Raw genomic sequence first — 57,410 nt, forward strand, 5'->3', positions numbered from 1 at the left:
CCGACCGTCTCCCCGGCCCATTCCCCCATCACCACGAAAACGAGTCTGGCCCCGCCGCTCCCACGACGGGGCCAGAACCCCAAGATCTTCATGAGTCTTCTAGGGCGTGTTGCGAACGTACTGGACGTACTCGGGTCCGAGCCCGGTGCGGCGGCGGGGGGCACCGCCCGCGAGCGAAGCCGAGCGTGGGGGAGCGTGCATGGCGTCGCAGGGCAGGCGGGAGTCTGACGACAGGCCCCAGCCGGGCGGTCTCCGGCGCCGGCCTCAGCGCTTACGTCGCCAACCGCTGGGCCCGCGAAGGCTTCCAAGTCGCCCCCCTCGCCCACCGTCAAGACCACGTCGACGCCCTCGTTCAGCACTCCTGTAGCCGGCGGACCTCGCCCGTGCCCAGGGTGATCACGGCCCGGGGCCGCATGGGCTCCTCGCCGCGCCGGGAGAGCAGGACCACCTCGTTGACCACCACCGACAGCGCGCCGAGCCGGACGGCGCACTCGGCGGCCAGATGCTTGGGATCCCGGGTGCGGCCGAGGGACAAGTGCGGAGTGAAGCGGCCGGTGCGCCCGTGGCAGAGCGGGAACCGCAGCCCCAGCTCCTGGTGGAGACGGGCCCACGGCGCCGGGCCCGCCGCAGCCGGATCGAGCCACACTGTCGCGTAGTGCCGGTGCCGGAAGTACCGCACGCCGGCCAGGTGCGCGGTGAACACCGTGGTCTCGGCCGCCCCTGCGGAGAGCAGCGGCACGGCCCGGGGGAACTCCTCCTCCGGCACGAAGCCGAACAGCAGGTTCACATGCGGCGGCCACCGCCGTACCTGCGGATCGTGCTCCCAGCGGATGTCCTGAATCGCCGGCCAGAGGTCCCGCGGCGGAAGCCACGCCACCGCCGTCCGGGCCGTCGGCGCCACCTCCAGCACACTCATCGGCTCGGCCCCGCCGAGAGCCGGATTCCCATCCACATGGTCATGGTCCCAAACGGAGGCCGGAACCGCCCGGAGGTGACGATCGAGAGCGGGGCTGACGGTCTGGCGTCTGCCTCTCGCCGTGGCTGTCAGCCCGGTGCGTTGGGCGAGTTCACGGAGAATGGAGCAGGGACGGTGCGGTGAAGGTCAACCGGAATCTGCCCAACGGGGTCAGGACGGTGCTGAGGGTGATCGGCGCCCACGTCCATGCGGTCCACCGGGCCGGTGGTGCCAGGCGCTTTCCCGCCCCGCCCTGGGGCACGTCACCCGCCCGCGGCGTCCCCGGCCTCCCAGCGCAGCAGGTCGCCCGGCTGGCACTCGAGCACCTCGCAGAGCGCGGCGAGCGTCGCGAAGCGTACCGCCTTGGCGCGGCCGTTCTTGAGTACCGCCAGGTTGGCGGGCGTGATCCCCACCCGGTCCGCGAGCTCGCCCACGGACATCTTCCGCCTGGCCAGCATCACGTCGATGTCGACGGCGATCGGCATCAGATCACCTCGTCCAACTCGGCCTGCATCTGGGCCGCTTCGACGTCGCGCGCGACGGCCTGGGCGAGCAGCATCCGCAGCACGAGCACGATGAGCGCGACCCCGAGGATGGCCACGCCAACCCCGCCCATGATGACGGTGACGCCCGGATCGTCCCGCTGGCCCGGCGCGTTGAGGATTGTGACCGCGAACCACAACAGGGCAGCCGCCACGATCGCGCCGATCACGACGTCCACGTACCGAAAGGCGGCATGGGAGAACACGGTTCCGCGTCGCACCATCGTCACCAGCCGCCATACGCAGACCAGGGCTACCTGGGCCGACACCATGCCCAGGATCGTGATCACGCGCAGCGAGTTCAACGGGAGCGACCCGTCCTCCGGGTCGCTCCCGCTGACCAACGCCCACACCATCCCTGCCTGTACGAAGACGGTGCCGGCGAGCACCACCACGAGCACGGCGCGCAACGCACGCACTGCAAGCTTCCCCACAACCTATCCTTCCATCGAATTGCGATGGGAATCTATCGAATGTCGATAGGCGAAGCAAGAGCTGGAGCTGAGGGCGGGGCGGCGGATTCACACCGTGGCGGGACGCAGCGGCCCCTCCCATGGCAGGGCGGTCGCGCGAATCGTCTTGATCTTGTAGAAGCCGGCCTCGCTTGAGCACAAATCCCCTTCGACCTCCGCGTCCCGGCATGAACAAGTCCACCCGACGGGCGCGCGCCAGGGGGCGGCTGAGTTGAAGGATTCGGCGCAGGCGCAACCGGCTGCGGCCATCGAGGCGGCTGTCTATCCGCGATCTGAACTCGGCTCGGCAGGGCCGCCTGAGGTCACTTCGGTTTTCGTGTAGAGGACCTCGCGGGCCTGGTCCGCGGCGCGGGAGATACTCTCGGCCACGAAGTCGACGAAGCGGGCGATGTTCTCGAGGCGGGCCGCAGCCGGGGTGCCGGGGCCGAGGATGTTGACACCCTGCCGTGCGGTCTCCGCGAGTTGGGCGTTGGATCGGGCGGCGGCGATCATCCCCTGGTACCAGACGTCGTTGTCGACGAGGTAGCGCTCGCGTCGACGTTCGTCGCGTTCCCTGCGGACGAGGCCCTGGCTTTCGAGGAACGTGATGGCTTTGGAGATGGACGCCGGGCTGACCTGGAGGTGCTGGACGAGTTCGGACGCGGTGAGGCTGCCCGCGTCGGTGGTGTAGAGGCAGGTCAGCACCCGGGACATCATCTTGGGCAGGCCCTGTTGCATGAGGAGGGTGGTGAACGTCTCCTCGTACTCGCGCACGGCCTCAGCGTCGCGTCCGTGGGCCTGCGGGGGCGCCTGCAGTCCTCGGGGAGCGCCCTGCCTGCGCCGATGGGCGCGGCGTTCGGTGGCGCGGTGGGCCAGGTCGGCGCGGTAGGCGGTGGGGCCGCCGTTCCGCATCACCTCACGCGTGATCGTCGACGTAGGACGGTCGAGACGTCTGGCGATCTCCGCGTAGGCGAGCCCGTCGGCCACCCCCAGCGCGATCTGCTGGCGTTCCTGCTGGGTGAGCCTGCCTCCCGGCATCGCGATCTCCCTTCACGCTTCCTTGATATTTCCAGCATAGCGTTCACGCTCACGCCAATGCAACGAGCAAGATCACTGCCGTTGCGTTGAAAACGAGATTGTTGCAACGATATTTGGGCCTCTGCCTGAGCAAACACCGATCACCCCGCAACGAGCTTATTGCATCACCCATGAACGCAACGTAGCGTTTCTTGCGCCAGAAACACGAAGCGCAGCAGGAGAGAGCACGATGCAGAAGTTAGACACCCCCTCCCCGATGGCCCCCGTCCTCGGCATCCCTGCGGGGCGTGTCCAGTTCATCGCCGCCGAACGGGCCGACACCACGGTCGAGGTCCTGCCCGCAGACGCCTCCAAGGGCCGTGACGCGCTGCACGACCGTGCCACGCACGGCCTTCGGCTACCCGGATGTCGCCCTTTGCGGTGCTGATCTCCGTGGTGCCGCACGGGCGGCTGACTGAAGGAGCACCCGCTCGCGGCCGACCTGGCCATCGCGGCGAAGGGGCTGCGCAAGACCTCATGCGACAAGGTCGCGCTCGACGGCCTCGACCTGGCCGTCCCCACAAGGACGATCTTCTCCCTGCCCGGCCCGAACGGCGCCGGCAAGACCACCGCCGTCAAGATCCACCCTTGTCTCCACCGACGCCGTCTCCGAGAGATCCGTGTCGGCGGACTCGGCAGCGACACGGCCGACCTGTACGCCGCCGGCGGCAAGTCGGAGAGGCCGTCCGGCCGGACGCGCACACCCCGACCGCCCGGGTGCGCAACCACCCGCCGGTACCCGGCGCCCCCGAGCAGTCCGACCGGATGGTCAAGGCGCGCCGCCCGCGACAACCGCGGTGACACCACCGTCCGCCGCCCCTGACCCCGATGCGGCACCGACCGCACCCGCCTTGTCTCACCCGGCTCGCGGGACGGCCGCGCCGCCCTTCAATCCTCCGATGTCCTCATCACCCCTGCCGTGATGGCGCCATCGCGGCATCACGGCGGACCCAGAACCGACAGCGAGGAAGGACAAAAGAAATGAGCACCACTCAGGACTACCAGGCCGCGGAGCAACTCCTCCGCCGACCGGCCCGCCCTGGCGAGCTCGTCATCGGCGACCAGGTCAGGCCGCAGTGGATCGACGGAGGCGCCCGTTTCTGGTACGCGGTGAGCAATGGCGTCGGCAGGCGGTTCGTGCTGGTCGACCCGACGGCGGGCACCCGCGAGCCGGCCTTCGACCACGCCCTGCTCGCCGCCGCGCTGGCCGCCGCCTCCGGCCAACAGGTCGACCCCGAGGCGTTGCCGTTCATGGCCATCGAACTGGCCCAGAACGCCGTGGAGTTCGACGCTTTCGGGGAGCACTGGCGCTGCCGCCTGGACAGCTACACCTGCGAGCGGGCCGAGTTCACGCCGCCGGGCAATCCGCTGGAGGTGCCGTCGCCCGACAAGAAGGTCGCGGTGTCCCAGCGAGATCACGACCTGTGGGCGCGCTCGCTGTCCGACGGCATGGAGTGGGCACTGACCACCGACGGCGAGCCCGACCACCGCTACGGCTCCGGCCCGGACTGCATGAGCAACGGCACCCTGCTGCGCAAGTTCGGCCTGCCGCACCTGCCGCCCGCGGTGGCCTGGTCGCCCGACTCGACGAAGGTACTGGCACATCGGACCGATGAGCGCGGCGTCCGGCAGACCCACCTCGTGGAGGCCAGGCCCGCCGACGGCGGCGCGCCCCTCCTTCGCACCCAGCGGTACGCCTACGCCGGGGACGAGAACATCCCGCAGGCCGAACTGGTCGTACTGGACATCGCCGAGGGCACGGTGGTCCGCACGCAGGCCGAGCCGCTGCTCATGCCGCAGTTGTCGCCGATCACGAGCCAGTGGGCGTGGTGGGCCCCGGACAGCTCAGCGGTGTACTACCTCAGCCAGCCCCGCGACCTGCGCACACTCACCCTGCACCGGCTGGACCCGGCCACCGGCGGGGTCACCACTGTGCTCAGTGAGACCGGGGCCACCCGGGTGGAGCCCAACCAGTGGCTGTACGAGCCGCCGATCGTGCGGACACTGGCCGACGAGGTGCTGTGGTACTCGCAGCGGGACGGGTGGGGCCACCTGTACCGGTACGACCTGCACACCGGTGCCCTGCTCGGCCAGATCACCTCGGGGCAGTGGGCGGTGCGGCAGATCCTGCACGTCGACGAGACCGAGCGGGTGGTGTACTTCACCGCCTCCGGGCTGGTCGGAGAGGATCCGTACCGGCGCACGGTGTGCCGGGTGGGCCTGGACGGCTCCGACTTCGCCAAGCTCACCGACGACGAGCTCGACCACATCGTCACCATGCCGGACAACCCGGAGTACTTCATCGACTCCGCGTCCGCCGTCGACACCCCGCCCGTGACCCGAGTCCGTGACTGGGCCGGGCGGGTGCTCGTCGAACTGGAGCGCGCCGACATCAGCAAGCTCACCGCCACCGGCTGGACACCGCCGGAACGGTTCCGCGTCAAGGCAGCCGACGGGGTGACGGACATCTACGGGGTGCTGCACCGGCCGCGGGGGTTCGACCCCGCGCAGCGCTACCCGGTCGTGGACACCATCTACCCCGGCCCGCAGGTCAACCGGGTCGCCCCGTGCTTCGACCCCGGCGGGATGGGCCTCGACGCGGAACCCATCGCGGCGCTGGGCTTCGTAGTGGTGGCGGTGGACGGGCGAGGCACCCCCGGGCGTAGCAAGTCCTTCCACGACGCCTCCTACGGCCACCTGGCCGACGCGGGCTGCCTGGCCGACCATGTCGCGGCGCTACGACAGCTGTCCGAGACCCGGCCGTGGATGAACCTGGAGCGGGTGGGTGCGTTCGGCCACTCCGGAGGCGGGTTCGCCGCGGCACGGGCGATGCTTGACTTCCCCGAGGTGTACAAGACCGGAGTCGCCCTCTCCGGATACCACGACGCCCGCTTCTTCAACCAGGCCTTCGTGGAGGCCTACGACGGCCCGGACAGCCCCGAGGCCTGGGCCCGCACCTCCAATGTGGACATCGCGGACAGGCCGACGGGCAAGCTGCTGCTCATCTACGGCGAGCTGGACGACCAGGTCCACCCGGACCACACACTACGGTTGGCCGACCGGCTCCTCGCCGCCGACAAGGACTTCGAGGTGCTCATCGTGCCGGGCGCCGAGCACATGTTCATCGACTGCCTGTCCTATGTCCGCAAGCACTGCTGGGACTTCCTGGTACGCGAGCTGACGGGCACACAGCCACCCGTCTACCGCCCCGCTCCCATCGTCATCGGCCCCGAACTGCTCGGCGAGCTGTTTGCCTGAGAGCGACGCCGTGGACAACCTGCCCGGCCGGCCAAAGGAGGCTGTCCTATGAGTTCGGCACTGCGGTGTCCGTCTCCGACGACGTGACCCAGGGCATCATCGCTCGTTTCCGCACGATGACGATCCCCCGGCCCTCCGGTACGCGTCGGACACGTCGTCGGCAGCATGCTGCAATCGATCGCGAGCATGGTCTCCGTGGGCACCACCGTGGCCACCGGTCTCCGGACCCCGGACGCCGACGTCAACCGCGGCCCGAAGGAACCGCCATGACAGCACGGGCCGTGGCTGCCTCCCGGCAGCCCGGCCCACCGCAGGGCGGCGCACTCCGACGCCCCCTGGCGTGCGCCGCCCCGTCGACGTTCTCGGCTGTTCGGCTGGCCCGCAGCATCCCGCCATCCGCGCCCGTCGCGGCCCCGACGCCGGCGGCCCGGCAAGCTGCGCGGAGGCAAGGGCTCTCGCTCACGGCCTCGTTCAACGCCGCCGGTGCGGACCGAGCTCGAGGAGCACGCTGCCGAGCTGGGCGGAGGTCAGGGGCGGCACAGGCAGGGTGGGCACGGCCGGATGGGCGCGGAAACCGTCGAGAATCAAGGCGAGCGGGCGGGTCCAAGCGTCCGGGGCGACGGTACTCAGCGCAGGCACGACCCGGCCGAGCGCCGCGAGGGTGAAGAGGACGTCCTCGGTGGTGAGGTTCGGGCGGACGGTGCCCTGCATCTGGCCGCGGCGGATCAGGTCCGCGATGGTGACGCGGTTATGGGCGTGGATGGTCTCCAGAGAGGTCACGCCTTCCAGGCTCGTGGTCATGAGGTCGTTGGTGCCGCGGTCCGCGGCAAGCGTCGCGAACACGGTGTGCAGGTACTGCGTCAGCCCTGTCCACGCGTCCTCGGCGGCGCGTGCTCGCGCGCCGGCGGCCATGGTCTCGGTGAGAGCATCCCGGAAGACCTCGTCCACAAGCGCGGCGCGGGTCGGAAAGTGGCGGTAGAGGGTCGCGTTGCCCACGCCCGCGCGCCGAGCGATGACGTCGAGCGGAGCGTCCAACCCCTGTTCGGCGAAGACCTCGCGGGCCGTCTGCGTCAGCACCTTCCGGTTGCGCAACGCGTCGCGGCGCCGAGTCGGCGCGTGGCCGCCCATCGTGTCTCCCTCTTCTCCGTCTCGTCCCCGTACCGGAGAGTGCTCCCCGGTACGAATGCTACCGGCGATTGAGCAAACAGGGATCGGGGCCGGTGTCTACCAGCGCACCGGCAGCTCTCGCAGGCTCCGCATGAGACTGGTGCGCCACAGCGGTGTACCGTCGCCGTCGAAGGCCAGGCGGGGGAAGCGGTCCAGCAGGATGCGCAGAGCCAGGGTTGCTTCCAGGCGGGCCAGCGGCGCGCCCAGACAGTGGTGCAGGCCGTGCCCGAAGGCGAGGTGGGCGCGGGTCGCGGCGGGATCGCGGCGGATGTCGAACCGTTCGGGGGCGGGGAAGCGCGCGGGGTCGCGGTTCGCGGCGGCGATGGAGAGCACGACACGCGCGCCCGCCGGTATCCGGGCGCCGCCGAGGGCGATCGGTTCGGCGGTGTAGCGGTAGGTGCCCGCCGGCACGGGCGACTCGAAGCGGAGAGTCTCCTCCACGGCGCCCTTCAGCAATTCGGGGTCGGCGCGGAGGGCGGCGAGCTGCCCGGGATGGCCGAGCAGCAGGTGGACGGCGTTGGCGATGAGGTTGACGGTGGTCTCGTGCCCTGCGACGAGCAGCAGGAAGGCCATGCCGAGCAGTTCCTCCGGGGTGAACCGATCGGCGCCGTCCCCGTCGTGGGTGCGGACCAGAGCGTGTAGCAGATCGCTCTCCGCCGCGTCCCGCAGCCGCCTTTTCTCCTCCGCCAGCCCCGCGAGGTACGCGGCCATCTCCTGCGCGGCGCGAGTGGACTGCTCCGCGTCGTCGAGGGCGACGACCTTCGTGGACCACGCCCGGAAGGCAGCCCGGTCCACGTCTGGCACGCCGAGCAGCTCGCAGATGACGGTGAGCGGCAGCGGATAGGCGTATGCGGCCACAATGTCGGCTCGGCCGTCGGCGACCACGGCGTCCAGGAGCGCACCGGCCGCCTCCTGAACGCGGGGCCGCAGCGCCTGGACGCGGCGGGCGGTGAACTCGCGGGCCACCAGCGTCCGCAGGCGGGTGTGATCCGGCGGATCGACCTGGAGCATGTTGCGGCCCACGGCGTACAGCCCGTCGTCCTCGAAGTCGGCAGAGTGCCGCACGTCATTGCGCAGCCTGGGGTCGACGAACGCGGCGCGCACTTCCTCGTGCCCGACCACCAGCCACGACTCGTCCCCGGTGGGGAAACGCACATGGTGGACAGACCCGCGGGAGCGCAGCGCGGCGAAGGCGGAGTAGGGGTCGGCGGTGAAGTCGTCGGTGAGGTCGGCGAGTCGGACGGTGGGGTGCTGCGTGCGCATCGGCGGCTCCCGGACAGAAGCGGGGACCATTCCCCGTTCAGGTGTCAGCAGTGACCATAGCACGAAACGGGGAATGGTCCTCGTTTCGGTGTTCGAGGGCAATCCCCAAGGCGTCCGAATCACCACTGCGACGCCCGGCGCCCCGTCCGCGGGAGCCGACCCGCATCTCGCTCGCGGCAAGCGGCGGCCGACCGGGCCGTCCACCGGATCGCCGGCCTGGCCGGTCGCCGTCTAGACACCAAGCCAAGGCATGGCAGCCGACGGTGACCGAGCCGGTGCTGCCCCGACGCCGGACCGTGGGGCGCCCGTCCCCGACCGTCGGCTTCCGCTCCGCCGCTTCGGGACGCCTCCGGCCCACGGCCCGTCAACTGCCCTCGACGACGGCCGCAAGCCATCCGGTGGCCCCGGCGTCGTTATCCGGCCGACCGCCGCCTGCCTCCCGGGGGCTGATGCCGTCCCTGCACGCCGTCACACGGCCGAGCGGTCCAGCGCCTGAATCCCTGCCCGGTCCGTCTCCTCGGGCGCTCCGCCCAGGCGGTGGACCACCGCCCACCTTCCGTCCTCAATCGCCCCTGCGAACACCGAAGCGTCCCGCGTGGCGCCGTTGTGCCACCGCAGCGGCCCCGTGGTCTGCCAGCCGGGGGCCGGCTCGCCCAACTTCCTTTCCACCAGGAGCTTTACGACGAGGTCGGCGACAGCACGCGGTGTCGCCCACAGGCCGCCCGCCGGCAGAATCGCCCCGTCCATCGTCCAGGGCCTGCGCCGTACACCCAGCAGCCCGGGTGCCAGCAGTCGCCGTTCCAAAGGCGGATGCACGGTCACCTCGCTCACACCCAGTGGTTGCAGGACATAGGCGCGCAGCAGTTCCTCGTAGGAGGCCCCGCCCGCCGCGGCCAGGGCCGCGCCGAGGACGGCGTACCCGAAATTGGAGTACTCCTCCTCCCCCTGGTGGGGTTGGCCGACGGTGTCCAGGCTACGCACCAGCCGCAGCAACTCCGCCTGGTCGAAGGCCGCGTAAGGATCCCGCCGCCCCAGACGCGGGGGCAGCCGGGGAAGCCCCGAGGTGTGCTGCGCGAGATTCAAGAGGGTGATCCCCGTCGCGGGCGGCGCGGGAAGCCACCGCTCCACCGGATCCTCGAGCTCGACCGTGCCGTCGTCCGCCATGGCCGACAGCACGGTCGCCGTGAGCGCCTTCGTCACCGAGCCGATCTCGACATAACGGTCCACCGCGTGCCCGTCGGACACCTCGGGCGGACCCGCATCACTCAGCACACACGTCGGGATACGGCGCATCGCCGCTCCTTTCACCTCGGACACCTTCTGCAGCACCGCACACCGGTCAGACGGGTCATCCAGTCCGTCCGAAAAGACCCGGGTCCACAGCGCCGACACCCCCGCCCGGTCAGACGCGCAAGGGGGATGAGGCGTTCCTCCACCGGCACATGGGGCACTGAGCACCGCGACGCACAGGCCGCCGCCGTCGGGACGATCATGCGGCTGCCCCTCACCCGAACCGCCGAGGCCGAAGCCGATGTCAGTGGCGGCTGCGAGGCTGGCGGCATGATCCCTTGGAACCTGCTGGACATCGACAGAGCTCTGCGCGTGAGTTGGGCCGCCGACACCTGTTCTCCGGACGACCTCGCTCGCGCAGGCTGGCAGCCCGGCAACCCAGCGTGGGGCCACTGTGACATCACGGCTCTGATCGTGAACGACATCTTCGGTGGCGACCTCATGGTCGGAGAGGTCTACTGCGGCGGGGATCAACACGGATTTCACTGGTGGAATCGGCTGCCCAGCGGTGTGGAGCTGGACCTCACGCGTGAGCAGTTCCAGGATGGCCAGACTGTCACCGCAGCCCGCGTCGTCAAACGCCCCCCGGGACCTCTGCCCCGGCGCCGGGAGGAGTACCTCCTGCTACGTGAGCGCGTCCTCGAGCACCTCGGTCACCTCCCGGAATCAACTGCCTGACCTGCTTGGATCGCGCGTCTACTGCCCACCTCGGCGGGCGCGCGTCGGCTTCGACGAGGTGACGCTCGCCGATCTGCTGCGGCCCGCCCTCAACCTGATCGCCCAGGAGACCTCCGAGATCAGCCACCACCGTGCAGTGCAGACCGTGATCGTCCCTGTCACTTTCTGGCGAGGGGGTGAAGAGGCAGGCGCCGCGTCACTCCTCGCTGAGCTGCCGCTGAAGGCTGCGTGTGAGGTGCTCCGCCATGGCTTCGGCGGCGCGGTCGGGCTTGCGGCGGAGTATCGCGCGTACGACACGTTCGTGCTCCGCCAGCGTGGGGTCGTCGGCGCTCCCGGCGCTTCTGAGGCGAAAGACATGCAGATGCGAGTGGAGCCGCTCCACCGCGTCGGCGAGCAGCGGACGTTGCGAGATCACCGCGATCGCGTCGTGAAAGCGCTGGTCGAGAGCGGCGAAGTCGCGGTAGTCCGCGTACCGCCCGGTCGGCCCCGGATGCGTCTGCATCTCCTCCACGAGCCGCTCGAGGGAGTCGAGCTGGTCCTCGGTGGCATTGACGGCGGCGAGCGCTGCTGCTCGCGGTTCCAGGAGGAGACGCATCTCGAAGAGCTCCTCAAGGCCCTGGCGGGTCAGCAACTCGGTTGCCCGGTACCCGGAGAGCGACCTTTTCACCACGAGTCCGTCGGACTCCAGCCGGGCCAGTGCCTCACGGACGGGCGTGGGCGAGACACCCAGAGCGCGCGACAGCGCCTCGATCCCCACGCGTGCGCCAGGGGCGATCTCATGGTCCATGACCATGGCCTTGATCTGCTCGTAGACACTGTCCGAGAGGACCTGGCGACCAGGGCCGGCGGATTGGCTTCTTCCCTCGGACTCCGGGGCCCCGGCAGAGGAACTGTCATGCGGTGGCATCCGTTCTCCTGCTCCTGTTGCTCCGGGGGCGTCGGGACGAGAGCAGTTTACCGGGACCCTTGCAGAAAGCCCCGGGCGTTCACGCTGGGGATGAATGCATCTCGAGACTGACGTGCACCTTAGAGCGGACGTTTTTGCTGTTCGATGCACTGGCGGACGATCGTCAACGATGCACCGCCACACGATGCGGAGAACTACGAGGGCGACCACAGGTGCCCGTGCATGATGGCGCGGTCGACGGCCGGCGAACTCCTGCCGAATCCGGCGAGCGGAGACGCCCTTATCCATGAGACCAATTCCGGTGGAATCTTGGATATGCGGCTCCGATACGACCACCCGTCTACCCGGATCCCTGACCGTCACCAAGGACAGTGCCGGCCGGTACTTCCCCAGCTTCGTCGTGGACACCGAGCCGGACGTCCTCCCCGGCCGTAAGACCGACGCCGGTATCGACCTGGGCAAGGCGCTCAAGCACGGCCGTACCTTAGCCAAGGTGGACCGGGCCCTCCCCTCAGCGCGTTGAAGCAGGAAGCCCCCGCGAGGGTCAGACGACCCAGGCCGGAATCCCCGGACATCAGGCCAGGGAGCACGTCAACGACGTTAGAGCCCTGACCGGCGGCGTCTCCGTCGCGGTGAAGTCCGCCGCAGGCGTCCGCGGGCTCAGGGCACGCGCAGCCGGTAGGCGTTCACGGCCGTGCCGCCGAAAACGCGGGCCCGTTCGTCCACGCTGAGCCCGACCGTCAGGGCACGGGCCGCATCGAGCACCTCCCCGTAGCCGGCGGCCACCGTGCAGACGGGCCAGTCGGAGCCGTACATGACCCGGTCCGGCCCGAAGGCGTCGAGAACCGTCTCGGCGAAAGGACGCAGGTCGTCGACCGTCCATCCGTGCCAGTCGGCCTCCGTGACAAGGCCGGACAGCTTGCAGAAGGTGTTCGGTTCGGCCGCCAGGGCCCGTAGTTCCGTAACCCACGGTTCGAGCGCGCCCGACGCGATGGCGGGTTTGCCGATGTGGTCCAGGACGAGCCTGAGACCCGGCAGAAGGCGGGCCGCGGCGGTGGCCGCGGGCAGTTGGTGCGGGAGAACCACAAGGTCGTAGGCAAGGTCGGCGTCGGCCACCGCGGACAGACCTCGCAGGACATCCTCCCGTACCAACCACCGCGGGTCGGGTTCCGACTGCACCTGGTGCCGAATGCCCACCAGCCGTCCGCCACCGGGCAGTTCACGCAGCCGGGCCAGCGCGTCCGCCACATCGGGAGCTGTCAGGTCGGTCCATCCGACCACCCCGGCGACCAGCGGGTCGGACGCCGCCTGCGCCAGCATCTCGGGGGTCTCCTCCGGGACCGTCACGGTCTGTACCATCACGGTCGCGGCGACTCCGGCCCGCTTGGTCAGCGGACGAAGATCCGACAGCGAGAAGGTCCTGCGCAGCGGCGCGAGTTCGGGGCCGGTGATCCATTCCTGGTCCCGTACGGCCAGGTCCCACACATGGTGGTGGGCATCGACGAGCGGCGTCTCACTCATACGGTTCTCTTCTCCATCCCCTTCTCCGTCTCCATCTCCTTCTCCGATCCGTCCTCGATGATGGGGACATCAGGGCATGTGGAACACCTGCTCCATCGACGCCCACCACTCCCCCGGTGCCGCATGCTCCACCGGCTGCTGGCAGGGTGCGGTGAGCCGCCACCAGGCCTGCGTCGCCTCGTCGGCGGCCAGGCGGGCCATGTCCGTGACCAGGTCGTCACCGTGGTATTCGAAGTAGCCGAACAGCAGGTCGCCGAGTAGGTGGATCGAGTAGTTCCCGATGTGGCAGTCCCGCAATGTGTCCAACACCGGCTGGGGCACGTCGCGGTGCAGGTCTCGGTATTTCTCCAACTGCTCCGGGCGGACCCGGATCACCTGTGCCACGCGCCTCATTCCGCGTCCTCCGTGTACTCCGCGTCCCCCTCGTTCCCGGCGTCCTCCGGGCTCTTCGGGCTCTGCGAGTTCTCCGCCGCAGTCACTGCCGAGAGCGCACGGTCGTGGATGATGCGGATGATCCGGCCGCTCATCCGGTCGTAGTCGCGGTCATTGTCGACCTCGCCGCGGATGCGGTGTTCGGCCATGACGAGGACACGGTCCGCCAGCGTGATCATCTCGGTGAGGTCGCTGCTGATCAGCAGGATCGGCAGACCTCCGCGCGCGAGCTCCCACAGGAGTTCGTGGAAGCTGTGTTTGGTACGTACGTCGACGCCCACGGTCGGCTCGTCGACGATCAGCAGCCGGGTGTCGGCCGCGAGCCACTTCGCTAGACTCACTTTCTGCTGGTTGCCCCCGGACAGTTCACCGGCGTTCTGGTCGAGGCCCGAGATCCGGATGCCGAGGCGTTCGACCAGGTCCTGCGCAACGTTCCGTTCCTCGGCGGCGGAGATGAACCCGAGGGCCTTGGCCAGCCTCTTCCACACGGTGACCGTGATGTTCCGGTGGATGGGCTGTTCGAGGAAGACGCCCTCTTCCTTGCGGTTCTCGGTCAGGTAGCCGATACCGAACTCGTGCAGCGCCTGGCGCGGCGAAGCGATCCGGGCCGGCTCGCCGTGCACCCTGATCTCGCCGCCGGTGATTCGGTCGAGGCCCAGAACGGCCTTGACGAGTTCACTGCGCCCGGCGCCGACGAGTCCGTAGAGACCGACGATCTCACCGGGCCGCACCTCCAGGGTGATGTCCTGGTGGCCGTCGGCGGTGGAGATCCGATCGAGTGCGAGCACCGGGGCGGCCGTGCGGTCCGGGGTGCGCGGCCGCATTCCGGGCGCCGTATGGGCGCGGCCCACCATCAGGTTCACGATGTCGTCGCGCGTGTGGTCGGCGAGCGGTGAGGACTCCAGCACGGACCTGCCGTCGCGCAGCACGGTGACGGTGTCGCAGACGGCGAAGACCTCTTCCAGCTTGTGGCTGACGAAGACGACGCATGTGTCACGGGCTGTCAGCCGCCGGACGACGTCGAAGAGGCGCTCGGCTTCCTGCGGGGAGAGCGAGGCGGTCGGCTCGTCGAGCAACAGCACCTCGCTCTCGGTGTGGAGCGCCTTCGCGATCTCCACCAACTGCTGCTGGGCGACGGACAGTTCCCGGACCGGCCGCAGCGGATCGAGGTCCAGACCCAGCTCCGCCAGGCAGCGCAGGGCGGGTGCGTTCATGGCTTCCCGGTCGACGAGTCCGCGGCGCGAGGAAGGGCTCTGCAGCGTGATGTTCTCCGCCACCGAGAAGTCGGGTATGAGGTTGCGTTCCTGGTGGACGACGCCGATGCCGGTCCGGGTGGCCTCCAGCGGAGAACGCAGCTGGACCTCCTGGCCGCGTCGGGTGAGCCGGCCGCCGTCGGGGGTGTGGACGCCGGTCAGCACCTTGATCAAGGTGGACTTCCCCGCACCGTTCTCGCCCAGCAGCGCGTGCACGGAACCGGCCGTCAGGCGCAGGCCGACGCCGTCCAGGGCCCGTACTCCGGGGAAGACCTTGACGATCTCCCGGCCTTCGAGAAGAACGTCGCTCATCGCGTACCTTTCGCGTCCGCAAGGATGTCGCTCACCGGGCGCCTCCCGTGTTCGGCAGGGCGGCGTCGGCTGTCGGGCCCGGGCCGATCGGTGCCGGCGGGGTGCTCCCCCGTCCCTCGCGTCCCTTGCCCTTCTTCTCCACCTGGGTCTGGTGGATGCGGCCGCCGACCACGGTGCCGAGGACGACCAGGCCGATGAGGAGGTTCACCCAGCTGGGGTCGAGCGAGAACTGGGCGCGCGCGGCGTCGATGAGCCGCATGACGAACGCCGCCAGCACCGTGCCGAACACCGCGACGGATCCGCCGCTCAGCGCGACGCCTCCGATGATGGGAGCGGCGAAGCTCGGCAGCAGCCAGTCTCCGCCGACGCTGCGGTTGACGCCGGGCAGCGACGCCGTCGCGGTCACGGCGGCGACGCCGACCAGGAGGCCGGACAGCGTGTGGGCGAGCACGATCTGCCGATCGGTGGAGATGCCCGACAGTCTCGCCGCCAGCGGGTTGCCGCCTGCCGCGAGGAGTCGGCGACCGGCGGTCGCGCGGTACAGGAACGCCGCGAGCAGGACCGCCGCGGCGAGCGCCGTGAGAAGCACCAGCGGGAGGTTCAGCGGGGCGGCCCGGCCCAGGTGCTTCAGGGTCGGTGAGTAGCCGTCGATGGTGCGTGTGCCGGCCAGCCGGTACTGGGCGCCCAGCAGGATGGTCATCGTTCCGAGCGTGACGATGAAGCCGTTGATCCGCGTCGCCACGATGAACACACCGGTCACCAGACCGACCAGCGTCGCCGCGAGAACGCCCGCCGCTACGGCGATCGGTGGCGGGACCCCGTCGTCGGCCATCAGGGCACCCGTCAGACAGGCCGTGAAGCCGCCCAGGGCACCGACCGCGAGGTTGAGCTGTCCGACGCACAGAGCGGTCATCTGGGCCAGCCCGATGAGGATGGGTGTGGCCAGGTACTGCAGGAAGGTCCGTACCGACGCGCCCTGGAAGAACTCGCCCGACGAGGCCACTCCCAGGGCGAGGTATCCGGCCAGGGTCACGCACAGCAGTGTCATGGTCGTGGAGCGGGAGAAGCGGCGCAGGGCCGCGCCGGTGCGGGCTGCGCGGTCGTTGCTGGTGATCACGTGGAGCGCACCACCTTGCGATAGGACACGACGGTGCGTACCCGGTCGGCCGACAGGGCCAGCAGAAGGACGCAGCCGAGGTAGATGTTCAGGCTCTCCAGGCCGACGCCGAGCAGATCGAGGCCCTTGCGGATCACGCCGACCAGCGATGTGCCCAGTAGGACGCCGAGTACGGAGACGACGCCGCCGGTGAGGAGGGTGCCGCCGAGGACAGCGCCTAGGAAGGAGGGCAGCATGAAGTCCTCGCCGATGGAGGCGCGGAACGTGCCGGTGCTGACGGCGGCCATGAAGCCGGCGAGTGCGGCGAGCAGTCCGGAGAGGGTGTGCGCGAGGATCACGCGGCGGCCCGTGGGGACGCCCGACAGCTCCGCGGCCGCCGGGTTGGCGCCGGTGAGCAGCAGTTCTCGGCCCATACGGGTGCGGCTGTACAGGAATCCGAGGCCGCCCAGGGCCAGGACGGTGAACTGGGCCAGCTGCGGGACGGCCGGGGATCCGCAGACACGGCCGACGCAGATGTCGGCGAGCGAGGTGGAGCGTAGGTCCATGAGTCCGTCCGGCTGTGTGGTGAAGGCCGCGTTCTCGGTCAGCGCCGAGTAGAGCAGGGAGACCAGTCCCAGCAGGGCGAAGTCCATGGCCAGGGTGACGACGAAGGAGCTCACGCCGGTACGGGCGATGATCCAGCCGGTCAGGGCGCCGATGACGGCGCCGGCGAACAGGCAGAGGAGCAGGCCGAGTTGGAGCGGCAGACCGAGGCGGTCGTAGCCGAGGCCCGCGAAGAGGGCGCCGAAGGCCGCCATCCGGCCGACGGCGAGGTTCATGTGTCCCACGGAGAGGACCACCATCTGGGCGAGCGCCACCACGGTCAGCGTCGAGATGTCCCGCAACAGGGGGAACAGTACGAGCCGCTGGTCGAGGAACGCGGGCCGTAGGACGCCGAACAGTGCGGCGAGCGCGACGGTGAGCATCAGGAGACCGAGCCGCTGGTTCACCCAGAACGGCAGCCGCTGCGCGGGCTGCGGCGCGGTCTCCGCCCTGTCGGCCCGGCTGTCGTTCGCCGGTGTCACGGCGGGTGCCTTCATGCCACCCTCCTGTTGTCGATGGCGTCCATGTCCCAGTCGATGCCGATGCCCGGCACGTCCGGTGCCACGGCGCATCCTTCGCGGACCGTCAGTTCGGTGCGGGTCACGGCTCTCAGCTGCGGGATGTACTCGACGAACATGCCGTTGGGCACCGCGGCGGCCAGGCTGACATGCAGTTCCATCAGGAAGTGCGGGCAGACCATGGCGTTGTGGCTCTCCGCCGTGTGCGCGACCTTCAGCCACGGTGTGATGCCGCCGATCCGTGCGGCGTCGACCTGGATGACGGAGGCGGCGCCCGATTCCAGGTAGCCGCGGAACTGCATGGCGGAGTACAGGGACTCGCCGACGGCGACGGGAATCCTGGTCGCGGCCGCCAGGCGGGCGTGTCCGCTGACGTCGTCGGCCGGGAGGGGCTCTTCGAGCCAGTACGGGCCGTGGGGTTCGAGGGCGGCCGCGAGGCGGAGCGCCGAGGAGAGGGTCTGCGACTGGTTGGCGTCGGTCATGATGTGCATCGACGGACCGACGGCCTCGCGGACGGCGCGCAACCGCTCGACGTCCTCGGCCACGTGGGGCTTGCCCACCTTGACCTTGACGCCCGCCCACCCTGCCTTCTGGGCCTCCAGTGCGGATCGGATCAGTTCGTCGGTGCTCAGGTGGAGCCAGCCGCCTTCGGTGTCGTAGAGCGGGACTTCCTGGCGGTGACCGCCGGCCAGCCGCCACAGCGGTTCGCCGGCGCGCTTGCACCGTAGGTCCCACAGGGCGGTGTCCACGGCGGCGAGGGCGAGGGAGGTGATGGCTCCGGTGGTGGTGGCCCGCGTCGTGGCGAACAGCCGCTGCCACAGGGCTTCGACGTTGCGGGCGTCCGCTGCGGCTAGAAGAGGCAGCAGGTGCTCCCGGAGCAGGGCCAGGACGGACGACCCTCCGGTGCCGATCGTGTAGGCGTAGCCGGTTCCCGTCAGGCCGTCCGCGGTGGTGATCTCGACGAGGATCGTCTCCTGCTTGACGAAGGCCTGCACGGCGTCCGTGCGGTCCTTCTCCACCGGGATGTCGGCGAGCAGTGCCGTGGCGGTCATGATGGTGGTCATCGTGCGAGGCCCGCTTTCCGTAGTGCCGTCGGCGGTCACGTGCAGACGAGGAAGGTGTCTGCGAACTGCTTCTCGAGCTGCTCGGTCTTCGCCTTCCTGGCCGAGTCGTAGGTGCGCACGTTCGCCTTGGTGACCACGAACGAGCCGGAGTCGATGATCTGGCCCGGGTGGCGCATGGTGCACTGCCGCGTCTGCAAGAGCGCCAGCGCCCAGGTCCCCACCTCGGCCTGTCCTACGGGGTTCTGCACCACGGTGGCGGCGACGGAGCCGTCCTTGATGGCGCTGAGGATCTTGGCGTCGTCGTCGATGGCGACGACCTTGGCCTTGGATCCGGAGCTCTTGACGGCGTCGGCGGCTGCGACGGCGGGGTTGTAGGCGGTGGTGACGATGCCCTGGATCTGGTTGCCCTTCGCCGCGAGCAGGTCGGAGACCGCCTTCTGCGCGGTCTGCAGGTCCTTGTCGACGTCGGTGATGGTCTGCAGCAGTTTCACCTTGCCGCCGGTCTCCTTCACCGCCCTGGTCACACCCTTGATGCGCAACTGTGTGTTGGCGTCCACGTTGTTACCGGTGAGGTGGACGAGCGTGCCCCTGCCGCCCATCGCGTCGATCGCGGCCTTGGCCGCCTTGTAGGCGGCGACCTCCACGTCCGTGGACAGGCAGAAGTCGGCCTTGTCGGTGCCGCCGGCCGGGCAGGAGGCCAGCGAGGCCACGGCGAAGCCCTGTGACTTGAGGTCCGCGAAGGTGGTGTTGATGTCGGTCGGCGAGACCCCGAAGATCCCGAACGCGTTGTAACCGCGGGCCGCCAGCGTGGAGAGCAGGTTGTCCTGCTTCTGCTGGTCCCATTCGGAGGTCTCGTCGAAGGTCACGTCCCCGAGGCCGTACTTCTTCTTCGCTGCGGCCCCCGCCGCCCTCCACGGCTGGAAGTACGGGTGCGCGCCGCCGGGCACGAGGGCCACCTTGGTACCCGATCCGTCGGCCAACTCGGCTGATCCCGTGCCGGACTTGCCGGACGCGGGGGCCTGGGCCCGGGTGCCGGACGGCGCACCGGAGGACTTGACGGTGCAGGCCGCCGAGCCCGCCATGACCACAGCGGCTGCGACGACACCTGACAGAACGGAACGGGTCGGGGGACGCATCTCCACCACTCCCCAGAATCAAATAGGAAATCGGTAGGGCGATGGTCAGTCAGGCACCGCCCCCCGTCAACCCCCTGAACCGCCCGCTCGATGACGATCGCTCGGATCTAGCAGGTCCTGGGGCTACTTGACGGTTTTGTCAGGCATACTGCGCAGCATCGGAATTCAGTAACACCGATCCGCCGAGCGGTCACCATCGGTTCAGATCGGGGCCAAAATCATATAGGAATCTGGCGTCTCACAGCGGACCGGTGCTGTCGGCCGCCACGTCGTCGACCCTGATCAGGTGCAGGGAGGTGCTGGACCAGTCACCGGCCGGCAGCTCGGGCGTGATCCCGTATCCGGTGAGTACCGACGCATGGTGCACGGCGCCGCTTGCGGCGTCCTGGTAGCGCGCGGCGGGGTCCAGGCCGGCGAGCCTGAGGGCGGGGCGGGGCGTGCCGTGGCGGAGTGCCCGCTGCCACACCAGCACGAAGACCTCCCGGCCGTCGACGGTGGTGTACTGCACGGCGGTCGGCCCGTCGTCCACGGGACCGCGCAGTCGGTGCTGGGTACCGTGCTGCACGATGTGCCGGACCCTCTTGTACTCCGCCACCAGCTCCGCGCCCTGGGCGAGTTCCTCCGGTGTCCAGCGCGCGAGGTCGCCGCCCACCGCGAGGACTCCCGCCATCGCGACGTGGAAGCGGTGACGAAGCGGCACCGAGCGGCCGGTGAGCTGGTTGGGCACGTCCGTCACCCAGGCCGCCATCACCCGGGCCGGGTAGATCTGGCCGAAGCCGTGCTGGATGGAGACCCGGTCCGCCGCGTCGGTGTTGTCGGACGGCCAGGCCTGGTCCGTACGGGAGAGGATGCCCAGGTCGACGCGGCCGCCGCCACCGCTGCACGCCTCGATGCGCAGCCCGGGGTGGTCCGCGCGCAGCCGGTCGATGACGCCGTAGAGGTTGTGTACGTATCGCGTCCACAGCAGGTCCTGCCCGTCCTCGCGGGCGGGCCAGCCGGCCTCGCTGAAGGCGCGGTTCATGTCCCACTTGAGGAAGTCGATCCCGTTGTCCGCGACCAACCGGGTCAGCCATCGGTACGCCCACTCGGCGATGTCGTCGCGCGCGAAGTTGAGCACCAGTTGGTTGCGCAGTTCGGTGCGGGTGCGGTGCGGGAAGTGCAACACCCAGTCGGGGTGCGCCCGGTAGAGGCCGCTGTCCGGATTGACCATCTCGGGCTCCACCCACAGGCCGAACCGCATGCCGAGCCGGTGCACCTCGTCGACGAGCGGGCCCAGTCCCCGCGGGAACCGCTCGGCGGCCGGGGTCCAGTCGCCGAGACCGGCGGTGTCGTCGCGGCGGCCCCCGAACCAGCCGTCGTCGACGACGTAGAGTTCCACCCCGAGCTCGGCCGCCCGGACCGCGAGCTCCCGCTGACCGGCCTCGTCGACGTCGAAGCCGGTGGCCTCCCAGGAGTTGAACAGCACGGGGCGCGTCTCGTCCGGGTACGGGAGCACATGGCCTCGCACGTATCCGTGCCAGCCACGGCTCGCCGCGCCGAAGCCTCCGTCGGTGTACAGGGCCGCGAAGCGCGGGGTCGCGTGCTCCTCCCCGGGGCCGAGGGGGAGTTCCGCTCCGTCGTGCCCCGCTCCGCCCGTGAAGGACGTACGCCCGTCGGGCGTGCGCTGCACGATGAGGTGCCAGCTTCCGCTCCAGGCCAGGGCGGCGCTCCACACCTCGCCCCGGTCCTCGGTGGCTCCGCCCGCGTCCAGCATCAGCCACGGGTTCGCGTGGTGGCTGGTGATGCCGCGCCGGCTGGTGAGCACGGTCTCGCCGTGCGGCACCGGCTCGCGGTGCAGCAGGCCCTCCGCCGACCACTGGCCCGTGACATGACTGATCCGGTAGTCGTCGCGCAGCGGAAGCGTCCAGGCGGCGGAGTCCGCGCGCAGCATCGCCATCGGCTGCCGCCCGGTGTTGCGCAGCACGGTCCAGCGCTCGATGACGTCCGTGCCGTCGTGCACCCGGTAGTGGAGCGTGACCGCCAGCGGGTAGTGGCGGTCCCGGAACTCAAGGGCGAGTTCCCTCGTTCCCGGCGCTGGTTCGCTGATCCGGTGGCCCAGGTGCGCCCATTCGAAGGCCCGGGTGCCGTCGGCGAACCGCACCCGCAGGGACGGTGCTCCGTACCGGGCTCCGCCGTCGACCGGCAGCTCCTCGCCGGCCGGGGAGCGGCCCTCGAAGCTGCTGATCTCCCCGGCGGGAAGAGGTACGAGCTGACCGGCCGCGGCAAGGGTCAGCCGAGGTCCCCAGGCGAGGTGACAGGGCGCTCCCGTGGGGTCGATCCACAGCGCGTACGAGGTGCGCGCGGTCGAGAGCAGCCAGACGCCTGAGGCGGGGTCGAAGGAGATGGCAGACATGGATCCTCACGTTGGGAGAGCGCCACACAGGAGCAGTGCGCAGCCAACCCTGCCTTTGATCAGGTGTCAACGCCTGCCCACGGTCTACGTTTCACAGGTCTTTCCTGGTCAACTCATGGTCTTGGAAAGGAGTGTGCTTTATTTATTGACAGCAAAAAAGAACCTCCCTAAGTTTCCGGCCATGTGCCCGGCCCCCTCCCCCGAGGCGGCTCCGACGATGACGCCGGCCGCTTCCCTGGTGTTCACCACGCTGCTCTCCCACGGTCCGCTCACTCGGACCGAGGTGGCGCGGCGTACCAAACTCTCTCCGGCCGCCGTCACCAAGGCGGTCCGTCCGCTGATGGAGCTCGGCTATCTGGTCGAGGGCGTGGACGAAGCCGCGCGGCCCGCAGTGGGGCGGCCTGCCAATCCGGTGTGGGTGGACGGAGGGAGGGCGCTGTTCATCGGGATCAAGGTCACGGGCGACGAGATCATCGCCGTCCTGGCCGACCTGTGTTGCCGTATCCGGGTGTCCCGGCACGTACCGCTCACGGGCCGCGAGCCGGAGGCGGTGCTCCCCGTCATCACCGCGCTGGTGCAGGAGTTGCTCACGGAGGCGGACGGATTCGGTGTGCGGGTGCGGGGGCTCGGCATCGCGATCTCGGGGGACGTCGACCGCGAGGACGGTGTGGTCCGCTACTCGCCCTTCCTGGAGTGGCGGGACGTACCGCTCGCCGAGATCGCGGGGACCGCGACCGGGCTGCCGGTCACGGTCGACAACGATGTGCGGGCGCTCACGGTCGCCGAGCACTGGTTCGGGGCCGGAGTCGGTCGCTCGGACTTCGCCCTGGTGACCGTGGGTGCCGGCATCGGCTGTGGCCTGGTGGTGCACGGGCGGGTGGTGTCGGGCGCGCACGGCGTGGCCGGAGAGATCGGGCATCTGTCCCTCGACCCGCTCGGGCCGCTCTGCCACTGCGGCAACCGCGGGTGTGTGGAGGCGATCGCGGCGGACCCCGCGATACTCCACGCGGTCCGCGCGGCCACCGGCAGGCAGGTGACCGACATGGCCGAGGCACTGAAGCTGGCCCACAGCGGAGACCCCGGTGTCAGAGGGGTCTATGCACAAGCCGGCGAGGCCATCGGCAAGGCCATCGGCTTCCTGGCGAACATCCTCGGCCCCGAGCTGGTGATCATCTCCGGGGAGGGTCTTGCCGCCTACGACCTTGTCTCCGAGGGCATCCGTGACGCGTTCGCCGCGTCCGCCTTCGGTACCGCCGCGCAGTGCGACGTGATGACGCGTCCCCTGCCGTTCGAGGAGTGGGCGCGCGGTGCCGCGGCCACCGCCATCCAGTCCTTCATGGGATCAGACACGTACGAGGAGTAGCCATGCCGCGTGCTCTCATGACCGCGATCCCCACGCTCCCTGCGCACTTCACGCTCCCACCCCTGAGGCACGACACGCTCCGGCGACGGTCCATCAGCGGGCTCACCATCGACTTGGGCAGGGGCTGAGCCGCCGGCCCGGCGCCCCGGCGGCCGGTCCCCACCCGGCCGCTTCGCTCCGGCGTCCCGTCCGGCACCACGCCCGTCCCCTGCCCGGAACAACGCCCGTCCCCCACCGGGTACCACCGCTCGATTCTGCTCACCCCACCCCAGGAGGCGACCCATGCGGTCATCCCCTTACAGAGCCCTGCGCGGAACTCTCCCCGGCTCCCCGCGCCGTATCACCAGAGCGATGGCAGCCCTGGTCGTCACGGCCGGACTCGCCACAGCGGTCCCGGCCGCCGCCACCCAGGCCATGGCCGTCGACTCCAAGTCCACGACCAGAGCCGTAACCTCGACCGCGACCACGGCGGACACCACCTCCGGCACCGCGGCCCAACCGTACATGGGCTGGTCCAGCTGGAGCATGCAGTCCTCCCACTACCCGGGCCTGAACCCGAACGGCAACTACAGCTACCTCACCGAGGCGAACGTCCTGAAGCAGACGGACGCCCTCGCCACCACGCTGAAGAAGTCCGGCTACACCTACGTCAACGTCGACGCCGGTTGGTGGATGGACCAGAACTGGACGTCCGAGTTCGACCAGTACGGCCGGCAGACGCCCGACCCGGTCCGGTTCCCGCACGGCATGAAGTCGGTCGCCGACCACATCCACTCCAAGGGTCTCAAGGCCGGCATCTACCTGCCCGTCGGCCTGGAGAAGGGGGCCTACGGCGACGGCAAGGTGCCGATCTGGAACGCGCCCGGCTGCAGCACCGCGGACGCGGTCTACCCGGACCTGCGCACCACCAACGGCTGGGACAGCGCGTACAAGCTGAACTTCGACAACGCCTGCGCGCAGAAGTACGTCGACTCGCAGGCGCAGATGTTCGCCGACTGGGGGTACGACTTCCTCAAACTGGACGGCGTCGGCCCCGGCTCGTTCAAGTCGGGTGACAACTACGACAACGTTGCGGACGTCGCCGCCTGGCACAAGGCCATCGCCGACACCGGGCGACCGATCCACCTGGAGCTCTCCTGGTCGCTCGACATCGGTCACGCCGCCGACTGGAAGAAGTACTCCAACGGCTGGCGCATCGACACCGACGTCGAGTGCTACTGCGACACCCTGGTCACCTGGGAGAACTCGGTCAACGACCGGTGGAACGACGCCCCTGCCTGGAGCACCAAGGCAGGGGCCGGCGGCTGGAACGACCTCGACGCGATCGACGTCGGCAACGGTGCGATGGACGGCCTCACCCAGGCCGAGCGGCAGAGCTACATGACCCTGTGGGCCATCAACAAGTCGCCCCTGTTCACCGGTGACGACCTCACCAAGCTGGACAGCTACGGCCTCTCCCTGCTGACCAACCAGGAAGTCATAGCGGTCGACCAGAACACCTCGCCCGTCGCGCGTCCCGTCACCCCGATGGGCGACCAGCAGGTCTGGGGAACCAAGAACTCCGACGGCAGCTACACCGTCGCCCTGTTCAACCTCGGCAACTCACCTGCCTCCGTCACCGCCGACTGGGCGTCCTTCGGTTTCACCGGCTCGGCCTCCGTGCGGGACCTGTGGAGCCACCAGAACCTCGGCACGTACAAGAACAAGATCACCGCGACGCTGCCCGCACACGGCTCCCGGCTGTTCACCGTGAGGCCCGGCGGCGCCAGGCTTGCGACCATCAGGTACGAGGCCGAGTCCGCGAACAACACCCTGACCGGCAACGCCTCCGTCGCCTCATGCGATTCCTGCTCCGGCGGCAAGAAGATCGGCAACCTCTACCTCGACAGCAGGCTGCAGTTCAACGACATCACGGTGCAGAAGAGCGGCTTCTACACCGTCAATGTCTCCTATGTCAGCGGCGACAGCCGCTCGGTGACCGTCTACTCCAACAGCGGCAACGGCACCAGCCTCAGGTTCCCCTCCACGGGCGACTGGGGCACGGTCGAAACCGTCAGCGTCCAGTTGGCGCTGAAGGCGGGCTCCAACTCCATCACGTTCGACAGCGGCTGGGACTACTCGCCTGACATCGACAGGATCGACGTACCCAAGTCCGCCTGACCTCCCCCGTGGGGGGCCGCCCCGGGGCCCCCCCGGCCCCCCCCCCCGGGGCCCCCCCCCCCCCCCCCCCCCCCCCCCCGGGCGCCGGGCCGCGGGCCCCCCCCCCCCCCCCCGGGGGGCGCCCGGGGGGGGGGGGCGCCCCCCCCCGCCCCCCGCCCCGGGCCCCCCCCCCCCCCGCCCGCCCCCCCCCCGGGGGGGCGGGGGGGGGGCCCCCCCCCGCCCCCCACGCCCGGGGACCATCCCCGCCCCCTCCCCCACCCGGCTTTGCAGTCCGGGCGTGCCCGCACCCGCCGCATTCGTCTCACACCACGCCCGACGGGCCGCATCCGTCGTTCCCGCATGCGCCGTTCCCCCGACATGGAGTGCACAACGTGGACACCCAGCACAGCGAATCGCGCGACAACCAGCCGAGCCGCAGAGGCTTTCTCGCCCTCGCCGCCATGGCCGGCACGGCAGCCGCCCTCGGCGGTCTGCCCGCCTTCACCGCCTCGGCTGCCCCCCTCCGGCCCACCTCCTCACCCCTGCTGTCCGCGGCCGCCGCCGCGAAGAACCAGCTGTGGTGGCAGGCTCCCGGCTCCCCCAACTCGATGATCCAGCAGGGCCTGCCGGTCGGGAACGGGCGCCTCGGAGCGCTCGCGAGCAACGATCCCTCCAGCGAGCTGCTGACGATCAGCGACGCCACCCTGTGGACCGGCGGCCTCAACGACACCCTGCAGAGCGACGGCCAGTTCCCCTACGGCCGGGACGACTTCGGCTCCCTGACGCTGCTGGCCAAGCTCACCGTCGACATCCCCGCGCACGACCTGGGCTCCGTCGACAACTACCGTCGCACCCTCGATCTGGCCCAGGGCTTCGTGAGTGCTTCGTACGACCTGTCCGGCGTCACCTACCAGCGGCAGATCTTCGCCAGCCGCCCCGACGACGTCATCGTCCTGTACTTCTCCCAGCAGGGCGGCGGCACCTACACCGGTACCGTCTCCCTCACCGGCACTCACGGCGAGTCCACCACCGCCGACCGCACGGGGTCCTACGCCTCGTTCGGCGCCTCCTTCGCCAACGGGCTGAAGTACGGCGCCGCCGTCACGGCGCGCAGCAGCACCGGTAAGGTCGCCGTCAACGGCACTTCGATCTCCTTCAGCAACTGCAAGGACCTCACGGTCGTCGTCAGCGGCGGCACCAACTACGCACCCGACGCGGCCGCCGAGTTCCGCGACCCGTCCGTGGACCCGGAGCGCCTCGCCCGCACCAAGGCTCTGGACGCCGCCGGGCACTCCGCGAGCACCCTGCTGCACACCCATGTCGCCGACTTCCGCCCGGTGTTCGAGCAACTGGACATCAACCTCGGCACGTCCTCCACCGCTCAGCGCAGGCTGGACACCTGGCAACGGCTGCAGGCGCGCTACCGCGACAACGTCGCCGATCCGGAACTTGAGTCGGCCTACCTGCAGTTCGGCCGGTATCTGATGATCTCCGGGTCACGGGGCACCCTGCCGATGGGGCTCCAGGGCCCGTGGCTGGACGGCAACGATCCGGACTGGATGGGCGACTACCACACCGACATCAACGTCCAGATGAACTACTGGATGGCCGACCGGGCGGGGCTGTCCGACTGCTTCGACGCCTTCGCGGACTACTGCCTCGCGCAGCTGTCCTCATGGACGGACGTCACCCAGCGGCTCTTCAACACCTCGACCAACAGGTACCGCAACTCCAGTGGGAAGGTCGCCGGCTGGGCCGTGGCCTTCTCCACCAACCCTTACGGCGGCAGCGGCTGGTGGTGGCACCCCGGCGCCAACGCCTGGCTCTGCCAGAGCCTGTTCGAGCACTACGAGTTCACCCAGGACCGCGGCTACCTGGAAAAGATCTACCCGCTTCTCAAGGGTGCCGTGGAGTTCTGGGAGGCCCGCCTCGTCACCACGACCGTCACCGACGCCTCCGGAGCCTCGCGCGAGGTCCTCGTCGACGACAGCGACTGGTCCCCCGAGCAGGGTCCGCAGGACGCCAAGGGCATCACCTACGCGCAGGAACTGGTGTGGAACCTCTTCGGCAACTACCACACCGCGACCCGGGTACTGGGCAAGGACATCTCCTACAGCGCGACCGTCGACGGCCTGCGTGAGCGCCTCTACCTCCCCGTGGTCAGCCCCACGACCGGCTGGCTGGAGGAGTGGATGTCGCCCGACAACCTCGGCGAGACCACGCACCGTCACCTCTCCCCGCTCTTCGGCCTCTTCCCCGGCGACCGGATCCGCCCGGACGACTCCACGCCGAAGGACATCCTCGCCGGCGCGACGGCCCTCCTCACCGCCCGTGGCATGAACAGCTACGGCTGGTCCAACGCCTGGCGCAGCCTGTGCTGGGCCAGGCTGAAGAACGCGGAGAAGGCCTACCAGCTCGTCGTCAACAACCTGAAGCCGTCGGTGAGTGGCAGCAACGGCAGCGCGTCGAACCTCTTCGACATCATGGACATGGGGGGAGGCCGCGGCATCTTCCAGATCGACGCGAACTTCGGCACCCCCTCCGCGATGGTCGAGATGCTGGTGTACTCGCGGCCGGGTCACGTCGAACTGCTGCCCGCTCTGCCCGCCGCGTGGGCGACTTCTGGCTCGATCTCCGGCGTCGGCGTGCGCGGTGGCTTCGTCGCCGACCTCAAGTGGAGGAACGGGAAGGTCACGCAGGTGACGCTGAAGAGCGTCGGCGGCCGTGACGCGACCGTCTTCGCGGGCGGCACCTCGCGCAAGGTCAGCCTCACGCCCGGTGAGTCCGTGACGCTGCGCAACCTCGGCTGAGGCCGGTTCGGCAGCCGCTCGGTGAGCCGAGCCTGCCGTGGACGACGAGAAGAGTGGAGAGCGAGAAGAGTGGAGAGATCGACGATGTCCCCGAAGAGAGAAAGCACGGCGGCGGCCCGCCGACCGCGTCGCAGGTCCCTGCTGTCGGTGCTCGGCGTGCTGACCGGCATGGCCTTGACGGTCGCACCGTTGAGCACCGCGAACGTGGCGAGCGCCGCCGTGTCCTCGGCGAACGGCAAGGGCACACGGGTCAGTGCCTGGTCACCCGGCATGACGACGGGCGGCCCGTCCTTCGACAACCAGACCATCCGGATGGTGGTGCACAGCAGCGTCGCCGGCTCGGGCGCACGCATCACCCTGTCCAACCGGTACAGCCCCGCCCCGCTCGATGTCAGCGCCGTGGACGTGGCCGTCCAGGCGAGCGGCGCAGAGGCGACCCGCGGCACCACTCGTAACATCACCTTCGGCGGCTCGCGCCACGTCACGATCCCCGCCGGAGCGGAGGCGGTCAGCGACGTCATCCCGATCTCGGTCAGCGCCGGGGAGAACGTGCTCGTCAGCCTCTACGTGCCCGGCACGACGGGAATGTCGACCTGGCACTCCGACGCGTTCGACACCACCTACATCGCCTCCGGCAACCACGCCGGTGACGACGGCGCCGCCGCGTTCGGCAGCACCACGACCTCCTGGTACTACCTGGCAGGGCTGGACGTCGTGTCGCCGACCGCGAGGGGCACCGTCGTCGCCTTCGGCGACTCCATCACGGACGGCTACCACTCCTCGACCGGCACCTACACCAGGTGGCCCGACTTCCTCGGCCGTCGACTGGGCGCCGTACCGGGCCCGCAGAAGCTGAGCGTGGTCGACTCCGGCATCGGCGGCAACCGGGTCCTCACGGACGTGCCCAACCTGTGGCAGGGCGTCAGCGCCCTCAAGCGCTTCGGACACGACGCCCTCGGCCAGCCGGGCGTCGAGGACGTGATCCTCTTCGAGGGGATCAACGACATCGGCAACAACGCCGGACCCGACGGCGGACCGCTGACCGCGCAGGATCTCGTCAACGGCTACCGCACGCTGATCGACGAGGCGCACGCCGCGCACGTCGGCGTCATCGGCGCGACCCTGATGCCCGATCAGGGCAACGGCTACTACACGCCCGCCGCCGAGGCGATCCGGCAGGAGGTCAACCGGTGGATCCGAACCAGCGGCGCGTTCGACGGGGTCATCGACTTCGACCGGACCATGCGTGACTCCTCGAACCCGGCCGCCCTCAACCCCGCCTATGACTCGGGCGACCACATCCACCCCAACGACACGGGCATGAAGGCCATGGCCGACGCGATCGACCTGCGGCTCCTGCGTAGCTGACGCCAGCGGGCGCCGGTCCCTTCCGAGGCGGCGACGTCTTCGGCGGGGGACCGGTCCGGCGCACCTCTCCAGACGCTCGAAACAGGCACCTGACCAGGGCAGACGCCACGCGATCAGGCGCCCTTCGCAGGGACGCCGGCTACATGTGGACACGGTCAGCCGTCGAGGTCCTGCACCGGGCCGACGTGGTCACCCGGACCGGTGCGACGGTCATGAGGGGCCTGGGCGTTCGGTCGCGTGAAGGTAGTTGTGCGCCAGTTCGCGCAGGCGGCTCCTGTCGAAGCAGCGACCGTGGCCCGGGTGGCGACGGAGACCTCCAGCGCCATGCTGCGCCGGTAGTCAGACGTGTCGCCCAGGCCGAGTTCCCTACGGAGCCCGGGGCCGTACAGGCTGGCGGGCACGCCCAGTGCCAGGGCCTCTTCGGTGGCCTCGTGGACCGCCCGTTCACGGAACTCATGCGCTCCACCCGCTGCGCGCCCCGAAACGCCGTCGAACGGCTGACCTGGCCGGCTCAGCACAAGACAAGCCCCCTGTTCGACCTGGATGTAGTACTCGGCGCTGGCACCGGCCAGTAGCGCGACCTCCTCGCGCCGCAGGCCGGGAACCCGACGACGCCCCGACGAAGCAAGCCCCACCTGGTCCGGGGTGATCTTCGCTCGGCGGGTCATCAGGAACTCTTTGATCTCTTTGGCGGTCTCCATGCTTCGAGGCCAGGTCCCGCGCGGACCGTTATGGAGAGGCTGCCAGTACCCCCGATAGGCAGACTCTCCCTCGGATACGCGAAGGCCCGCACGCTGGCCGCAGTCGCCCGAACCAACCGGTCGAGCGCATCAAGACAGCACATGGATTGACCAGTGGAAGCGATCACCTTCCCCAACGGCCCGATCAACATGGCGGGCAGCCTCTGTATCCCGGAAGACTTCGACCCCAAGGGCAGCTACGCGGCGGTCGTCACCGTGCACCCCGGCGGTGGCGTGAAGGAGCAGACCGCCGGTCTGTACGCGAGCAAGCTCGCTGAGCACGGCTTCGTGGCTCTGGCTTTCGACGCGTCCTTCCAGGGCGACAGTGGTGGCAAGCCCCAGCACCTGGAGGACCCGGCCGCCCGCGTCGAGGACGTGCGCGCCGCGGTGGACTATCTGCAGTCGCTCGACTACGTCGACGCGGAGCGGGTCGGTGCGCTCGGTGTCTGCGCCGGCGGTGGCTACGCGGTCAACGCCGCGATGACCGACTACCGGATCAAGGCCCTCACCACCGTCAGCGCCCTCAACATCGGCACCTCCTTCCGCCGCGGCTGGTACGGCACCGACTCCGACGCCGCCGCCGTGCCCACGCTTCAGGCTGTGGCACAGCAGCGCACTGCCGAGGTGGCGGGTGCCGACACGGTATATCTCCCGTACGTTCCGCCGGAGCCGGACGAGAACACCCCCCGCGACCTCGTCGAGGCCCACGACTACTACCTGACTCCGCGCGCCCAGCACTGGAACGCGAAGAACAAGTTCCTCTTCACTAAGAGCGTCTCGCGGATCTTCACCTTCGATGCCTTCCACATGGTGGAGGACCTGCTCACCCAGCCGATCCTCATCGTGGCCGGCAGCGAGGCGGGCTCTCTGTGGATGTCCACCGAACTGCACGGACGCGTCCGCAGCCCGAAGAAGCTCGTGATCGTCGAGGGCGGCGCGCACATGGACTTCTACGACGTGCCGAAGTACGTCGGTCGCGCCGTCGAAGAGGCCGTTCCCTTCTTCCGGGAGAACCTCGCCGGGACGACCACCGCAGAGAGCTGACCACGGTCGTGCGGTCAGCCGATCACCTCGAACCGTGTGACCGACTGGACCGAGCCGGGCGGCATCCGCTGGGCCCTGACCGAGCTCGGCGCACGCACCCCTGTCGTCCCACCGCTCACCGCGCGCCTACGAGCCACCGTGGCGGACGACGCCCCCGGCTGGCCCTCGGCCCGCTTCACCACCTCGCCGACCACGCCCAGGTGATCCTCTACTCCCAGTTCTGGCGAGTGGACGCCGGCCGCACGTACGGCATCTCCGGCACTGGCCTGGACTGGGAACTCGACTGGACCGCGCCCTGGGAGCACCTGGTCGAAGAGGCCCAGGCCCGCACCTGGTCCCTGCTGGGAGCCTCCGAAGCCCCCGTCGGCGACAACATCTTCGTCGCCCCCACCGGGATCGACCGTACCGACCTATACCCGGAGAGATGACCGATGCCGTTCCAGCACCCGAGGAGATCGGCTACAGCTACGTAATCGAGCGCTACGTGACGAGGAAGGACTCGCAACACACGCGCTACCTGGCGCGGCACCACGTCATCACTATGCCGGACCGGGCCACCGTCCTGCGGCCTGATGGGCTTCGATCAGGAGCTGGCGGCCGAGTCCACCCGGGCCTCCAACCGGATACGCGGCCTGCTCCCCCACTTCCACCCCTCGCTGGAACGCGTGCTCGGGCCGCGCCTGGACCACCAGGCCGTGAACTGACTGCTGGAACACCACGGCTCCCCGGCCGCGCTGGGATAGTCTGGCCTCGCAGGCTGGTTGAGGTGATCCGGCCCGAGACCCCACGCATGGCCCACACCGGCGGGGGCGCATCCGGTGCGGAGATCGCCGAGCCCGGCCTGACAGCGTAGGAGTAGGTGCTGATGCCCCACCCGGGCCAATGCGCTGCCGGATCACACCCCGTGCGCTCCCGGTCAAGAGCCGGGAGTGGGCGGCCCGTAGGGTCACGAGCGATGACACCCATGGGGCAGGTGCCCCGGTCCACACGGACCGTCGCCTCTCCCCCGCACCCGGTCTGGACGCGCATGAGCACCCCACCGTCAACGCCGGCACCCGCACAGAGCGACTCCCCGTGGGCGCCGCTCGCGGCCCGCGTCTTCCGGGCCCTGTGGATCGCCCAGTTGGTATCGAACATCGGCAGCTGGATGCAGACGGTCGGCGCCCAGTGGCTGCTGGTCGGAGACAGTGCCGCCCTGGTGACGCTCATCCAGACCGCGTCCAGCCTTCCCGTCGTGCTGCTGGCCCTGCCTTCCGGGGTGGTCGCCGACCGATTCGACCGACGCTCGGTGCTGCTGGCCGCGCAGTTCGCGATGCTGGCGGTGTCCACTGTGCTGGCCGTGCTGGCCTTCACGGGCGGCCTGACGCCGACCGTACTGCTCGTCCTCACCTTCCTGCTGGGGTGCGGCACGGCGCTGATGGGTCCGGCCTGGCAGGCGATCCAGCCCGAGTTGGTGGAACGCCGACAGCTCGGTCAGGCGGCGGCGCTGGGGGCGGTGAACATGAACCTGGCCCGCGCCGTCGGGCCGGCACTCGGCGGGGCGGTGGTCGCGGCGGCGGGCGCCGGATGGGTCTTCGCCTTCAACGCTGCCTCGTACCTGGGCATCGCGGCCGTCCTCGTGGTGTGGCGGCGCCCGCAGACGGCCGCCCCTGCGGCGGGGAACGAACGGCTGCTCGCGGCCCTGTATGCCGGCCGTCGCTACGTGTGGAACGCGCCGGGCGTGCGGCGAGTACTCCTGCGTACGCTTCTGTTCATCCCGGGCGGCTCCGCCCTGTGGGCTTTGCTGCCCCTGGCTGCGAACCGCTCCCTCGGCCTTGGCTCGGGCGGATACGGACTGCTGCTGGCGGCGGTGGGCGTGGGAGCGGTGGCGGGGGCCTTCGCACTGCCTCGCATGCGCCGGGTGCTGGGGGCCAACGGCACGCTGACCGTCGGCGCTCTGGTCTTCGCCGGGGTGCTGGCGGTACTGGCCACGGTCCGGGTGCCGTGGCTGGTGACGGTCGCTCTGCTGCCTGGGGGTCTGGCCTGGATCGGGGTGCTGTCCACGCTCAACGCGGCCGTACAGTCGCGGCTCCCCGCCTGGGTCAGGGCCCGGGGGCTCGCCGTCTATCTCCTGGTCTTCCAGGGCGGTCAGGCGCTGACCGCACCCCTGTGGGGTGCGGTGGCCGACTGGGTCGGGCTCAGCGCCTGCCTGCTGATCGCCGGCGCCGTGATGCTGCTCAGCGCCGCCAGCGTACGCCGGTGGCCCCTGCACGACGCCGAGGGCATCAACCCCTCACCGTCCGACCACTGGCCCGCTCCGCCCCTGGTGTTCGAGCCGGGAGAGGCCGACGGCCCGGTCCTGGTATCCGTGGTCTACCGCGTCCCTGCGGACAAGCGCACCGAGTTCACGGACCGCATGCACCGTGTCGCTCGTTCCAGGCGTCGTACGGGGGCCCTCACCTGGGGCCTCTACCAGGACGGCAACGACCCGCAACGCTTTGTCGAGACCTACCTGGTCGCCTCCTGGGCGGAACACCGCGCGCAGCACCACGTCCGTCTGACGGCCACCGACCGCCACCACGAGGAGCGGGCTCGGGAGTTGCTCGTCCCCGGGGCCCTGCCCGAGGTGACGCATGCCTTCGACACGGTGTCGGGGCCGGCCGTGCCGGATCAGGCCGACCCTCGTGCACCGTGGTCCGAAGGCGCCGGCCCCGGCTCTCAGGCTTCCGGATAGCGCTCACAACGGTTCACCGCCCACCGCCGCTTCCTGATCCGGTCCGGAGCCGGCGTGTTGGGGGTGGGCCCGTTGGTGTTGATCACCCATGCGTGAGGAGTGCCAGGGCGCGGGGCGGGGCCGCGAACCGCACCCCTGCCTCCTGCGTCATCTGTCGTGCCGGTCACTTCGCCGGCAACTTGCACCGGCCTCAAGGGCGAGGAATATTACGCAAGTTGGCCCGAGCCAGGTGGACCATGCGGCCGACGCCTCCGCTCAGGACCGTCCGGCTCGCGGACAGAGCGAAGCCGCTGATCTGTTCGGTGGTGATCTTCGGCGGAACGGCCAGCGCGTCGGGGTCGGTGACGACGTCGACCAGCGCCGGCCCGTGATGGGCGAAGGCCTCGCGCAGCGCGTCGCGTACCTCGGCGGGCTTCTCCACCCGGATGCCGCGTGCCCCGCCCGCTGTCGCGATGGCGGCGTAGTCGGTGTGCGGGTAGGTCGTGGCGTGCGGGGTCAGGCCGTCGACCATCATCTCCAGGTCGACCATGCCGAGGGAGGAGTAGTTGAAGACGACCACCTTCACGGGGAGGCCGTACTGGACGAGCGTGAGGAAGTCGCCCATCAGCATGGAGAAGCCGCCGTCACCGGAGAGGGAGACGACCTGCCGATCGCGGTCGAGGAACTGGGCACCGATGGCCTGGGGCAGCGCGTTGGCCATCGAGCCGTGGACGAAGGAGCCGAGGATGCGCCGACGGCCGTTCGGTGTGAGGTAACGCGCCGCCCACACGCGCCGTCCGGACGCTGGCCCTGGCCCGCACCGGGCTGCGCTACCTCGAACGCCTGGTCAACCATCAGACGCTGCTGACCTCCTCCGTGAGGCTGCGCGGTCGGCTGGCCCGTGGCGCTGCCCGCCTCACGCCCCGTGAACTGCGCGGACAGCGCGACGGAACGCTGCTCGCCCGGCTCACCGCCGATGTGAAGACCGTCGCGGGACTGCCCGCGAATGTCTTCGCACCGCTGGTCGCGGCGGTCACCACGGCGTGCCTGGTCGAGATCCTGCTGTTGTGGGCGATGCCGCTGCTGGGAGCGGCCGAACTGGTCGTCTGGGGGGCCGGTCTCGTCTGGGCCCGGCGCGCGCACCGCCTTGCGCGAGCCCGTCTGGCCACCGCCGCCGAGGCCAGGGCCGCACTCCGTACCGCGCTGCTCGGCAGCCGGGCCGCCTTCAACGAACTGCGGTGCCTGGACGCCGTGCCACAGGCGCAGCGGACGGCGACGGCTGCCATGACGGCTGTCGAGTCCGCCGAGTGGGCTGCTGCCCGAGCCGAACGACTGGGCCGTCTGGGCCTGCGTCCTCTTGCCGCGCTGGGCCAGGCGTCGGTGCTGGTGATCGGCCTGGGCGCGGCTCCGGCCCAGCCTGTCGCCGTCGTGGTGGGCGAGGTGCTGCTGATGGCCGCCGGGTGGGAACTGCTGGAGCGACTGCCCCGGTTGCTGCAGTACCCGGCCCAGGCAGGCGAGGCGGCTGAACGCCTTGCGCCGCTTGCTGCCGAGGAGCGGCCCGCGGGCCGACAGCGGCCGGCCGCCCGCTCCGTGGAGACGATCGGTCTCCCGCTCCTCTCGACGGCCGCGACCCTCACCACGACCCTGCCGGGCCCTGGCCTGGTTCTGGTCACCGGCCCCGACGGCAGCGGGAAGTCGACCCTGCTCGGGCAGCTCGCCGGGCGTATACCGGTGCCCGCCGGAACGGTCCTCCTCGACGGCACGCCCGTACACGAGCTGCCGGCCCGGGCCGTCGCCGAGACGGTCACCCTGGTGGAGGCGGACGACTGGCTGGCCGATGACACGGTGGCGGCCAATCTGCGTCAGGCGGCGCCGTCGGCCGACGACGCCGCGCTACGGGCCGTACTGGAAGCCGTCGGCCTCTCGGCCCTGCCGCTCGACGCCTCGGTGGGCCCCGGCGGGCGTCTGCTCTCGCAGGGGCAGCGCCGGCGCCTTGCCACCGCGCGCGCAGTGCTGAGACGCCCCCCGGTGCTGCTGCTCGACGAACCAACCGCCGGTCTGGACCGCCCCACCGCCGAGGCGCTGCTGGCCGCGCTGCCCCGGATGCTGCCCGAGACCGCGCTGGTGATCGCCGTGCAGGAGCAGGACCTCGACCTGCCGGACCGCGCGCCGACTGCGGTCGTCCGTCTCGGCCTCAGTCGAAGCGCACATCGGGAAGCAGCCGCTCACGCGCGGTGACACCGGCGTGTAGTCGCACGGCCGTGATGACTGTGCGTGCACCAGGACAGGTCTCGCAGCGCCCTCTTCTCACTCTTCCCGGCACCTCAGGCGTGTCGTCCAGGACGGCTGGTTACCGTGGAAACGGCAGAAGATCCTTTAGGGACCGTCTGCGACGAAGGGAGTTCTTCGATGACCGACGAGCCCATCTTGGTGCTTGCCGCAACCGGCGGACAGGGCAGAGCCGTGACCGACGCGCTGCTGGGCCGAGGAGCCCGGATCCGGGCGCTGGTACGTGACCCCCACCGCGGAGCCGCGCGGGAGCTGGCCGAACAGGGTGTCGATGTGGTGGCGGGATCCCTGAGCGACGGCCGGTCGCTCGCCGCGGCGATGCGCGGGGTGAGGGGTGTCTTCGCCTTCACCACTCCCTTCGAGGCCGGCCTCGAGGCGGAGGTGAACCAGGGGCGGGCCATCCTCTCCGCCGCGACGCGGGAGCGCGTTCCGCATCTCGTGTTCAGCTCCGTGGCCGGGGCCGACCAGGACAGCGGGGTACCGCATTTCGAGAGCAAGGCGCGCATCGAAGCGGAGCTGGCCGCAGGCGATGTCCCGTACACGATTCTGGGGCCGACGTATTTCTTCGACAACGCGCTCGGCGGAGCAGAGCGCATCCTCGGCGGAGTTCTCGATCTGCCGCTGCCACCCGATCGGCCGTTGCAGCAGCTGGCCCGCCCCGACCTCGGCGCGTTCGCGGCCGAAGTGCTGCTCAGCCCTGCTCCCTTCGTGGGACGGCGCATCGAGCTGGCCGGCGACGCACCCACTCCCACGCAGATGGCGGCCGCACTCGGCGCGGCGGTGGGGCGGGAGGTCCGCCATGAGCGGGTACCGCTGGCGGCGATCGCCGATCCGGACATGCATGCGATGTGGACGTTTCTGAACGGCCCCGGCTATCGCGTCGACATCCCCGCCCTGCACGCCGCTCATCCGGAGCTCCGCTGGACTCGCTTCGGCGACTGGGCTCAACGGACGTGGGCTCCCGCCCGCTGAACCGGTCGTTCCCCTACACTCCCTCGTCCTACGCCGCCGTCGGCGACGCCATGGGGTCGCCGACGGCGGGTACCGCAGTACCGGCAGTGCCGAGCGGCTCACACGGTTCAGCGAACGGTCCGGGCCGCATCGGTGATGACGCGGGCAACCACGTCAGGACGCGTGATCAACGACAGGTGCCCCCGCCTTCACCTCAGTGATGTGGGCGTTCGCACGCTGAGTCATGGACCGCTGTTCGGCCGGTGGAATGACATGGTCGGTCGTGCCGACGACGGCCCAGGACGGGATGGTCTTCTGCTGTACGGCTTCCCCGAGACCTGGTGCGGCTGGCGCAAGAGATCCCGGTGCTCGCGAGGGTTCACCGTGATCGCGCCGGAGCTGCGCGGCTACGACCACACGGAGAAGCCCGCCTCCGGTCAGGGCGGGCCTACGACGTCCTGGACGCGTGGAAGGGGCCGGCGCGGAACGTCCGTGGTGTGCCCATCCCGCACTACGGCCACCTCTGCCAGGAGGGACGCCCGGACGTCGTCGACGCGGAACTCCTCGACCTCCTCAGCGACCGGAACGGGTGAGCAGACCGGCCCGCTCGAGACACGAGCAGGCCTGAACAGATCGAGAGGGCGGATTCGCCGGACGGTGTCGCCGGCGCATGCAGGGGCGTCTAAGGCTCCTGCGGCTGGACGCCGAGGTCCGTGTCCACGTCGTACCCGGATTCCCCGTGGCCGGCCGCGGGATGTGCGATGTCGGCCCCCAGATCGAACGCCGCTCCGTCGATCGCGTCCTCCAACGCGGCCTCCTCACGCTCGGACTGAGCGCGGCGGTGGTGCTCGCTCATCCGATCCATGATGTGCCGGATGTGCGGGTGGCCGTTGCCCGAGGGCGGCTGTTCTGTGTTCACGCGGTGTTCCTCCGTAGGGGACAGCCGCCGGCACCAGCGGCCTGCGGCGCGGCGTTCGGCTCTGCCGGGTGGTGCTACGACGCCAAAGTATCCGGGCGTCAACGTCGAGGTTGTGCCGACAGTGCACGCGTTCTTGTCCGACGGCGTACCGCATGGCGTTCGGCGTGCCAGGTGTCGGCTTCGGGGAGCAGTGCGGGGACCGCCACAGCGGCAGGGCGAGCGGTACCCGCGTCACCGGCCCGGCGCGCCTGTTTGGCGCTCGGACTCCGTGAGGCCTCCCCACACTCCGTGTGTCTGGCTGGTCCGCAGGGCGAAGGCGGCGCAGGCCCGCAGCACCGGACAGGTGCGGCAGATCGACTGGGCTCGCTCCTCGCGATCGCGCCGACGGGCTCCCCGCTCGCCCATCGGCGAGAAGAAGACCGAGCTGTCCATGCCGCGGCACGCGGCCCGGCTCTGCCAGCTCCACTCGCTGAGGTGTGGTTTCACGTTCGGGGGCTTCATGTTCGCACCGTGCTGGTCAGCTGTGGACGGGTCAGGCCTGCTGCGGTGCGGTGCGCAGCGTCTGGACGGCGAGCGTGATGGCGCCCTGGGCGGCCTGGGTGGCGCGCACCCGCTCGGCGGGATCGGTGGTGTACTGGTCCCAGAACCACTGCATGCCGTGCCGGCGCAGGAAGTAGCAGGTGGCGAACCGGTGGTACGAGCCGGTGGCGAAGCTCGCGTCGGTGACGGGGTAGAACGGCACCTGCTGGACCAGCGGGAAACCGCCGCGCCCCTCCGTCGGAGCCAGGTCGAACAGGTACGGCGGGTTGGCCGTGGCCTCGGCGAAGGCCCGGGCCTCCGGCTCGAGCACCGTTCCGTCGGTCGTGGGGTCACCGGGCATCCTGGTCTCCTTACGTCATGTCGTAGGCCTTCGCTCAGTCTTCAGGGTAGGAATCCCAGGTGTTCCGAATTGCCCGACGATGCAGGGGGTTCGGTCCCTCAGCGCACTGCCGGGACCGGGGCGGCTCCGGTGGCGGTACTGCGCCACTGCACCGGTGACATGCCGAACGTCTCGCGGAAGGCCCGGCTGAAGTGGGAGGCACTGGTGAACCCCCAGCGGGCCGCCACCGTGGCGATCGACCTGTGGGTCGCGCCGGGACGGGCGAGTTCCTCACGTGCCGCCTCGAGCCGTTGCGTCCGCACCCAGGCGTTGACGGTGGTGCCGTGCGACTGGAAGAGCTGGTGCAAGTAGCGCAGGGAGATGCTGTGCTGGTCGGCGATGTCCTTCGGGGTGAGCCCGGTTTCTCCCAACCGGGCCTGGACGGACGCCGTGATCCGGTCCCACAGCGTCGGTGCGGGCCGCCTGCTGACCTGTTCCACCGCCACGGTGGCCAGGATCTCCGTGGCGAGGCGGGCGAGTTGCTCGCGTCTCGCCGGAGCAGGGGACCTGGTGACCTCTTCGACCAGCCCGCGCAGCACCGGCAGCAGCAGGGCCGCCGCTCCCTGCCCGGCTTCGTCCACCACTGTGGCGGTGAGGGCGGACAACTGCCCTTCCTCCAGGCCCAGCCGTGCCCGGGGCACCATGAGGATCCGGGCCCGCTGCCGCTGCGGCAGCACGATCCTGAACGGCCGCCTCGCATCGTGGAACACCAGGCCGCCAGGCAGGACTTCGGTGGTACGGCCGTCCTGCAACACGATTGCGGTGCCGTCCAGTTGCTGACGCACCAGGATGTGCGCGCGGTGGTCGGCGGCCACCGACCGGGCGCTGCGAAGGATCGTTCCCGGGCCGAACTCCTCGGTGGCGATCTGGAGGACCCCCAGTCGTTCGACGGCCAGCTCGCCCGACCACGGGCGGCCGCGCTCCACGGTGACCTCGACGTCCACGAAGGCCTGCGAGAGAGCGCGCTGCCAGGCAGCGACGCGGTCGCCGGAGGCGAGGTTCCGGGTGGAGAAGGACATCCCCTGGCCGGAGGTGGTCAGCGATCCTGTCAGCACAGCGCGTCCCCCGCCGTCCGGCTGGTGCGCTCTCGGTCGAGCCATTCGGTAGGAGACAGACCGTAGGAACCGCGGAAGGCCTTGCTGAACCCGGCGGGAGTGGTGAACCCCCACCGTCGCGCGACCTGGCCCAGGCTGACGGATCCGGGTGCCTGTGCGGCGAGTTCCTTGCGGCACTCGTGCAGCCGCAGCGACCGGATCCACTGGCACAAGGTGGTGTCCTCTGCCTGGAACATCCGGTGCAGTTGACGGATGGAGATGCCGTGCGCCCGGGCGATGACCTGAGGGGTCAGACCGGGGTCCGACAGGTGCCATCGGATGAAGTTCTTGATCCGCAGCAGTAGGACATGGTCGGCGCCCGGCAGTTCGGCGGGGGCCTCGCCCAGTTGGTCCGCCGCGGTGGCCGCGATCAGGTCGACGACGCTCTCGGCCAGTCGCTCGGCCACCGGTGTCGCGTAGGCCTCGGAGGTGTCCGCCAGTTGCTCCAGCATGGGTCTGAGCAGGAGGGGAAGACCGCTGCTCGGGCGCACGGCCCGCGCCGTGAGCTGCCACAGGTCGGCCTCCGACCGTGAGAGCAGGCTTCGCGGGACCGAGAAGATCTTCAGCTGGAAGCGTTCCGGGAACGTGGTGCGGAAAGGCCGGACAGTCTCGAAGAACCCGATGTCTCCGGCCCGCAACTCGGTGGTGCGGCCGTCCTGTTCGACCTGCGCCCGCCCGGTGCTCTGGAGGGCCACGAAGACGTCCCGCCCGTCGCCGCGAGCGATGAAGCGCGGCGCCCGGTGGACGCGGCCCGGATCGCATTCCACCGTGGTGATCCGCAGGTCTCCGAGGTGGTCGATGCGCATGGCCGCGTCGTAGCTGTGGCCTTCGGTGGCGATGTCCATCCCTACGAGTGCGGCGAGTACCGCGTCGTGCCAGAAGTCCAGGCTCTCGCGCGGCGGAACCGAGCGAGTGCTCAGCACCCGGGCTCGCGGACGCGCGGAGCCGGCCGGGCACCAGCGTCTCTCCTCGAAGGAGTCGATGACGGTTGGCATGCCGTCAGCGTGGCGTGACGGTGCCGACGGGCGCATCAGTCGGCCGACTGGTCCTCAACCGTATGCGGCGCCCGTCAGGACAAACGGGCACGCAGGAAGGCGCAACCGGCCACGAGCGCTGCCCGAGTGGGCGCGCTGTCCCGCAGGGCGCGCAGCGCGACGAAGTCGTGGATCGTGCCGAGGAACCGTACGGCGGACGCCTCGACGCCGGCCGTACACAGGTCCCGTGCGTACTGCTCTCCCTCGTCACGGGCCACGTCGGCCTCGGCGGTGACGACCAGCGCCGGCGGCAGCCCCACCAGGTCCTCCGTCCGCGCACGCAGCGGTGACGCGGTGGGCTCGGTCCGCAGGGCCGGGTCGGCGACGTACCGCGCCCAGTACGTGCGCAGCGCTCGACGGGTGAGCAGGTATCCGGTGGCGAACTGCCGTTGCGAGGCGCTGTCGCAGCGGGAGTCGGTCAGCGGGTAGTAGAGCAACTGTGCGCTGATCCGCGGCCCGCTCCGGGACTTCGCCACCATGGTGACGGCGGCTGCCAGGGTGGCCCCGGCGCAGTCGCCCGCCACGGCCAGTCGGCTCATGTCCAGTCCGAGTTCGTCGACCTGGGAGAGCGCCCAGACCAGCAGGGCGTAGCACTCCTCCAGCGCGACCGGATAGCGCGCCTCGGGGGTGCGACTGTACTCGGGGACCAGGGCGCACACGCCTGCGCCGGTGACGAGTTCGCTGATGAGGCCGGAGTGGGTCTGCGCGTCGCCGAGCGCCCACCGGCCGCCGTGCAGGTACAGCAGGGTGGGGAGCGGGCCGGTCGCACCGGCCGGGCGGACGGTCCAGAATCCCAGCAGTCCGGAGGGGCCGACGGACGCCACGCGGAAGACCGCGTCCACGCCGAAGTCCTCGAAGCGGTCCACCTGGGTCTCCCGCAGCGCCTGCCGTCCCGTCTCGGGGCCGAGGTCGTCGAGGGACGGGGGCGTGGCGGACGCGGTGACGAGTCGCTGCACCACGGGGTCGAGGTCGATCCCCACGTGGGCGTCAACGGGCCGCTTGCCGGGGCCTCCCTGCATCACGCGCTCTCCTCTGGCTGGGTTGCGCCGCTCGACAGCCGGTCCGTACCGAGCCGACCGATCCCCGCCTCACCTGTCCCTGAGGAGGTCACGCAGTTGTTGGCGGCGGCTGATGCCGAGCTTGGGATAGACGTTGTACAGGTGCGAGCCCACGGTACGCGGCGAGAGGAAGAGCTGTTCACCGATCTCACGATTCGAAAGGCCGCGTGCGGCCATCTGGACGATCTGTCGTTGCTGTGCCGTCAACTGAGTCAGCGGGCTCTCAGTATCGGGAGTGGGCGCCGCCCCGCTGGCCCGCAGTTCGCGCGCGGCGGCTGCCGCGAGGGCGCCGGCGCCGAGGCGTTCGGCCGTCTCAAGCGCCGTGGTCAGCTGCTGACGCGCCTCCCGTGTGCGGCGGCAACGGCGCAACCAGACACCGTAGTTGAGGCGGACGTGTGCACGTTCCCACGGCCACCGGTCCCCCTCGTGGTTGACCAGAGCGAGGTGGAAGTGCCGCTCGGCGTCGTCCGGCTCGACCAGGGCGGAGGCATGGTGCACAAGCAGTGTCATCCTGGTGCTGGGGCGCTCTCCCTGCTCCTCCCGGACTCTCTCCAGGATCGGCACGATCTCCGTCGACCGGCCGGTCCGTTGCGCCGTGACGGCGAGCTCGGCGATGCTGCGGGGCGACAGGAAGGGGTGCAGGGGCGAGCCCTCGGCGGTGAACAGCTCGCGCAGGTGGTGCCAGGCCCCCTCCCAGTCCCCGAGCGCGATGGCCGCACATCCTCGGGCACGCAGCAGGCGTGCGTGCGTGGCCCGGTTCTCGTGCAGGCTGACGGCGCGCCAGACGGAAGGGGTGAGCCAGGGCTCCGGCGGGACGGTTCCGCGCAGCGCCAGCAGAGTGAGGGCCTGCGCTTCCAGGTCCGCCTGGAGGCGCGGCAGGCGCAGCACCGCGGCCTCGGCCCCGGCCTCCCGGGTCAGGGATTCGGCCTCGCTGAACCGCCCGGTGTTCACGAGCGTGTCCAACAGGGCCAGGACCGACCAGGCGCGGACACCGAAAGCACGGGAGGTCCGGAGCTGGGCGTCGGCCTTGCGAAGCTGCCCCAGACACATGTCCGCCTCGTCCGCGTGATACGCCAGCGAGGCGACCGCCGTCCGGCAGGCCAGCGCGTCCGGGGCGTCCAGCAGTGCACTGTGCGGGCGACCGAGACTCGGCAGGAGGTGGGCGGCGGCCTGAGGCCGGACCACCGCGGTGATCAGCGCCTCCAGTGCCTTCTGTGCGTCCGGCGTGTCCAGGCGGTCCAGTGGCCTGGTCACCGGGAGGCGGCGCTGATCGGCGCGATCGGCCTCTCGGGCACGGTCGAGCAGCGTGGCCAGAGCCGCGTTGTGCTCCGGCAGACCGGACTGGGCCGCAACGCCTGCGGCCAGGGACGTGAGCGCGAGTGCTGCGGGACGGCCGACCTCGGGGAACTGCCCTGAGACGTTCTCCAGGATGTCGAAGGCCTCCCGTTGGGCGGCCTCCTGAGACAGGACCGAGGCCAGGGCACCGGCCGCGACGCAGGCGAGCCCTGGAGCTGTGGACTCCTCGGCGAACCGACCGTACAGTTCCCGCACCCAGCCGGGGTCTCCGACCGTGTGCGCTGCCACCAGTGCCTCGGCCAGTCGGCGGGTGCGCTCCTGCGGCTGCGGGCTGAGTCGGGCTGCCTGCTCCAGGGCGCAAGCGGCACCCACGGCGTCCCCCCTCCGCCAGGCGGCGTCCTCGAGTGCGGCGGCCGCGGATTCGTCGGTTCCGACAGTGGCGGCGGCCAGATGACGGGCTCTGACGTCCGGTTGCGCGGCGGTCCGGGCGAGGTCCAGATGCGCCTGGTGCCGCTCACCTACCGGATGACGTGAGAGCGCGGCCGACCGCGCGAGCGGATGCCGGAACACGAGGCGGTCCTCGACCAGTGCGACCAGGCCTGCCGCCTCCGCCGGGGCCCACACCGCCAAGTCGTCGGTGTCCAGGGCTGCCATGACGGTGGCGATGGTCCTGTGGGGCCATGCGGCCGCCGCGTACAGCAGGGCCCGCGTTGTTTCCGGGGGAAGCGCATCGAGTCGTGCCCTGAAGACGTGCGCTGTGGATGGGCGCCGCGCCGGTCCGACGCCGGGCAGTCCCGCTCGGGCGGGCGTCGGCACGCCTCGGCTCAGTTCCACCAGGGCCAGCGGATTGCCCTCGGCCTCCGCCAGGACCTCCAGTCTGCGCCTGCCCCTGGGCGCTGCGGGCTGTCGGTCGAGCAGCGCCGCGGCCGACGGGTCGCTCAGTGGTCCCAGCTGCAGGCATTCCATGCCAGGAGGCAGGCCGGGCAGGAGCGCGTCGCTGCATGCGGCGAGCAGGCTCCTCACCGGGCGGCCGGTCAGGAGCCGGATCCCGGTGCAGAGCAGGTCGAGGAAGGCGCGGTCGCAGAGGTGAGCGTCGTCCACGCACACCAGAACCGGACGGGAGGTGGCGAGGCGGTCCAGCAACGCCACCATGGCGTCCTGCACCTGTGCGTCGTTGGGCCCGAAGTCCCCGGAGGCCGGGTCCACAACAGCGCTCAGCACCTCGCCGTGTGGGGAGGACAGGGTGGGCAGCTCGCCCAGGACCGGGGCGAGCAGCTCCTGCAGGCAGGTGCGGGCATGCCGCCCGTCCGCGGACCAGCCCTGTGCCCACAGCACCAGCGTGCCGTCACCGGTGGCCAGTTCCCGGGCGTGGCGGAGCAACGTGGTACGTCCGATCCCTTCCTCCCCGAGCAGCAGCAGTGCCTGGGGGCTCCCGGGCTTCCCCGTCACGCACTGCAGGATCCGTTCGATCTCGCGGTCTCGCCCGAGGGGAGGCGACGTCGACGTGCCGCGGGGCCGGAAGACGGCTTCCTCACCGACCGCCGACTGGGATGGGTGGACCCTCATACACGTACTCCGGACCTGCTCGGTTGCCCACGGCTGTAGGCATGTTCCCTGGCCAGGGCCATACTCGGGTCGACAGGCTTGCGACGCTTCTGTCATATGACCGGTCGTCCGCCTCCCGGCCCTGACCGGCCACGGGACCCCGAGCGGCCGGCGGTGCGGCAACCGCCGCGCGTCCGGTCGGTTGCGGCTGACAGGATGACCGGCGTCATGATCACCGGCTGGAGGAGAAGATCCGTGACGCACGCTGGTGCCTCACACCCCATCGACCCGGGCATCTTGGGCAGAGCCGCCGAGCTGTCCCGCCTGGGGGCCCTGCTCGGAGCGGTGGACGGCACCGGCCCGCAGGTGCTGGTGCTGACCGGGGAGCCGGGAGCCGGCAAGACCACCCTCGTCGACTGGGCGGACGAGCACGGCCGGGCTCGTGGCCTGCGGACGCTGCGTGCGCGCGGCAGCGAGGGCGAAACCGGACTAGGGCTCTCCGGTATGCACCAGCTCCTGCATCCACTGCTTCCGGGTGAGGGACTGCCGGCCGAACAGCGGGAGGCCCTCGACCGCGCCTTCGGGATGGCGGGGGCGCAGGGCGAGGTGCACCTCGACCAGCTGTCGCTGTGCATCAGCGTGCTCACGCTCCTCAGCGAGGCCGCGGCACGCCAACCGCTGTTCCTCCTGGTGGACGACGTTCAATGGCTCGATCTCGGCTCGGTGGATGTCCTGGCCTTCCTGGCCCGGCGCCTGGAGGGCAAGCCTGTGGTGATGCTGCTCGCCGCCCGTGAGGAGGCCGTGCCGGCCCGCTTCGACCGGGACTTCCCGCAGGTGACCGTCGGCCCGCTGAGCCGGGCGGCGGCGGGACTGCTCCTGGATGCCCAGCCGAACCCGCCCCGCGGCAGGGCCCGCACCCAGATCCTCCAGCAGGCTGCCGGCAACCCGCTGGCCCTGATCGAGTTGCCCCGGGCCCTCGCCCGGGGCTGGACGGGCGCCGGTCAGCACGGCGGCCCCGCCCTTCCGCTCACCGCGCGCCTGGAGAACTTGTACGCCGCAGACCTTCCCGGCCTGCCCGGGCCGACACGTGACGCACTGCTCTTGGTCGCCGCCGCGGGAACGGCACAACTGGCCGATCTTCTGCGCGCCGCTCCGTCGTCGGACGTGGTCCAGGCGCTGGCCCCCGCGGAGCGCGTCGGGCTGGTACGGGTCTGCGACGGCCAGGTGCTGTTTCGGCATCCGCTGGTCCGCTCGGCCGTCTACCAAGCGGCTTCCTTCTCCGAGCGCCGGCATGCCCACCTCGCACTCGCTTCGGCCCTCGCCGGGGACCCGGACCGCCGCGCCTGGCATCTGGCCGCCGCGGCGACGGGTCGGGACGCGGAGGTCGCCGACGCCTTGGCGGACAGTGCCGAGCGCGCCCGTGCCCGGGGCGGCTACGCGACGGCCGCAGCAGCGCTGGAACGCGCCGCGGAACTGACCCCGGCACCGGACCTGCGCGCCCGGCGCCTGCTGAGGGCTGCACAGGCGGCCATGTTCGCCGGCCACCCGCAGTGGGTCGAAGAGATCAGCGGGCGCTTCGACAACCTCACCGAGGACCCAGGGCTGCGTGCCGAAGCCTCCCTCCTGGGCGGGTGGGCCCTCGGCGTCACGCTCCGCCATGAGGAGGCGCTGACGCTGCTGCTCGGCGTCGCCGAAGCCACGAGCGCCTCGGCTCCGGACCTGGCGCTGGGCGCCCTGAGCACCGCGGCGACGTCCGTCTACAACTCTGGGGCGCCGTACTACCGGGCGGAACTGCGACGGATCAGTGATCTGATCGGCGAACCCGGCGATCCCCCCGCCCTCGCCTGGGCCCGGGCCGTCATCGACCCGCATCACCAACGGGCCAGGATGATGGGGCTCTTGAAGGACGGGCTGGCCGCCATGTCGCAGGAGTCGCTCGGGAACCTCACGGCACTCGGCGGCGCCACCTGGATCCTGGACGAGACCGAGCAGGCGATTCGCATTCTCGGGCGGACCATGGATGTCCTACGACGCGCCGGTAGCGCGGCCACGAACGCGACCGTCACGCAGGCGCTCGCCCTCGCCCTGTTCGAGAGCGGTTCGTGGACGGCGGCCCGGTCCGCGGCTGACCAGGCGTTCTGGATGGCGACGGAGGCGGGAGCGGACAACGTGACCGTGGGCGCCTGCGTCCTCCAGGCCACGCTGCGCGCGCTCCAGGGCGAGCATGCTGCCGCGCGGACGCAGGCGATGGAGGCTGTGCGCGGCGTCGACCTGCGCAGATCCCTGAGCCTTCAGGTCCGGCATCGGCACGCCATGGGAATGGCCGCGTTCGCCGCCGGAGACCACGCCGAGGCCTACGAGCAGCTGCGCGCGACCTTCACCCGGGACTTCCGCCCCGCTCCCGTCCACTACCACGCCTCCGTCTACTACCTGGGCGACCTGGCCGCCGCGGCGGTTCGCGCCGGGCGGACGGATGACGCGCGCACGGTGGTCGACGCCGTCGAACACAGCCTGGGATCCGACAGGTCCCCCCGGCTGGCCGCCGTCCTCCACCGGTCCGCTGCCCTGCTCAGTGACGCCGGGGACGCCGAGGCCCGCTTCCGCGCCGCCCTCGCCGACTCCGCCGTCGACTGCTGGCCCTTCGAGAAGGCACTCACGCAGCTCGACTTCGGTGAATGGCTGCGCCGCCGGCGCCGCAGCGCCGAGGCACGCCCGCACCTCAGCGCGGCACTGGAGTGCTTCGAACGTCTCGATGCCCGACCCTGGACGGAGCGCACAGCGGCGGAACTGCGGGCGGCGGGAGCCCCGACGGCAGCGACGGCCGCGAGTCCGGCGAGCGAACTCACAGCGCAGGAACGGCAGATCGCCGAACTGGCAGCTCAGGGCCTCACCAACCGCGACATCGCGGCCCGGCTCTATCTTTCGCCCCGGACCGTCGGCTACCACCTGCACAAGATCTTCCCCAAGCTCGGCATCCACACCAGGGCCCAGATCCGCGACGCCCTCTCGGAGGATCCGCCGCAGTGACCAGGGACGACACCGCCCGCACCCCGTCTCTCGTGCGACGGCGTATCGGGTCCCGCCGTGATGCACAGTTATTTGACCGATCGTTCTTGATACGCCTATGGTCTTCGACGTGGCCAGGACCAAGGAATTCGATCCGGACGCCGCGCTGCAGTCGGCCCTTGAGCTGTTCTGGCGGCGCGGCTACGAAGCGACGTCGCTGGCGGATCTGGTCGAGCATCTCGGCATTGGCCGCGCCAGCATCTACGCGACCTTTGGCAGCAAGCACGAGCTGTATCTGAAGGCCATGGACCGATACACCGAGACGCGCGACCCAGCCCTCCTCGCCGAGTTGTCCCAGCCGGGCCCCGCACTGCCTGCGGTGCGGGCGGTAGTGCGCCGCTTCGCCGCAGAGGCCGCTTCCCCCGAGGGTCGGCTGAACGGCTGTTTCGTCACGAATGCCGCGGCTGAGCGGGCGCCGCACGACCCTGCGGCGACCCGCCGGGTCGAGATCAGCTGGGAGCACGTCGAGACTCTGCTGCGCTCCGCGCTCGTACGGGCCCAAGCTCAGGGCGAGCTGCCCGAGGGTCGCGATCCGCGTGCACTGGCCCGCATGCTGCTCGTATTGCTACAGGGGGTACGGATCGTCGGCAAGGCGTCGAACGATCCCGCCCGAGTGCGGGACGCAGCTGAACAGGCCCTGGCCCTGCTGGACTGACTGACGCCCACCGAATCCACCGGGCTTCCTTTCGCGTGCCCGAATAATGAACCGATCGGTCAAATATTAGGGGGAAGGCATGACCGCCACGGGCGCTGCCCGCGTCGCCGCCATGCAGCAGCGATGTGCCTTCGTCCTCCTCGGTGGCGTCCAGGCCACTCTGAACTTCACGCTCGCTGCGCTCGCCATACCGCTGCCCCTCATCGGGCGCGAATTCGGGCTGGGGCGCACAGATTTGATCCTGCTCGGCGCTGCCTACGGACTGACCTTTGCCGGGCTGTTGCTCTTTGGCGGACGCCTCTCGGACCGTTATGGGGGTCGGCGCGCCCTCACCGCGGGCCCGGTCCTCTTCGCTGCCGCCTCGGCCGCGGTCCCGCTTGCCCCCGGAATCCATCACTCAAGGGAGCCACCGAAATGAACCGCTTCACTGGCAAGACCGTCCTCGTCACCGGCGCAGGCTCCGGCCTCGGCCGCGCAATCGCGCTCGCCTTCGCCACCGAGGGCGCATCTGTGGTCGCCGCGGGACGCACCGCGGCCTCCCTGGACGAGACGGTCGGTCTCATCGAGGCCACCGGCGGCACGGCCACCGCCGTCACCGCAGATGTCACGGACTCCAGCCAGCTTCAGAACCTCATACGCGAGAGCGTCACCCGCTTCGGTGGACTGGACATCGCGGTCAACAACGCCGGAATACTGCGCGGCACCGTACCCATCGGTGAGGTGAGCGAGGAGGACTGGGACGCGGTGCTGCGAACCAATGTCACCGGCGTCTGGCTGGCCATGAAGCACGAGATCGCGCACATGAAGGGAAACGGTGGCGGCGCCATCGTCAACATCTCCTCCAACCTGGGCGCACACCTGCGCATCCCGAACCTTGCCGCGTACATCACCTCAAAGGCAGCGGTCTCCGCACTGACCCGCGCCGCCGCTCTCGACCACATCCACCAGGGCATTCGTATCAACGCCGTCAGCCCCGGCGCCTCCGCCGCTCCCATGTCGCTGCGGCCCGGCGAGACCGAGGCCGACCGTGCCGAGCGGGTGAAGACAGAAATCCCGCTCGGCCGGGTCGCGGAAGCCGAAGAAGTGGCGGCCGCGGTGCTCTACCTCGCCTCGCCCGCAGCGGGCGCGGTGGTCGGCGCCGACCTGGTCATCGACAGTGGATCCTCGGCCTGACGGTTCGTAGGCTTCGGCGCCACCCTTCCCCAGCAAGAAACCCAGCGACGACGGGCCGCAACGCGGGCCGCATCCCGACCAGAGCAGCCGCCCTGTGGTAGCCAGCGCCAACAGCGGTATCGACTCTGAGGAGCACGCGAACTGGCCCGTCGGGGCCCTCGGATACCCCTCGGCTGCTGCAGCGAGGCCCGTGGCAAGGCGGCCGAGGCGCGATAGTGTGACGCGCAGCCCGGCTCGCCCTGCCGCTCGCGCGGCGGCGCGGTCGCCTCCGTCTACCACACCCGCCGCTTCACCATGGTCCCCCGGCTGAAGAAAGCGCTGCGGGTGCCCAGCCCAGCCGACCGCGGTCCGGGCCGGTCGTGGCGGCCGGGCACCCCACTTTGGGGCCGCTCGCACCTGTTTACGTGCGTCGCAAGGGTCGACGTACCCCGGTCGGTCTGGTGCGCCCACCATCGCCACCAGCTTCTGAGCTGGCACTTCACGATGAGAGCATGTGCTCTTATCATGGGTGGAGTGTGCTTTGGAGGAGACGATGGTCACTACGCCGATGAACCCCGATGATCCGTGCAACAACCTGGCTCTGCGCAAGGCGGCCCGGTACCTCGGCGCGACGTACGACAAGGCCCTGGCCTCGGTCGGTCTTCGTGCGACGCAGTTCAGCATCCTGCAGAAGCTCAGCGCTCACGGGGAAATGACGATCACCAGTCTCGCTGACATGATCGCCATGGACCGTACGACGATGGCCTCCAACCTCAAGCCGCTGGCACGCGAGGGCCTGGTGACCGTCGAGACATCGGCAGCCGACCGCCGGGCCCGGATCGTCACGATCACGCCGGAGGGGGTCTCCCGGATGAAGGCGGCGCTGCCGCTGTGGCGAGAGGCGCAGACCCGGTTCGAGGAGCGCTTCGGAGCCGACGAGGCGGCCCGGTTGCGCGCGACCCTCGAAGCCGTCCTCCAGACCGGCTTCACACCCTGGGCCGAGTGAGGCACGCCGCCGAAGGGCACCTCCATCGTCGGGTGGTCGCCCGATTCCTGTGCACCGCATCGGACGGTCTCCCCGGCTCGCCGCACCAGGCGCCTGTCTGACCAGCGCTCTGTTCAGAGCGCCAGGGATGAAGGGACCGGCGGGCCGCTGTCGGAGTCCTGGACGTGGACCGGGTGCGATCGCGGCGCCGGTCTCGGCGAGCCCGGCGAGGGCCACGACCGGCCCCTCCCAGCCGATACAGCACGCGGCGCCGGTACGGCGGGCCCGGACGCACGGGAGCACCGCGCGAACGTTGCCCGTGAAGAGCCGGCCGAGTCGCTCGATCACCCCAGGCGACTCCAACGGAACGGTGTCGCCGACCCCTGCGCTGAGACCGGCGCGTCCAGCCGCTCGAACCGGTGGAAAGCCGGCCCTGCGGCCGCTGATCACCCTCGTGCCCGCCCCAGCCCCGCCGGCAAAGCGGGACTACCGTTGAAGACGTGGAAATGCTCCATTTGCGCTATTTTGTCGCGGTCGCTGAGGAGCTGAATTTCTCGGCTGCAGCCCGGCGGCTCCACATGGCGACGTCACCTTTGAGTCAGCGCATCAGGGATCTGGAGCGCGAACTCGGACAGCAGCTCTTCGACCGCGACACGCGCAGTGTCACGCTCACCCCGGCCGGCTCGGCGCTCCTTCCGATCGCGCGCGACGTGCTCGACCAGTTCAGCTCCATCCCGTGGCGACTGCGTGAGGCGACACGAGAGCAGCGCGACACCGTGCTCATCGGCATACCTCCGGGCCTGCACCCCGAACTCCGGTCGCGGGTCGGCACACTCACCGAGCGCGTCCGGGAGCAGTTCGAGCTCCAGCGCTGGCCCGGCAGCACCCAGGCTCTGGTGGCCGGCGTCCGCGAAGGCAGACTCGGGCTCGCGCTGGCCCGGCTGCCGTTCAGCGACCCGGCCCTGGAGCAGGCGAGCGTGATGTCGGAGCGCATGGGGGCGGCGGTGCCGGCCGACATGTTCGCCGGGCGGGACTCCGTCGCCCTCGCCGATCTGGCGGACCTCGCGTACGTCGCCCCGCCCAAAGAGGTGAGGGTCGCGTATTTCGACGTCCTCGAACGCGCATTGGCAGAGGGCGGCGTCCGGCATCGCCTGTGTCTCACCGACACCGGTTACAACGGGGTGTCCGAAGTGATTTCCAACGGAATGGCCTTCTGCATTTCCATTCTCGCCCCGGAAAATCCGATACACGGATACCAGCTGGAGAACGTGACGGTACTGCCGTTCACGGACTTCCATCCCCGGCTGGAAACCGCCCTTGTGTGGCGCCGCGACCGCGCCGACAGCGATCTCAAGGACCTTGTCGCCGCCGCGCGCGAGGTTTTCGACGGGACCGTGATCATAGATTGAGCCCCCGGAAATCGCCACCGGAAACGTTTCGATCAGCGGTGTGACCACTGCGGTCACACCGCTGTTTCCTTTTTGATAATTCCGCCTCCCCCGCTCCTCATTTAGCGTTGTGTGTCAGAAGCAATAAAACGCGACGCTTAAGGAAGAGAGAATGACGGAATCCTTCGCCGCCGGGCCGCTCGAAGCGATGCGGGTGATCGACCTGTCGACCGTGGTCATGGGGCCGTACGCGGCCCAGATCCTCGGCGACCTCGGTGCCGACGTGATCAAGATCGAGTCACCCTCCGACACCGTACGGGTGGGCCGGTATCGCGGCACGCCGGGCATGACCGCGCTGAACCTGAACGTCAACCGCAACAAGCGCAGTGTCACCCTCGACCTCAAGGACCCACGGCAACACGAGCAGGCCCTGAAGCTGATCGACACGGCGGACGTGCTGATCACCAACATGCGACCGGCCGCGCTGCATCGGCTGCGCCTGACCTACGCGGACGTCGCCGCACGGAACCCGGGCCTGGTCTACGCGCACGGTCAAGGCTTCCGCAGCGACTCCGACCGCGCCGGAAACGCCGCCTACGACGAGACCGTGCAGGCCGCCTCCGGGCTGGTCGACATCGCCCACCGTGCGCTGGGCACGCCGATGTACCTGCCGACGATCATCGCGGACAAGGTCTCCGCGCTGACCATCGTCTACAGCGTGCTCGCCGCCCTGCTGCACCGCTGCTGCACCGGGCAGGGCCAGCACATCGAGATCCCGATGACCGACACGCTGCTCGCGTTCAACCTGGTCGAGCATCTGGCCGGGCACGAGTTCGAGCCGGCGGTGGGGCCCACGGGCCATCCGAGGTCGATGTCGAAGGAGCACCGGGCACGGCGCACCAAGGACGGACTGGCCTGCATCGTCCCCTACACCCCGCAGAACTTCCGCGACTTCTTCGTCGCCGCCGGGCGACCGGACCTCGCCGAGGACCCCCGAGTCAACGGGCAGGCCGTCGCCATGGCCGACCTTGACGCCCTGGCCGGGCTGGTCGACGCGTGTGCGCTGGCGCTGACCACGGCGGAGTGGGCGGAGGTGTGCGCCAAGCACAGCATCCCGATGGCTCCCGTGCTGGAGCTGGAGCACGCCCACGAGGACCCCTACGTCCGCGACGGGCACCTGCTGGAGACGGTCGTCCACCCGACCGAGGGACCGGTCCGCACGATCGGGATCCCGGTGCGGTTCTCCGCCACGCCCGGTTCGATCCGCCGTCTGGCCCCGATACCGGGCCAGGACACCGCCGACGTCCTCGCCGAGCTGTCCGACCACTGACCCCCTCCCCCGCACCACGGAGAGAAGCAACCCATGAGCACCACCGACGTGCGCACCCACCCGGCGGGCACCACCCTGCTGATCACGATCGATCGTCCACAAGCACGCAACTCCGTCAACGCCGAGGTCGCCACACTGCTGGCCAAGGCACTGGACGAACTGGAGACGGACCCCGGGCTCCGGGCCGGAGTGCTGACCGGCGCCGACGGCACCTTCAGCGCCGGCATGGACCTCAAGGCCGCCCTGCGCGGCGAGTCCCCGAACATCCCCGGCCGCGGATTCGGCGGCGTGACCGAGGCCGAGCGGACGAAGCCGCTGATCGCCGCCGTCGAGGGCTGGGCCATGGGGGGCGGTTTCGAGCTGGCCCTGGCCTGCGACCTGATCGTGGCCGCGGAGGACGCGCACTTCGGTCTGCCCGAGGTCAAGAGGGGGCTGATCGCCGCCGGCGGCGGAGTGATCCGGCTGCCCCGCCGTATCCCCTACCACCTCGCGATGGAGTTCCTGCTGACCGGCGAGCCGGTGAGCGGCCGCCGGGCCGGCGAACTGGGCCTGGCCAACCGGGTCGTACCCGCCGGTGACGCCGTGAACGAGTCCCTCCTGCTCGCCGAGCAGCTCGCTGCGAACGCTCCGCTCGCGCTGGCCGCCGTGAAGACGGTCGTACGAGCCGCGGACGGCGCGCCCGAGGCCGACGCCTTCGCCGCGCAGCGTGCGGTGATGGGCCAGCTGATGGCCTCGACCGACGTCCGGGAGGGCATGACCGCCTTCACGGAGCGTCGGACCCCGCAGTGGACGGGGCGGTGACATGCGGATCGAAGACGTCCGGCGGCATCTGACCACCCCGCTGACCAGCCCGGCGTACGCGCCGACGGTCCCCCGCTTCACCGACCGCGAGTACCTCAACATCGTCTACCGCACCGACCCAGACGCGCTGCGTGCCGTCGTTCCCGAACCCCTTCAGATCGGCGAACCGCTGGTCCGCTTCGAGGTCATGAAGATGGGCGACGTCAGCGGGTTCGGCCCCTATACCGAGGCCGGACAGGCGATCCAGGTTCTCTTCGAGGGCGAGCGGGGCGAGTACCTCCACGCGATGTACCTCGACAACTTCCCGGCCACCGCCTCGGGGCGGGAGGTCAGCGCCTATCCGAAGGTCATGGGGTCGCCCAGGCTGTACGTCGACCACGGGACGCTCGTCGGCACCCTCGACCACGGAACCCTCCGCGTCGCCACCGCGACCATGGGCTACAAGCACCGGGCCCTCGACAAGGACACGGCCAGGGACCAGATCACCGTGCCGACGTTCATGCTCAAGTCCGTCCCGGGCTACCACCGTCACATGCGCGTCCAGGAGCTGGTGCGCACCGAGATCACCGACGTGGTGGTCAAGGAGGCCTACACCGGCCCCGCACGGCTCCAGCTCTTCGCCCATGTCCTCGCCCCGCTGGCGGACCTGCCCGTACGGGAGGTCGTCTCCGCCAGCCACATCCTCACCGATCTGACCCTCGCTCCCGTCGAGCCGGTCTTCGACTACCTGAAGGGAGACGCGCAGTGACGCACCCGTTCCGTACCGCCGCCGTGATCGGCGCGGGCACCATCGGACTGTCCTGGACGGCACTGTTCGCCGCACACGGCCTCACCGTCCATGTCAGCGATCCCCGCCCCGACCTGCCGGAGGCGGTCGCCGAGGCGCTTGCCGCGTTCGGCCCGCACCTGGCCGCACAGGGCCTGGACACCGACGGCCTCGCCGACCACGTCCATCTCGCGGCAGACATCACCGAAGCGGTCCGGGACGCGGACGTCGTCCAGGAGAACGGGCCCGAGCGCGTCGAGTTCAAGAAGGAGCTGTTCGCGCGGTTGGTCCGAGAGGCCCCCGGACACGCACTGCTGCTGAGCTCGTCGTCGGCGATCCCGGCGACCGCCTTCACCACAGAACTCGAAGACGCGGGCCGCATCCTCATCGGGCACCCCTTCAACCCGCCCCATCTGCTGCCGCTCGTCGAGGTCGTGCCCGGCGAACGCACCACCGAGCAAGCCGTGCAGGTGGCCGTCGACTTCTACACCGCCGTCGGCCGCACGCCCGTCGTCGAACGCCAGGAGATCCCCGGGTTCGTGGGCAACCGGCTCCAGAACGCGCTCAGCCGCCAGGCCGTCCACCTCGTCCAGCAGGGCGTGGTGACCCCCGAGGACCTGGACACCGTCGTGACCCACTCGCTCGGCATCCGCTGGGCGACGGTCGGTCCGTTCCTGGGCGCGCATTTGGGCGGTGGCCCCGGCGGCTACCGCCACATCACCGAGCACATCGGCTCTTCCCTGCAGCAGATGTCCCTCGGTGAGCCCTCACAGGACCCCGAGGACCGGGAGCGAGTCATCCAGGCGGTGGAGAAGGCATACGCCGCCACGTCGTACGCCGACCTCGCAGAGGCCCGCGACCGCCGACAACTCGCCGTCCTGTCCGCCCTCGAAGAAATCCGCCGCAACCAGCACCAGAAGGAGAACTGAGATGACCGTCACGACCCCCATTCCCACCCCCACCGCGCCGCTGGACGACCTGCTGGCCGCCGACTTCTACCGCTACCAGACGCTGCTCTCGGACGACGAGCGCAAGATCCTGCTCAAGGCCCGCACCTTCCTGCGCGAGGAGGTCAAACCGCTGGTCAACGAGTACTGGGGCAAGGCCGAGTTCCCCGTCGAACTGATCGACAAGTTCCGCGGCAGCGGGCTGGCCGCCCTCGCCTACGAGGGCTACGGCGAGCACCGGGCGGCCGCCAGTCATCTGCTCGGCGGCATGCTCGCCACGGAGCTGGGCCGCGTCGACGCCTCGGTAGCCACGTTCTTCGGCGTCCACAACGGGCTCGGTTTCTACTCCATCTACTACGGCGGCGACCAGGAGCAGCGCGACAGGTTCCTGCCCGCCATGGCCACCATGGAGAAGATCGGCGCGTTCGCCCTGACCGAACCGCTCGGCGGCTCCGACGTATCGGGCGGCATGCGCACCACCGCCAAGCGCGAGGGCGACACCTGGGTCATCAACGGTGCCAAGAAGTGGATCGGCAACGCCACCTTCGCCGACTACGTCGTGGTCTTCGCGCGGGACGTCGACGACAACAAGGTCAAGGGCTTCGTCGTCGAGAACGGCACCCCCGGCTTCAAGCCGGTGAAGATCGAGGGCAAGATCGCGCTGCGGATCGTGCAGAACGCCGAGATCACCCTGACCGATGTCCGCGTGCCGGAGGCGAACCGGCTGCAGAACATCAAGGGATTCCGGGACGTCGCCGAGGTCCTGCGCCAGACCCGCAGCGGGGTCGCCTGGCAGGCCCTGGGTGTCATGATCGGCGCCTACGAACTCGCGTTGGACTACGCCAAGCAGCGCATAGCCTTCGGCCGTCCCATCGCCAAGTTCCAGATGGTGCAGGACCTGCTGGTCAAGAGCCTCGGCAACATCACCGCCTCCTGGGGCATGCTGATACAACTCGCCCGGCTGCAGGACCAGGGCATCTTCCGGGACGAGCACTCCGCGCTGGCCAAGGAGTTCGTCGCGGCACGGATGCGGGAGGTCGTCGCCTGGAGCCGCGAGATCTTCGGCGGCAACGGCATCCTCCTCGAGTACGACGTCGCCCGGTTCTTCTCCGACGCCGAGGCTCTGTACTCCTACGAGGGCAC

The 57,410-nt window shown here is 70.2% G+C and carries 46 protein-coding genes and 6 pseudogenes (1 of these 52 running past the window's edge); 27 read left to right on the forward strand and 25 right to left on the reverse strand.

Features of this window, described 5'->3' with window-relative positions; genetic code table 11:
* Positions 1-352 precede the first annotated feature (352 nt).
* The 4 genes from ACFY2Z_RS28920 to ACFY2Z_RS28935 form a co-directional block, all read right to left on the reverse strand.
* Positions 353-952, reverse strand: a complete 600-nt coding sequence (locus tag ACFY2Z_RS28920) for a 2'-5' RNA ligase family protein (RefSeq protein WP_390747024.1) — start codon at positions 950-952, stop codon at positions 353-355.
* 266 nt (positions 953-1,218) lie between these two features.
* Positions 1,219-1,440 (reverse strand): helix-turn-helix transcriptional regulator, encoded by a 222-nt coding sequence (locus ACFY2Z_RS28925; protein WP_355917421.1) that lies wholly within the window; start codon positions 1,438-1,440, stop codon positions 1,219-1,221.
* Positions 1,440-1,931, reverse strand: a complete 492-nt coding sequence (locus ACFY2Z_RS28930; RefSeq protein ID WP_390747025.1) for a DUF2975 domain-containing protein — start codon at positions 1,929-1,931, stop codon at positions 1,440-1,442. Before ACFY2Z_RS28930 ends, ACFY2Z_RS28925 begins: the two co-directional genes overlap by 1 nt.
* Positions 1,932-2,231: 300 nt before the next feature.
* Entirely contained in the window at positions 2,232-2,987 is a 756-nt protein-coding gene (locus ACFY2Z_RS28935; RefSeq protein ID WP_390747026.1) for a helix-turn-helix domain-containing protein, read from the reverse strand.
* Positions 2,988-3,216: 229 nt separating this feature from the next.
* Between ACFY2Z_RS28935 and ACFY2Z_RS28940 the strand changes: the two genes are divergently transcribed.
* The 3 genes and pseudogenes from ACFY2Z_RS28940 to ACFY2Z_RS28950 all read left to right on the forward strand — a co-directional run.
* On the forward strand, positions 3,217-3,414 hold the full coding sequence (locus ACFY2Z_RS28940; RefSeq protein WP_390747148.1) for a hypothetical protein: 198 nt from the start codon (positions 3,217-3,219) through the stop codon (positions 3,412-3,414).
* Between the two features lie 593 nt (positions 3,415-4,007).
* Positions 4,008-6,284 carry a DPP IV N-terminal domain-containing protein gene (locus ACFY2Z_RS28945; protein ID WP_390747027.1) on the forward strand — a complete coding sequence of 759 codons (2,277 nt, stop codon included), beginning with the start codon at positions 4,008-4,010 and terminating at the stop codon, positions 6,282-6,284.
* 56 nt (positions 6,285-6,340) lie between these two features.
* Positions 6,341-6,521, forward strand: a pseudogene (locus tag ACFY2Z_RS28950) (ABC transporter permease); the annotation flags it as partial.
* 234 nt (positions 6,522-6,755) lie between these two features.
* Here the strand turns inward: ACFY2Z_RS28950 and ACFY2Z_RS28955 are convergent.
* From ACFY2Z_RS28955 to ACFY2Z_RS28965, 3 genes are all read right to left on the reverse strand, one after another.
* Complete coding sequence (locus tag ACFY2Z_RS28955; RefSeq protein WP_390747028.1) at positions 6,756-7,412, reverse strand: TetR/AcrR family transcriptional regulator; 657 nt, start codon at positions 7,410-7,412, stop codon at positions 6,756-6,758.
* A 96-nt stretch (positions 7,413-7,508) separates the two neighbouring features.
* Positions 7,509-8,714, reverse strand: a complete 1,206-nt coding sequence (locus tag ACFY2Z_RS28960) for a cytochrome P450 (RefSeq protein WP_390747029.1) — start codon at positions 8,712-8,714, stop codon at positions 7,509-7,511.
* A 468-nt stretch (positions 8,715-9,182) separates the two neighbouring features.
* Positions 9,183-10,007 carry a serine hydrolase domain-containing protein gene (locus ACFY2Z_RS28965; protein ID WP_390747030.1) on the reverse strand — a complete coding sequence of 275 codons (825 nt, stop codon included), beginning with the start codon at positions 10,005-10,007 and terminating at the stop codon, positions 9,183-9,185.
* Positions 10,008-10,274: 267 nt separating this feature from the next.
* Here ACFY2Z_RS28965 and ACFY2Z_RS28970 point away from each other — a divergent pair, with 267 nt between their 5' ends.
* Positions 10,275-10,682, forward strand: a complete 408-nt coding sequence (locus tag ACFY2Z_RS28970) for a hypothetical protein (RefSeq protein WP_390747137.1) — start codon at positions 10,275-10,277, stop codon at positions 10,680-10,682.
* 196 nt (positions 10,683-10,878) lie between these two features.
* Here ACFY2Z_RS28970 and ACFY2Z_RS28975 read toward each other — a convergent pair whose 3' ends face one another.
* Entirely contained in the window at positions 10,879-11,589 is a 711-nt protein-coding gene (locus ACFY2Z_RS28975) for a GntR family transcriptional regulator (protein WP_390747031.1), read from the reverse strand.
* Positions 11,590-11,890: 301 nt separating this feature from the next.
* Here ACFY2Z_RS28975 and ACFY2Z_RS28980 point away from each other — a divergent pair, with 301 nt between their 5' ends.
* The gene (locus tag ACFY2Z_RS28980; RefSeq protein WP_390747032.1) at positions 11,891-12,112 is read left to right on the forward strand and encodes a hypothetical protein; all 222 of its coding nucleotides are present in this window, start codon (positions 11,891-11,893) and stop codon (positions 12,110-12,112) included.
* Positions 12,113-12,249: 137 nt separating this feature from the next.
* Here the strand turns inward: ACFY2Z_RS28980 and ACFY2Z_RS28985 are convergent, their stop codons facing one another.
* From ACFY2Z_RS28985 to ACFY2Z_RS29020, 8 genes are all read right to left on the reverse strand, one after another.
* The gene (locus tag ACFY2Z_RS28985) at positions 12,250-13,110 is read right to left on the reverse strand and encodes an amidohydrolase family protein (RefSeq protein ID WP_390747033.1); all 861 of its coding nucleotides are present in this window, start codon (positions 13,108-13,110) and stop codon (positions 12,250-12,252) included.
* 69 nt (positions 13,111-13,179) lie between these two features.
* The gene (locus tag ACFY2Z_RS28990) at positions 13,180-13,503 is read right to left on the reverse strand and encodes an L-rhamnose mutarotase (RefSeq protein ID WP_390747034.1); all 324 of its coding nucleotides are present in this window, start codon (positions 13,501-13,503) and stop codon (positions 13,180-13,182) included.
* Complete coding sequence (locus ACFY2Z_RS28995) at positions 13,500-15,107, reverse strand: sugar ABC transporter ATP-binding protein (RefSeq protein WP_390747035.1); 1,608 nt, start codon at positions 15,105-15,107, stop codon at positions 13,500-13,502. Before ACFY2Z_RS28995 ends, ACFY2Z_RS28990 begins: the two co-directional genes overlap by 4 nt.
* Before the next feature lie 31 nt (positions 15,108-15,138).
* Positions 15,139-16,224 (reverse strand): ABC transporter permease, encoded by a 1,086-nt coding sequence (locus tag ACFY2Z_RS29000; protein ID WP_390747036.1) that lies wholly within the window; start codon positions 16,222-16,224, stop codon positions 15,139-15,141.
* The gene (locus tag ACFY2Z_RS29005; protein WP_390747037.1) at positions 16,221-17,303 is read right to left on the reverse strand and encodes an ABC transporter permease; all 1,083 of its coding nucleotides are present in this window, start codon (positions 17,301-17,303) and stop codon (positions 16,221-16,223) included. The genes ACFY2Z_RS29000 and ACFY2Z_RS29005 overlap by 4 nt, the downstream gene beginning before the upstream one ends.
* Positions 17,300-18,388, reverse strand: coding sequence for a mandelate racemase/muconate lactonizing enzyme family protein (locus ACFY2Z_RS29010; protein ID WP_390747038.1), 1,089 nt, complete (start codon positions 18,386-18,388; stop codon positions 17,300-17,302). The genes ACFY2Z_RS29005 and ACFY2Z_RS29010 overlap by 4 nt, the downstream gene beginning before the upstream one ends.
* A gap of 35 nt (positions 18,389-18,423) precedes the next feature.
* Entirely contained in the window at positions 18,424-19,524 is a 1,101-nt protein-coding gene (locus ACFY2Z_RS29015; RefSeq protein WP_390747039.1) for a substrate-binding domain-containing protein, read from the reverse strand.
* A gap of 238 nt (positions 19,525-19,762) precedes the next feature.
* Positions 19,763-21,916 carry an alpha-galactosidase gene (locus tag ACFY2Z_RS29020; protein WP_390747040.1) on the reverse strand — a complete coding sequence of 718 codons (2,154 nt, stop codon included), beginning with the start codon at positions 21,914-21,916 and terminating at the stop codon, positions 19,763-19,765.
* Positions 21,917-22,133: 217 nt separating this feature from the next.
* Between ACFY2Z_RS29020 and ACFY2Z_RS29025 the strand changes: the two genes are divergently transcribed.
* From ACFY2Z_RS29025 to ACFY2Z_RS29040, 4 genes are all read left to right on the forward strand, one after another.
* Positions 22,134-23,279 (forward strand): ROK family protein, encoded by a 1,146-nt coding sequence (locus tag ACFY2Z_RS29025; protein WP_390747041.1) that lies wholly within the window; start codon positions 22,134-22,136, stop codon positions 23,277-23,279.
* Between the two features lie 282 nt (positions 23,280-23,561).
* On the forward strand, positions 23,562-25,439 hold the full coding sequence (locus ACFY2Z_RS29030; RefSeq protein ID WP_390747042.1) for an alpha-galactosidase D: 1,878 nt from the start codon (positions 23,562-23,564) through the stop codon (positions 25,437-25,439).
* Positions 25,440-25,879: 440 nt separating this feature from the next.
* Positions 25,880-28,228, forward strand: a complete 2,349-nt coding sequence (locus tag ACFY2Z_RS29035; protein ID WP_390747138.1) for a glycoside hydrolase N-terminal domain-containing protein — start codon at positions 25,880-25,882, stop codon at positions 28,226-28,228.
* 84 nt (positions 28,229-28,312) lie between these two features.
* Positions 28,313-29,596, forward strand: coding sequence for an SGNH/GDSL hydrolase family protein (locus ACFY2Z_RS29040; protein ID WP_390747043.1), 1,284 nt, complete (start codon positions 28,313-28,315; stop codon positions 29,594-29,596).
* Positions 29,597-30,123: 527 nt separating this feature from the next.
* On the opposite strand, the pseudogene ACFY2Z_RS29045 reads toward ACFY2Z_RS29040, so the two are convergent.
* Positions 30,124-30,297 (reverse strand): annotated as a pseudogene (locus ACFY2Z_RS29045) (transcriptional regulator); the annotation flags it as partial.
* A gap of 153 nt (positions 30,298-30,450) precedes the next feature.
* On the opposite strand from ACFY2Z_RS29045, the gene ACFY2Z_RS29050 reads away from it, so the two are divergent.
* The 5 genes and pseudogenes from ACFY2Z_RS29050 (at position 30,451) to ACFY2Z_RS29070 (ending at position 34,093) form a co-directional block, all read left to right on the forward strand.
* The gene (locus tag ACFY2Z_RS29050; protein WP_390747044.1) at positions 30,451-31,380 is read left to right on the forward strand and encodes an alpha/beta hydrolase; all 930 of its coding nucleotides are present in this window, start codon (positions 30,451-30,453) and stop codon (positions 31,378-31,380) included.
* Between the two features lie 36 nt (positions 31,381-31,416).
* Entirely contained in the window at positions 31,417-31,584 is a 168-nt protein-coding gene (locus ACFY2Z_RS29055; RefSeq protein ID WP_390747045.1) for a hypothetical protein, read from the forward strand.
* Positions 31,581-31,808, forward strand: coding sequence for a hypothetical protein (locus tag ACFY2Z_RS29060; protein WP_390747046.1), 228 nt, complete (start codon positions 31,581-31,583; stop codon positions 31,806-31,808). The genes ACFY2Z_RS29055 and ACFY2Z_RS29060 overlap by 4 nt, the downstream gene beginning before the upstream one ends.
* Before the next feature lie 141 nt (positions 31,809-31,949).
* Positions 31,950-32,078: pseudogene (locus ACFY2Z_RS29065) on the forward strand (IS110 family transposase); the annotation flags it as partial.
* Positions 32,079-32,407: 329 nt separating this feature from the next.
* Positions 32,408-34,093, forward strand: a complete 1,686-nt coding sequence (locus ACFY2Z_RS29070) for an MFS transporter (RefSeq protein ID WP_390747047.1) — start codon at positions 32,408-32,410, stop codon at positions 34,091-34,093.
* A gap of 190 nt (positions 34,094-34,283) precedes the next feature.
* On the opposite strand, the pseudogene ACFY2Z_RS29075 reads toward ACFY2Z_RS29070, so the two are convergent.
* Positions 34,284-34,862 (reverse strand): annotated as a pseudogene (locus ACFY2Z_RS29075) (thiamine pyrophosphate-dependent enzyme); the annotation flags it as partial.
* 86 nt (positions 34,863-34,948) lie between these two features.
* Between ACFY2Z_RS29075 and ACFY2Z_RS29080 the strand changes: the two are divergent.
* Entirely contained in the window at positions 34,949-36,310 is a 1,362-nt protein-coding gene (locus tag ACFY2Z_RS29080) for an ATP-binding cassette domain-containing protein (protein WP_390747048.1), read from the forward strand.
* A 171-nt stretch (positions 36,311-36,481) separates the two neighbouring features.
* Positions 36,482-37,333 (forward strand): NmrA/HSCARG family protein, encoded by an 852-nt coding sequence (locus tag ACFY2Z_RS29085; RefSeq protein WP_390747049.1) that lies wholly within the window; start codon positions 36,482-36,484, stop codon positions 37,331-37,333.
* Positions 37,334-37,994: 661 nt separating this feature from the next.
* Here ACFY2Z_RS29085 and ACFY2Z_RS29090 read toward each other — a convergent pair.
* The 7 genes and pseudogenes from ACFY2Z_RS29090 to ACFY2Z_RS29120 all read right to left on the reverse strand — a co-directional run bounded on the left by ACFY2Z_RS29090 (position 37,995) and on the right by ACFY2Z_RS29120 (position 45,294).
* On the reverse strand, positions 37,995-38,231 hold the full coding sequence (locus ACFY2Z_RS29090) for a hypothetical protein (protein WP_390747050.1): 237 nt from the start codon (positions 38,229-38,231) through the stop codon (positions 37,995-37,997).
* A 231-nt stretch (positions 38,232-38,462) separates the two neighbouring features.
* Positions 38,463-38,732, reverse strand: a complete 270-nt coding sequence (locus ACFY2Z_RS29095) for a WhiB family transcriptional regulator (RefSeq protein WP_390747051.1) — start codon at positions 38,730-38,732, stop codon at positions 38,463-38,465.
* A 73-nt stretch (positions 38,733-38,805) separates the two neighbouring features.
* A pseudogene (locus ACFY2Z_RS29100) lies at positions 38,806-39,000 on the reverse strand (esterase); the annotation flags it as partial.
* A gap of 209 nt (positions 39,001-39,209) precedes the next feature.
* A complete protein-coding gene (locus ACFY2Z_RS29105; RefSeq protein WP_390747052.1) occupies positions 39,210-40,205 on the reverse strand; it encodes a helix-turn-helix domain-containing protein in 996 nt (331 codons plus the stop codon).
* A complete protein-coding gene (locus ACFY2Z_RS29110) occupies positions 40,199-41,239 on the reverse strand; it encodes a helix-turn-helix domain-containing protein (protein WP_390747053.1) in 1,041 nt (346 codons plus the stop codon). Before ACFY2Z_RS29110 ends, ACFY2Z_RS29105 begins: the two co-directional genes overlap by 7 nt.
* Before the next feature lie 74 nt (positions 41,240-41,313).
* A complete protein-coding gene (locus tag ACFY2Z_RS29115; RefSeq protein WP_390747139.1) occupies positions 41,314-42,297 on the reverse strand; it encodes an alpha/beta hydrolase in 984 nt (327 codons plus the stop codon).
* Positions 42,298-42,366: 69 nt separating this feature from the next.
* A complete protein-coding gene (locus ACFY2Z_RS29120) occupies positions 42,367-45,294 on the reverse strand; it encodes an AAA family ATPase (protein WP_390747054.1) in 2,928 nt (975 codons plus the stop codon).
* Positions 45,295-45,432: 138 nt separating this feature from the next.
* On the opposite strand from ACFY2Z_RS29120, the gene ACFY2Z_RS29125 reads away from it, so the two are divergent.
* From ACFY2Z_RS29125 to ACFY2Z_RS29175, 11 genes and pseudogenes are all read left to right on the forward strand, one after another.
* Positions 45,433-48,204, forward strand: coding sequence for an ATP-binding protein (locus tag ACFY2Z_RS29125; RefSeq protein ID WP_390747055.1), 2,772 nt, complete (start codon positions 45,433-45,435; stop codon positions 48,202-48,204).
* Positions 48,205-48,313: 109 nt separating this feature from the next.
* The gene (locus ACFY2Z_RS29130) at positions 48,314-48,898 is read left to right on the forward strand and encodes a TetR/AcrR family transcriptional regulator (protein ID WP_390747140.1); all 585 of its coding nucleotides are present in this window, start codon (positions 48,314-48,316) and stop codon (positions 48,896-48,898) included.
* A gap of 79 nt (positions 48,899-48,977) precedes the next feature.
* Positions 48,978-49,289 (forward strand): annotated as a pseudogene (locus ACFY2Z_RS29135) (MFS transporter); the annotation flags it as partial.
* Positions 49,290-49,312: 23 nt separating this feature from the next.
* The gene (locus tag ACFY2Z_RS29140) at positions 49,313-50,071 is read left to right on the forward strand and encodes an SDR family NAD(P)-dependent oxidoreductase (protein ID WP_390747056.1); all 759 of its coding nucleotides are present in this window, start codon (positions 49,313-49,315) and stop codon (positions 50,069-50,071) included.
* A 532-nt stretch (positions 50,072-50,603) separates the two neighbouring features.
* Positions 50,604-51,056 carry a MarR family winged helix-turn-helix transcriptional regulator gene (locus ACFY2Z_RS29145; RefSeq protein WP_390747057.1) on the forward strand — a complete coding sequence of 151 codons (453 nt, stop codon included), beginning with the start codon at positions 50,604-50,606 and terminating at the stop codon, positions 51,054-51,056.
* 485 nt (positions 51,057-51,541) lie between these two features.
* On the forward strand, positions 51,542-52,444 hold the full coding sequence (locus ACFY2Z_RS29150; protein ID WP_390747141.1) for a LysR family transcriptional regulator: 903 nt from the start codon (positions 51,542-51,544) through the stop codon (positions 52,442-52,444).
* A gap of 151 nt (positions 52,445-52,595) precedes the next feature.
* Positions 52,596-53,753, forward strand: coding sequence for a CaiB/BaiF CoA transferase family protein (locus ACFY2Z_RS29155; protein WP_390747058.1), 1,158 nt, complete (start codon positions 52,596-52,598; stop codon positions 53,751-53,753).
* Positions 53,754-53,786: 33 nt separating this feature from the next.
* Positions 53,787-54,554, forward strand: coding sequence for a crotonase/enoyl-CoA hydratase family protein (locus ACFY2Z_RS29160; RefSeq protein WP_390747059.1), 768 nt, complete (start codon positions 53,787-53,789; stop codon positions 54,552-54,554).
* A gap of 1 nt (position 54,555) precedes the next feature.
* Entirely contained in the window at positions 54,556-55,302 is a 747-nt protein-coding gene (locus ACFY2Z_RS29165; protein ID WP_390747060.1) for an acetoacetate decarboxylase, read from the forward strand.
* On the forward strand, positions 55,299-56,249 hold the full coding sequence (locus tag ACFY2Z_RS29170; protein WP_390747061.1) for a 3-hydroxyacyl-CoA dehydrogenase NAD-binding domain-containing protein: 951 nt from the start codon (positions 55,299-55,301) through the stop codon (positions 56,247-56,249). Before ACFY2Z_RS29165 ends, ACFY2Z_RS29170 begins: the two co-directional genes overlap by 4 nt.
* A gap of 1 nt (position 56,250) precedes the next feature.
* Positions 56,251-57,410, forward strand: partial view of an acyl-CoA dehydrogenase family protein gene (locus ACFY2Z_RS29175; RefSeq protein WP_390747062.1) — the 5' portion only. 64 nt of this gene lie beyond the right edge of the window; the window shows 1,160 of its 1,224 coding nt (coding positions 1-1,160); the start codon lies at positions 56,251-56,253; its stop codon lies off the right edge, out of view.

The organism is Streptomyces sp. NPDC001222 (assembly GCF_042896945.1).
In the GTDB taxonomy this organism is placed as follows: domain Bacteria; phylum Actinomycetota; class Actinomycetes; order Streptomycetales; family Streptomycetaceae; genus Streptomyces; species Streptomyces gibsoniae.

Excerpts from the sequence above, each read along its gene's own strand:
- ACFY2Z_RS28925 (WP_355917421.1), bottom strand. The coding sequence starts at position 1,440 with ATGCCGATCGCCGTCGACATCGACGTGATGCTGGCCAGGCGGAAGATG.
- ACFY2Z_RS28935 (WP_390747026.1), bottom strand. The coding sequence starts at position 2,987 with ATGCCGGGAGGCAGGCTCACCCAGCAGGAACGCCAGCAGATCGCGCTG.
- ACFY2Z_RS28940 (WP_390747148.1), top strand. The coding sequence starts at position 3,217 with ATGCAGAAGTTAGACACCCCCTCCCCGATGGCCCCCGTCCTCGGCATC.
- ACFY2Z_RS28945 (WP_390747027.1), top strand. The coding sequence starts at position 4,008 with ATGAGCACCACTCAGGACTACCAGGCCGCGGAGCAACTCCTCCGCCGA.
- ACFY2Z_RS28955 (WP_390747028.1), bottom strand. The coding sequence starts at position 7,412 with ATGGGCGGCCACGCGCCGACTCGGCGCCGCGACGCGTTGCGCAACCGG.
- ACFY2Z_RS28960 (WP_390747029.1), bottom strand. The coding sequence starts at position 8,714 with ATGCGCACGCAGCACCCCACCGTCCGACTCGCCGACCTCACCGACGAC.
- ACFY2Z_RS28965 (WP_390747030.1), bottom strand. The coding sequence starts at position 10,007 with ATGCGCCGTATCCCGACGTGTGTGCTGAGTGATGCGGGTCCGCCCGAG.
- ACFY2Z_RS28970 (WP_390747137.1), top strand. The coding sequence starts at position 10,275 with ATGATCCCTTGGAACCTGCTGGACATCGACAGAGCTCTGCGCGTGAGT.
- ACFY2Z_RS28975 (WP_390747031.1), bottom strand. The coding sequence starts at position 11,589 with ATGCCACCGCATGACAGTTCCTCTGCCGGGGCCCCGGAGTCCGAGGGA.
- ACFY2Z_RS28985 (WP_390747033.1), bottom strand. The coding sequence starts at position 13,110 with ATGAGTGAGACGCCGCTCGTCGATGCCCACCACCATGTGTGGGACCTG.
- ACFY2Z_RS28990 (WP_390747034.1), bottom strand. The coding sequence starts at position 13,503 with ATGAGGCGCGTGGCACAGGTGATCCGGGTCCGCCCGGAGCAGTTGGAG.
- ACFY2Z_RS28995 (WP_390747035.1), bottom strand. The coding sequence starts at position 15,107 with ATGAGCGACGTTCTTCTCGAAGGCCGGGAGATCGTCAAGGTCTTCCCC.
- ACFY2Z_RS29005 (WP_390747037.1), bottom strand. The coding sequence starts at position 17,303 with ATGAAGGCACCCGCCGTGACACCGGCGAACGACAGCCGGGCCGACAGG.
- ACFY2Z_RS29010 (WP_390747038.1), bottom strand. The coding sequence starts at position 18,388 with ATGACCACCATCATGACCGCCACGGCACTGCTCGCCGACATCCCGGTG.
- ACFY2Z_RS29015 (WP_390747039.1), bottom strand. The coding sequence starts at position 19,524 with ATGCGTCCCCCGACCCGTTCCGTTCTGTCAGGTGTCGTCGCAGCCGCT.
- ACFY2Z_RS29020 (WP_390747040.1), bottom strand. The coding sequence starts at position 21,916 with ATGTCTGCCATCTCCTTCGACCCCGCCTCAGGCGTCTGGCTGCTCTCG.
- ACFY2Z_RS29025 (WP_390747041.1), top strand. The coding sequence starts at position 22,134 with ATGACGCCGGCCGCTTCCCTGGTGTTCACCACGCTGCTCTCCCACGGT.
- ACFY2Z_RS29030 (WP_390747042.1), top strand. The coding sequence starts at position 23,562 with ATGCGGTCATCCCCTTACAGAGCCCTGCGCGGAACTCTCCCCGGCTCC.
- ACFY2Z_RS29035 (WP_390747138.1), top strand. The coding sequence starts at position 25,880 with ATGGCCGGCACGGCAGCCGCCCTCGGCGGTCTGCCCGCCTTCACCGCC.
- ACFY2Z_RS29040 (WP_390747043.1), top strand. The coding sequence starts at position 28,313 with ATGTCCCCGAAGAGAGAAAGCACGGCGGCGGCCCGCCGACCGCGTCGC.
- ACFY2Z_RS29070 (WP_390747047.1), top strand. The coding sequence starts at position 32,408 with ATGAGCACCCCACCGTCAACGCCGGCACCCGCACAGAGCGACTCCCCG.
- ACFY2Z_RS29085 (WP_390747049.1), top strand. The coding sequence starts at position 36,482 with ATGACCGACGAGCCCATCTTGGTGCTTGCCGCAACCGGCGGACAGGGC.
- ACFY2Z_RS29095 (WP_390747051.1), bottom strand. The coding sequence starts at position 38,732 with ATGAAGCCCCCGAACGTGAAACCACACCTCAGCGAGTGGAGCTGGCAG.
- ACFY2Z_RS29110 (WP_390747053.1), bottom strand. The coding sequence starts at position 41,239 with ATGCCAACCGTCATCGACTCCTTCGAGGAGAGACGCTGGTGCCCGGCC.
- ACFY2Z_RS29115 (WP_390747139.1), bottom strand. The coding sequence starts at position 42,297 with ATGCAGGGAGGCCCCGGCAAGCGGCCCGTTGACGCCCACGTGGGGATC.
- ACFY2Z_RS29120 (WP_390747054.1), bottom strand. The coding sequence starts at position 45,294 with ATGACAGAAGCGTCGCAAGCCTGTCGACCCGAGTATGGCCCTGGCCAG.
- ACFY2Z_RS29140 (WP_390747056.1), top strand. The coding sequence starts at position 49,313 with ATGAACCGCTTCACTGGCAAGACCGTCCTCGTCACCGGCGCAGGCTCC.
- ACFY2Z_RS29145 (WP_390747057.1), top strand. The coding sequence starts at position 50,604 with ATGGTCACTACGCCGATGAACCCCGATGATCCGTGCAACAACCTGGCT.
- ACFY2Z_RS29150 (WP_390747141.1), top strand. The coding sequence starts at position 51,542 with ATGCTCCATTTGCGCTATTTTGTCGCGGTCGCTGAGGAGCTGAATTTC.
- ACFY2Z_RS29155 (WP_390747058.1), top strand. The coding sequence starts at position 52,596 with ATGACGGAATCCTTCGCCGCCGGGCCGCTCGAAGCGATGCGGGTGATC.
- ACFY2Z_RS29160 (WP_390747059.1), top strand. The coding sequence starts at position 53,787 with ATGAGCACCACCGACGTGCGCACCCACCCGGCGGGCACCACCCTGCTG.
- ACFY2Z_RS29165 (WP_390747060.1), top strand. The coding sequence starts at position 54,556 with ATGCGGATCGAAGACGTCCGGCGGCATCTGACCACCCCGCTGACCAGC.